This window comes from Streptomyces sp. NPDC048270, assembly GCF_040652335.1.
In the GTDB taxonomy this organism is placed as follows: domain Bacteria; phylum Actinomycetota; class Actinomycetes; order Streptomycetales; family Streptomycetaceae; genus Streptomyces.
In genome coordinates this window covers 115,196-172,689 of sequence record NZ_JBEZLV010000010.1, presented here as the reverse complement: position 1 = coordinate 172,689, position 57,494 = coordinate 115,196, and the positions used below count along the sequence as shown (strand labels likewise).

Below are 57,494 nucleotides of genomic sequence, written 5' to 3'. Positions count from 1 at the left end.
ATGCAGCTGTTCAAGTACACGGCCCGCCAGGACGAGCAGGTCTTCGCCTGCAAGCGCTGCGGGGAGCCCATCGACACCACCCCGTACGTGGAGAACCTGCGCGGCACGATGCGGGACCTCAAGCTCGACTTCAACGCCTTCGTCGAATACTGCCCGCGCTGCAAGCGGGTGCTGCGCGGCAACGCCTACCTGACCCACGTCAAGAAGGGCTTCAAGTGACCGCGACCGACCCCGCCAAGGCCGGGTCCCGGCCCGTGCCCGTCTCCATCGACCCCTCCATCGCACCGCCCGGCACCCGCAACTTCCGCGACGCGGGCGGCATCCCCGCCGACCAGTGGCACGCCGACCAGAACGGCGAGACCCTCGTCCCCACCCACTGCTGCTTCTGCGGGGTGCAGTGCGGGATGTACCTGCGCGTGGACAAGGGCGGCAAGGTCTTCGGCGTGGAGCCGCGCAACCACGACATCAACCGGATGCGGCTGTGCCCCAAGGGCATCAACGCCTACCAGCAGGTCAACCACCCCGACCGGCTCACGAGCCCGCTGATGCGCCGTTCCCGCGACGAGGAGTTCAAGGAGGCCTCCTGGGAGGAGGCCCTCGACTTCACCGTCTCCGAGGTCAGGCGCATCCAGCAGGAACACGGCAACGACGCCTTCGGCCTGCTCGGCGGCGCCAGCCTGTACTCCGAGAAGACCTACCTGGTGGGCAAGTTCGGCCGGGTCGCCCTCAAGACCCGGCACGTCGACTACAACGGCCGCCTGTGCATGGTCAGCGCCGCGGGCGCCAACAAGCTGGCCTTCGGGATCGACCGCGCCGCCAACCCCTTCTCCGACATCCTCCTCACCGACTGCCTGCTGATCGCCGGGTCGAACGTGGGGGAGTGCTTCCCCGTGATGACCCAGTACGTCTGGGGCGCCCGCGACCGGGGCGCCTCGCTGATCGTGGTCGACCCGCGCGAGACCGCCATCGCCCGCACCGCCGACGTGCACGTCGCCCTCAAGCCCGGCACCGACTCGGCCTTCTTCAACGCCGTCCTGCACGTGATCGTCGCCGAGGGGCTGACCGACGACGCCTACCTCGCCGCCCACACCACCGGCTGGGAAGAGGTCAAGGAGAACGTCGCCGGCTACCCGCCCGAGCGGTCCGCCGCGATCTGCGGGATCCCGGCCGAGCAGATCGTCCAGGTGGCCCGGATGTTCGGCGGGGCCGGCAAGGCGATGGCCTTCCACGCACGCGGGATCGAGCACCACTCGCAGGGCGTCGAGAACTGCCTGTCCGTCATCAACCTGTGCGTGGCCACCGGAAACCTGGGCCGGCCCGGAGCCGGCTACGGCACCATCACCGGCCAGGGCAACGGCCAGGGCGGCCGCGAGCACGGCCAGAAGGCCGACCTGCTGCCCGGCGGCCGCTCCATCATGAACGAGGAGCACCGGCGCCAGATCTGCCGCATCTGGGGCATCGAGGAGTCCGAACTCCCGCCCGCCGGAACCTCCATGATGGAGATGGTCTGGCAGATGCAGCGGCGCGAGATCCGCGGTCTGATCGGCATCTGCAACAACCCCTTCGTGTCGCTGCCGAACTACGCGACGGTCAAGGAGGGCTACGACGCCCTGGAGTTCCACGCACAGTTCGACTTCTTCCTCTCCGAGACCGCGACCAACGCGCACGTGGTCTTCCCGGTCACCGTCTGGGCCGAGGACGAGGGCGTCATGGCCAACACCGAGGCCCGCGTCGTCAAGCACAACAAGGCGCAGGAGCCGCCCGCCGGCGTGCGCACGGACACCTGGGTGATGTGCGAACTCGCCAAGCGCCTCGGCGTCGGGGACAAGTTCGACTTCGCCGGCTCCCGCGAGGTGTTCGAGGAACTGCGCGTCGCCTCGGCCGGCACGGTCAACGACTACTACGGCATCACCTACGAACGCCTGGAGGAGACCGGCGGGATCATGTGGCCCTGCCCCTCCACCGACCACCCGGGCACCCCCCGGCTGTTCGAGGGCGGCAAGACCTTCCACCCCGACGGCAAGATCCACCTACAGGTCGTCGAGTGGCACGCGCCGATGGACCCCTACACCGAGGAGTACCCGCTCTCCCTCACCACGGGCCGCACCGTCGCGCACTTCCTCTCCGGCAACCAGACCCGCCGCCTGGGCGCCCTCGTCGAACAGACCCCGCGGCCCTGGGTGGAGGTCCACCCCTCGCACGGTTTCAAGAACGGCGACCCGGTCCGGGTGGTCACCCGCCGCGGCAGCGAGGTCTTCCCGGCCCTGGTCACCGAGGCCATCCGCCCCGACACCGTCTTCATCCCGTACCACTGGCCCGTCCCCACGGCCGCGAACGCCCTGACCATGGACGCCCTCGACCCCCGCTCGAAGATCCCCGAGTACAAGGTCTGCGCCGCACGGGTCGAGGCCGCGGAACGGATCGACGAGGTCCCCGCGCCCCCCACCGCCCCCGGCCACGAGGCCTACCCGGAGACCCAGGTCTCCCGCACCGACCCCCTGCCCCCCACGGCCCCGCAGGGCCGTGGCACGGCGGAGAGGAGCTGACCCGCCATGATGGGCCGCACGATCTTCATCGATCCGGGCCGCTGCATCGGGTGCCAGGCCTGTGTCTCCGCCTGCCGCGAATGCGACTCCCACCGCGGCAAGTCGATGATCCACCTCGACTACACCGAGCCCGGCATGTCCGTCGCCTCCCTCCCGACCGTCTGCATGCACTGCGAGGACCCCGTCGCCCCCTGCGCCGAGGTCTGCCCCGCCGACGCGATCCTGGTGACCGCCGACGGCGTGGTCCAGCAGGCGGACACCACCCGCTGCATCGGCTGCGCCAACTGCGTCAACGCCTGCCCCTTCGGCGTCCCGAAGATCGACCTCCAGGCGAAGCTGCAGATGAAGTGCAACCTCTGCTACGACCGGACCGCCTACGGACTGGCCCCCATGTGCGCCACCGTCTGCCCCACCGGAGCCCTCTTCTACGGAACGCTCGAGGAGCTCCAGGCCGAGCGGCCCGGAGTCCAGGTCGCCGACTCCTTCGTCTTCGGCGACGTGATGGTCAGCACCGGCGTGGCGATGGTCGTGCCCGCCGACAAGGTCCAGTGGCCGGTCCCCGGCGGCCTGCCGGTGGTTGAGATCAATGGAGTGGACATGCGCGAAGCGCATTCGAACGAGGGTGGCGACGGGCGACCGGCGGGCGGAGTGGACGTCCGATGAGCGTCACCGAACAGCCGGCTCCCGCGCCCGGCCAGGATCCCGACGGCGACGCCGCCGCGGAGCAGCTCCGCGACCGGATCAGCGCCGATTCCCTGACCACCCGCCGCGACTACCTGCGGATCGTCGCCACCGTCTCCGGCGGCCTGGCCGTCGGCGGCGTCGGCGTCGCCGCCGGCATGCTGCACCGGCACGGCGACAACGAGAAGCTGCCCGAGGCCAAGCGCGTCGCCGACCAGCTGGCGCCCGGCCAGTCCGTCGCCTTCCGCTTCCCCGGCGACGAGGACCGGGCGCTGGCCGTCAGGCTGGCCGACGGCACCCTCGTCGGCTACTCCGCCGTCTGCACCCACCTGGCCTGCGCCGTGCTCTGGCGCGAGGACCGGGGGGTCGACGGGGAGCTTTACTGCCCCTGCCACGAGGGCGTCTTCGACGTCCGCACCGGCGAGGTGGCCGCGGGCCCGCCACCGCGCCCGCTCCCCATGGTCTTCCTGACCGAGCAGGCCGACGGCAGTGTCTGGGCCATCGCCACCGCCCGGTCGGGAGAGCCGGCCAAGGACGCCCTGTGCCGGCAGTTCGGCGATTCCCGCCCCGAGACGACCCGCAGGCTGGGCTGCCCCGGAGCGGATCGCGCCGCCTCCGACGAAAGCGGACGGACGTGAGCGACGCACAACTGCCTCCGCGCCCCGACTACCGCCCGGGAAGCGCCCAGCCCCGGCTGAACCGGCCGGTGCGCGAACGGTATCCGCAGATCCGCTCCACCAGCGGCTACGGGGACCCGCGGATCCGGCACACCGGCCCCGGGCCGGGCGCCGGCACCGAACAGGAGCCGGAGCGGTCCTCGAAGCTCAACGCCCGTCTGACCCTGGCCCTCACCGTGGTCATCGGACAGCTCTGGGCGCTGACCGTGACCGTCAACGAGTGGATGAAGGGCAACACCGGCACGGCCTGGTGGGGTGCGGGATTCCTGATCCTGTCCTTCCTCGTCGTGATCGCGCTGTGGCTCCTCGACCCGAAGGACCGATGACCATGTCGATACCCACGCCCACCCCCTCCGCGGTGCGCTCGCACCGCGCGGAGACCTACAAGCCCGGTGCCACCATCGGCGACTGGCGGCCCGAGGACGACGGCTTCTGGCAGTCCACCGGCCGCAAGGTCGCCCAGCGCAACCTCTGGGTCTCGATCCCCGCGCTGATGCTGGGCTTCGTGGTCTGGCAGGTCTGGTCGGTCACCGTCGTCAAGCTCAACGACGTCGGCTTCGGCTTCTCCCGGTCGCAGCTGTTCTGGCTGACCGCCATCCCCGGCATCACCGGCGGCACCTTCCGGATCCTCTACACCTTCATCGGGCCGATCTTCGGCGAGCGGAAGTTCACCGCCTTCAGCACGATCGTCCTGGTCGCGCCGATGCTGTGGCTGGGCTTCGCGCTCCAGGACACCGAAACCCCGTACTGGGAGCTCGTGCTGATCGCGGCGGTCTGCGGCATCGGCGGCGCCAACTTCGCCTCCTCGATGGCCAACATCGGCTTTTTCTTCCCCAAGCGGGAGAAGGGCAGCGCCAACGGCCTCAACGGCGGGCTGGGCAATCTCGGCGTGAGCGTGGTCCAGCTGGTCGCCCCGCTGGTGGTCACCGCCGCCGTCCTCGGTGCGCCGGCCGGCGGCCCCCAGCACGACGCCAAGCAGAACACCGACATCTGGCTGCAGAACGGCGCCTTCCTGTGGGTGCCGCTGCTGGTCGTCGTAGCGCTGCTCGCCTGGTTCCTGATGAACGACCTCAAGGTGGCCGCCGCCCCCTTCAGCCAGCAGAAGATCATCTTCAAGCGCAAGCACAACTGGCTGATGACCTGGCTCTACGTCGGCACCTTCGGCTCCTTCATCGGCTTCGCCGCGGGCCTGCCGCTGCTGATCAAGAACAACTTCGAGGCGCAGGGCTACCAGGCCACCACCTATGCCTGGATCGGCCCCTTCATCGGCGCGCTCATGCGCTGGGCCGGAGGATGGCTCTCCGACAAGATCGGCGGCGCCAGGGTCACCATGCTGTCCTTCGTCGGCATGGCGGCCTCGCTGGTGGTGGTGATCTTCGCGCTGCCGCACAGCGGCGACCAGGGCAGCTTCTGGGCCTTCTTCATCGGCTTCCTGGCGGCCTTCGCCTTCTCCGGCCTCGGCAACGGCTCGACCTTCCGCCAGATCCCGGTGATCTTCCGGGACCAGCACATGCGGGAGGCCGAGGGCAAGGGGCCCGAGGCGCAGGGCGCCGCGCTGAAGCAGTCCGAGATGGAGGCGGGCGCCGTCACCGGCTTCTCCTCCGCCATCGCCGCCTACGGGTTCTTCTTCATCCCCGCGATGTTCGCCGCCATGGCCGTCACGCACGCGCTGTGGCTGTTCATCGGCTTCTATGCCACCTGCCTGGTGGTGTGCTGGTGGTTCTACGCCCGCAAGGGCGCCGAAGCCCCCAGCTGAACGGGGCCGTCCCCGGGGGCGGCCGTACCCTGGAGGCATGAGCATCCCCGCCGCCCCCGACCCGCAGCACGGGCCCGCCGTGCCGCCGAAGACCGAGCCGAAGCCCAAGCCCCGGCTCGTCTTCGACGACCCGCTGGACCAGCAGTCCTCGGACGACACCGACCGGGGCTGGGGCGAGCGGCCGGCCGCCGGAGGCAGCGCGGCCGACCTGGCCCGCTTCCTCGACGAGAAGCCCCCGCACCACATCTGAGCCGCGGGGGCGGCCCGCGTGGTCCGGCCGGCTAGAACGCGTCGCGCGAACCCGGCGAGCCGGTGCCGCCGCCGTTCGCCCCGCGCTGTGCGACCAGGGCGTCGCGGATCTCCTTGAGGACCTCCAGCTCCGTGATCTCCATGGTCTCCTGCACGCCCTCCTTGGCCTTGCGGCGCGCCTCCACCTTGGCGAGGTACTTCGCCATCGGCAGGACCATGAGGAAGTACACGACGGCCGCGGTGATCAGGAAGGTGAGCGCGGCGTTGAGCACCGAGCCCCAGAGGATCTCGACGCCGGTGGGCTGGCCGCCCGCGTCGAGGCCGCAGGGGGCCTTCAGGCACGACGTGTAGACATCGAGGCTCTTGGTCCCGATGGCTCCCACCAGCGGGCTGATGATTCCCTTGACGATGGCGTTCACGATGTTCGTGAACGCCGCGCCGATGACCACGGCGACCGCGAGGTCGACCACGTTGCCGCGCATCAGGAAGGCCTTGAAGCCCGCCAGGACGCTCTCCTTCTTCTTCTCGCTCACCACTGAGCCCTTCTTCATATCTGCCGAACACGGAGCCAACGGTTCCGAAAACTACGGCAGTCCGGGCGCGCTCTGTCCAATCGCCCCACCCTTCGAGGTGACTTGACCGGTCGCGTGTGCGGATCAACACAGCGTCACCGCCAGTCGGGCCGTCGCACCCGCGCCCACGAGGGCCCGCGCCGTGTCCCGGGGCACGGACAGGACCACCAGCGCCCCGCCGTCCCCCGTTCCCGGATCCGCGGCGGGCACTTCGGCGACCCGGGCGCCCGCCGCCACCACCCTCGGGGGCCCGGCACGCTCCGCCGCGACCACGTCGACCCGGTCGCCGGGCCGCAGCAGCCGCACCGTGGCCGCATCGGCGATGCGCACCGGGGCCGACACCATCCGCACCGGCGCGGGCGCGGGGGCGCTCGGGGAGGCCCGCACCCCGGGGGGTGCGGCCCGCGAGGCCTGCGCCTGCGTCCCGCCCACGGCCAGTGCCGCCGCCGCGACGGCCAGCCCGGCCGCGAGGGCCCGCCGCCGGCGCCGCAGGGCCCTGCGCAGCCGGTCGCCGCCCCGCCCGACCCGCAGCGGGGGAAAGGCGGGCACGGGCCGCGCCGGGGGACACGGAGACGGGCAGGGGGAGGCGGAACCGGAGGCAGGAGCTGAAGCGGAGGAGCAAGGGGGAGCAGAACCGGACGCGGAGGAGCAGGGGGCAGCGGAACCGGACGCCTGAACACCCGTGTGCGCGGGAGCGCGCACGGGTGCGGGAACCACGGGTGCGGAAACCACGGGTCCGGGAACGGGGAGGGAGGAGGGGAGCGCGGAAGAGCGCGAGGAAAAACGCGCGGAAGAACGCGCGGGCGTACGGGACATGAGGGCCACCACCAGTCGCAGGGAGTCGCTGTGCCCGGACCCGGCGCCCGGACACAGCCCACGATCCGGCCTCCCGCCGGATCCCGCTCCGGCCTGTGGACGATCCCCAGCTTGTGGACAACCCCGTCACCCTCAGGTGTCAGGGACCGCCCCCACGGCGGCTAGGGCAGTTCGATCCCCAGATCCCAGCCGTCGTGCGCGTGCGTGCACAGGCAGGCGCGCGCCTGCGTCGCCGGGAGCGCCGCCACCGCGTCGAAGAGGACCTCGCGCAGCCGGCCGACGTTCTCGCCGAACACCCGCAGCACCTCCGTGTGGGACACGCCCTCACCGGTCTCGGCGCCCGCGTCCAGGTCCGTCACCAGCGCCATCGACGTGTAGCAGAGCCCCAGCTCCCGGGCGAGGACGGCCTCCGGGTGGCCCGTCATGCCGACCACCGACCAGCCCGCCGCCGCGTGCCAGCGCGACTCGGCGCGCGTCGAGAACCGCGGCCCCTCGATGACGACCATGGTGCCGCCGTCCACCGGCTCCCAGTCCCGCCCCCGGGCCGCCGCCAGCGCGACCGACCTCCCCACCGGGCAGTACGGGTCCGCGAAGGTGGTGTGCACGACGTTCGGCACGCTGCCGTCGGGCAGCGGCTCCCCGTCGAAGAAGGTCTGCGCGCGGGACTTCGTACGGTCGACCAGCTGGTCGGGAACGAGCAGCGTGCCCGGACCGTACTCGGTCCGCAGGCCGCCGACCGCACACGGGCCCAGCACCTGGCGGACGCCGACCGAGCGCAGCGCCCACAGGTTCGCCCGGTAGTTGATCCTGTGCGGCGGGACGGTGTGGCTGCGCCCGTGCCGGGGGAGGAAGGCGACCTGCCGGCCGGCCAGCTCACCCACGTACAGGGAGTCGCTCGGAGGTCCGTACGGGGTCTCCACCTGGATCTCGGAGACGTCCTCCAGGAAGGAGTAGAAGCCCGAACCGCCGATGACACCGATCTCTGCGTTCACCATGGCGCCACCCTAGCCGGGCACGCGAAAGGCCCCGCTGCCCGATGGGCGGCGGGGCCTTTCGGCGAGTGGAACGGTTGGTCAGGCAGCCGAGGTGGAGCTGCTGCCCGAGCTCGACGACGTCGAGGAGGACGAAGCGGCGGGAGCGGCGGCAGCCGTGGACGTCGACGGGGCCGAGGCCGGCTTCGAGGCAGGGGTGCTGCTCGACGAAGCGCCGCGGCTGTCGTTCCGGTAGAAACCGGAGCCCTTGAAGACGATGCCGACCGCGGAGAACACCTTCTTCAGGCGTCCGTCACAGCTCGGGCACACGGTCAGCGCGTCATCGGTGAACTTCTGCACGGCCTCAAGGCCCTCACCGCACTCGGTGCACTGGTACTGGTAGGTCGGCACGAATTTCCTCCTGGCACTCTCACTCAATGAGTGCTAACGACGCTCCATGGTGACGTATTCCGGCGGATCAGTCCACCGTCACCGGCACGCGGTGACCCATCCCACGCTCGTTCACCCGGTTACGGGAGGCCGACGAGGGGGCCGACGAGGGGGTCGGCGAGGGGGCCGCGGCCGGGGCCGCGGCGGGCGCGGACGAGTTCACGATCCGGCTCGGAGCCTTGGGCGCCAACTTCGCGCGCAGGGCCAGCAGGGTGACCAGGGCCAGCGCGGTGGCGGCCATCGGCACCAGGAAGCCGTACGCGGACCCGTGCGCGTCCGTCAGGCGGCCGGCCAGGGTCACGGCGACGGCCTGTCCGAAGGCGACCGCGCCGGTCAGCCAGGTGAAGGCCTCGGTGCGCGAGGCGGCCGGGATCAGCTGCTCGATCATGGTGTAGCCGGTGATCAGCGCCGGGGCGATGCACAGGCCGACGACCAGGCCGAGCGCGCCCAGCACGATCGCCGAGTTCGCGGCCCACAGGACCGAGGCGGCGGCGGTGAGGCCGATGTAGCCCAGGATCAGGCGGCGGCGCGGGCCGATCTTCCAGGCGATGGCGCCCATGGCGATGCCGGCGACCATGTTGCCCGCGGCGAAGACGCCGTAGAGCAGGCCGTTGGCGCCCGGGTTGCCGATCTCGTTGGAGAAGGCGGCGAGCGAGACCTGCATGCCGCCGAAGACGGCGCCGATCCCGAGGAAGGCGACGATCAGGACGCGCAGGCCCGGGAAGGACAGGGCGGAGGCGTGCTTCTCGCCGTCGGCCGGGCGGCCGGTCGGCTTGGGCTGGGTGGCGCGCTGCGCGGCGAAGACGAGCCCGCCGACGAGCGTCAGGGTGGCCTCGGTGATCAGGCCCGCCGAGGGGTGGACCTGGGTGCACAGGAAGGTCGCGAGGACCGGGCCGACGACGAAGGTGAACTCGTCGGTGACGGACTCGAACGCGGCCGCGGTCGGCAGCAGCGGCGAGCCCTCGAGCTTGGCGGCCCAGCGGGCCCGGACCATCGGACCGGCCTGCGGGACGGAGGCGCCGGCCGGGACGGCGGCCAGCACCAGCGCCCACAGCGGGGCGCCGAGGAGCGCGAGGGCGGCCAGCGCGCCCACGGAGGCGGTGTGCGTCAGGGCGGCCGGGACCAGGACGGCGCTCTGGCCGAGCCGGTCGGTGAACTTGCCCATCAGCGGGGCGAACACGGCCATGGACACGCCGGTCACGGCGGTCACGATGCCGGCGCTGCCGTAGGAGCCGGTGGTGTGCTGGACGAGCAGGAGGATGCTGACGGTGAGCATCCCGAAGGGAAGCCGGGCGGCGAAGCCGGGAAGTACGAAGCCGAGGGCACCGGGGGTGCGCAGGAGCTGCCCGTAGCCGGGGCGGGCGGAGGGGGTGGACGTGGCGGACGTTCCGGTCGTGACCGCGGATGTCACGGCCTTGCCTTTCCGCTGCCTGGTAGAGCGTCCCCGTCTGCGGACGGTGCGTCGCCTTGTGAGCGACCGCACCCGTACATGTGGGAGCCCCGAGAGCTGTCCTCTTGCGCAGAACCGAGTGATACCTGGGCGCCCACTGCGGGAGGGAGCCACGGCCGCTTTGCGGTCGCGCCAGCTCTGCATCAGGCAGAGTTGGTTCGATCTGTTGTGCCTTCATCGTACAGGGGAACCCACTACCACGCCCTGTGATTGCGGCGACAAGGCGTGTCTTCACCTGCGATTAACGGGAGCTTCGCCTTTTTAAGCCCATAGAAACACGGTTAAAACAGGGCATAAGTCACCGAAATCGGAGGAATTAGAACGCCGCTCTAAAGTCGGACTCCATCGGGACGCGTCACCCGCGCGAGCGCGAAGACCCGTTCCCGCCCGTCCCCAGCCACCCGGCCAGCTTGCCGCCGCGGGCCACCGCGCGCAGCCGCGCCTCGGCCGCGTCCCGTACCGGATCGGTGGTCACGACCAGCAGCTCGTCCCCGCGCCGCAGCACGGTCGACGGCAGCGGTACGAAGCTCTTGCCCTCGCGGACCACCAGGGTGACCGAGGCCCCCGGCGGCAGTCGCAGCTCGCTCACCTCTACGCCGTGCATCCGCGAGGCGGCGGGGATCGCGAAGGAGAGCAGGTGTCCGCGCAGCTTCTCCAGCGGCGCCGACTCGATGCCGAGGTCCGAGGCGGATTCGTCGGTGGCGCCGAGCTCCAGCTTGCGCGCCAGCCAGGGCAGGGTCGGCCCCTGCACCAGGGTGTAGACGACGACCAGCACGAAGACGATGTTGAAGACGCGGTCGCTGCCCTCGATCCCGGACACCATGGGGATGGTCGCCAGGATGATGGGCACGGCTCCGCGCAGACCGGCCCAGGACATCAGGGCCTGCTCGCGCCAGGGGATCCGGAAGGGCAGCAGGCTGACGAAGACCTCCAGCGGCCGCGCCACCATGGTGAGGACCAGCCCGATGATCACGGCCGGCCAGAAGTCGTGCACCAGCTCGTGCGGGGTGACCAGCAGGCCGAGCAGGACGAACATGCCGATCTGGGCGATCCAGCCGAGCCCGTCCGCGAACCCGCGGGTGGCCGGCCAGTGCGGGAGCTTGGCGTTGCCGAGCACCATCGCGGCCAGGTACACGGCGAGGAAGCCGGATCCGTGCGCCATCGCGCCGGCCGCGTACGCCGTCACGGCGATGGCCATCACGGCGATCGGGTAGAGGCCGGAGGCGGGCAGCGCCACGTGCCGCAGGCCGTACGAGCCCAGGAAGCCCACGGTCAGGCCGATCGCGGCGCCGATGGCCAGCTCCAGGGCGATCTTGCCGAGCAGGACGTACCAGTCGTCGATCGGCCCGACCGTGGCGAAAGCCACGACCAGGATGACGACGGGTGCGTCGTTGAAGCCGGACTCCGCCTCGAGGACGCCCGTGATCCGGGAGGGGAGCGGGACCTTGCGCAGGACGGAGAAGACGGCCGCCGCGTCGGTCGAGGAGACGACCGCGCCGATCAGCAGGGCCTGGCGCCATTCCAGTCCGACCAGGTAGTGCGCCCCCGCGGCCGTGATGCCGACGCTGACCGCGACGCCCACCAGGGACAGCACGATCGCGGCCGGCAGGGCCGGTTTGATGTCTTTCCACTTGGTGCCCAGACCGCCCTCGGCGAGGATCACGACGAGCGCGGCATAACCGATGACCTGGGTCAGCTCGGCGTTGTCGAAGACGACGTTGCCGATGCCGTCCTGGCCTATCGCGATGCCTATGCCGAGGTAGATGAGCAGGCTGGGGAGGCCGCTGCGTGAAGAGATGCGTACCGCCGCGACGGCGACGAGCAGCACGAGCGAGCAGACCAGCAGAAGCTCATTGAGCGTGTGGACAGTCAGCGGGCGACCCTTCCTCAAAGCACGCGGAGGATCCGGTGGATCGTTCCTCCAGCGGCAGGTTCGGCACGTAGTTCGTTACCTTACCTAATCTTTGACGTTCCCTTTACGCGTTAGCCACATTGTGAAACGCCTGTTCGTCCCTGTCCTTGCCAGCTCCACCCCTGACGGATCAACGAGTACGGTCCTGCGCCTATGGTTGCTCCCAGCACTCCCAGGACCACCCTGCCCCTCTAAGGACAGCGATGCCCGCCAACGAAACCGCTCCTTCCGTCAAGAAGAAGGGACGACGTGTCCGTCTGATCGTGCTCGTGCTGGTCCTGGCTCTCTTCGCGGGCCTCGGCTACGGGGCGTACTGGGGCGTCGACAGCGTGCGCGCCTCGTTCCCCCAGACGACCGGCTCCCTCAAGGTGCCGGGCCTCACCGGGACCGTCGACGTCAAGCGCGATGCCCACGGCATCCCCCAGCTCTACGCCGACAACGACGACGACCTCTTCCGCGCGCAGGGCTTCGTCCACGCGCAGGACCGGTTCTGGGAGATGGACGTACGCCGCCACATGACCTCCGGGCGGCTCTCGGAGATGTTCGGCGCCGGCCAGGTCGAGACCGACGCCTTCCTGCGCACCCTGGGCTGGCGCCAGGTCGCGCAGGCCGAGTACGACAAGAAGCTCTCGGACGAGACCAAGAAGAACCTGCAGTCCTACGCCGACGGGGTCAACGCGTACCTGAAGGGGAAGTCCGGCAAGGACCTCTCCGTCGAGCACGCCGCCCTCAAGCTCAGCGGCGACTACCAGCCCGAGCAGTGGTCGCCGGTGGACTCGGTGGCCTGGCTCAAGGCGATGGCCTGGGACCTGCGCGGCAACATGCAGGACGAGATCGACCGCGCCCTGATGGCGAGCAAGCTCACGCAGGCGCAGATCGACGAGCTCTACCCGCCCTACCCCTTCGACCGGAACAAGCCGGTCGTCGAGGGCGGCAAGATCGAGGGCGGCAAGTTCGCCCCCCAGGCCTCCGGCGGCTCCGCCTCCGCGGGCTCCGGCTCGGGCGGTTCCGTCGCGGGCGGCTCCCAGGCCTCCACGGGCAGCGGCAACGGCACCGGGCTCGCCGACAACGCCACCGCCCAGGGCGCCACCGTCGGCCTGCGCACGCAGCTGACCTCCCTGGCCAAGACCCTGGACGAGATCCCCGCGATCCTCGGCCCCAACGGCAGCGGCATCGGATCGAACTCCTGGGTGATCTCGGGCAAGTACACGACCACCGGCAAGCCGCTGCTCGCGAACGACCCGCACCTGTCCCCGCAGCTGCCCTCGGTCTGGTACCAGATGGGCCTGCACTGCCGCACGGCCTCGGCCCAGTGCCAGTACGACGTGTCCGGCTACACCTTCTCCGGGATGCCCGGCGTGGTCATCGGGCACAACGCCGACATCGCCTGGGGCATGACGAACCTCGGGGCGGACGTCACCGACCTCTACCTGGAGCAGGTCAAGCCCGAGGGCTACGTCTACGACAACAAGGTGGTCCCCTTCACCACGCGCGACGAGGTGATCAAGGTCGCGGGCGGTGCCGCCAAGAAGATGACCGTCCGCATCACCAACAACGGCCCGCTCGTCTCCGACCGCAGCGACGAGCTCGGCACGGTCGGCTCCCGCGCCCCGGTCGCCAGCTCCGCGCCCGACCGCGGCAACGGCTACGCCGTCGCCCTGCGCTGGACCGCCCTGGAGCCGGGCAAGTCGATGGACGCGGTCTTCAAGCTGAACAAGGCCAAGGACTTCAACGAGTTCCGCAAGGCCGCCGCCGACTTCGAGGTGCCCTCCCAGAACCTGATCTACGCCGACGGCAAGGGCCAGTCCGGCAACATCGGCTACCAGGCCCCGGGCCGCATCCCGGTCCGCGGCGCCGGTGACGGCCGGATGCCCGCGCCGGGCTGGGACTCCAAGTACGCCTGGAAGACCGGCAAGGACGGCAGCGCCGAGTACATCCCGCAGAGCGAGCTGCCCTTCGAGTCCAACCCCTCGCGCGGCTACATCGTCACCGCCAACCAGGCGGTCGTGGAGAGCGGGACCGGCGCCGGCAAGTACCCGCACCTGCTCACCACCGACTGGGGCTACGGCGCCCGCAGCCAGCGGATCAACGACCTCATCGAGGCGAAGATCAAGGACAGCGGCAAGATCTCGACCGACGACATGCGCGCCATGCAGATGGACAACAGCAGCGAGATCGCCGCGCTGCTGACCCCGATGCTGGCCAAGATCGAGGTCTCCGACCCGGACGTGCGCTCCGCACAGAAGCTCCTGGAGGGCTGGAACTACACCCAGGAGAACGACTCGGCCGCGGCCGCCTACTTCAACGCGGTCTGGCGCAACATCCTCAAGCTGGCCTTCGGCGACAAGATGCCCAAGGAGCTGCGGGTCGAGGGCAGCTGCATGAACGTCCGCGCCGACAGCGGCCCCGCCGACGAGCTCTCCGAGGTGGTCCGCGAATGCGGCGCCCGCGGGTCCGACTCGGCGCAGCCGGACGGCGGCGACCGCTGGTTCGAGGTGGTCCGCCGCCTGGTCAAGGACGAGAAGTCGCCGTGGTGGAGCGCCCCCAAGAAGGGCTTCGCCCAGCCGGCGACCACCACCCGCGACGAGCTGTTCGCCCGGGCCATGGAGGACGCCCGCTGGGAGCTGACCGCCAAGCTCGGCAAGGACCAGTCCACCTGGAGCTGGGGCCGGCTGCACCAGCTCACGCTGAAGAACCAGACGATCGGCACCGAGGGCCCCGGCTTCCTGCAGTGGCTGCTCAACCGCGGCCCGTGGAACCTGGGCGGCGGCGAGGCCACCGTCAACGCCACCGGCTGGAACGCCTCCAGCGGCTACGGGGTCACCTGGGTGCCGTCGATGCGGATGGTCGTGAACCTCAACGACCTCGACAAGTCCCGCTGGATCAACCTCACGGGCGCCTCGGGGCACGCGTACAACTCGCACTACACGGACCAGACGACGATGTGGGCCAAGGGCGAACTGCTGGACTGGCCCTTCGGCAAGGACGCGGTGGACAAGGCGACGGTCGACACCCTGACCCTCAAGCCCTAGAAACGGAGCACCCCGGAAGGGGTGGCCACCGCCTGCACGGGGTGGTCGTGCGGTTCCTCCGGGACCCGCGCGACCACCTCTTCGTCGTAGAGGAGCACCACCAGCGCCGGATGCGCCCCGGCGCGCTCCAGCCGCTCCAGGACCCGGTCGTACGAGCCCCCGCCGCGGCCCAGCCGCATCCCGCGGCCGTCCACCGCGAGCCCGGGCAGGAGCACGGCGTCGGCCGCGGTCACCGCGTCCGGTCCGAGCGCCGGGCCGGTAGGCTCCAGGAGCCGCATCTTTCCCGGGTGCGCGGCCTCGGCGAGGCCGCGGGGGCCCTCGTACGCCGCCCAGTCGAGGTCGTTGTCGGGCAGCAGCCGGGGCAGCAGCACCCGCTTGCCGGCCGCGCGCAGCGCGTCGAGCAGGGCGCGGGTGCCGGGCTCCGTGCCGACGGAGACGTAGGCCGCCACCGTTCGCGCACCGGCCAGTTCGGGGAGATCGAGGGCCGTGACGGCCAGCGCGTCGGCCGCGGCGCGGCAGGCGTCGGGGGACAAGGCGCGGCGGGCGGCGAGAAGTTCCCGGCGCAGTCGAGCCTTGATGGAAACGGGATGCGGATTCTCTGTCACAGCGGATTCAAATATCCTCGGTAAATCGGCACATAAGTGGATCTACCTACCCGTGATCTGGCCAGGCGTTCGGCAGGACCCACTATCGTTCGGGGCATGACTATGTTGCACCCCGTGATCAAGAAGGCCGTCATTCCGGCTGCGGGCCTCGGCACTCGCTTCCTTCCGGCGACCAAGGCGACCCCGAAGGAAATGCTCCCCGTTGTGGACAAGCCGGCCATCCAGTACGTGGTCGAGGAAGCCGTGGCGGCCGGGCTCGACGATGTCCTCATGATCACTGGGCGTAACAAGCGCGCTCTCGAAGACCACTTCGACCGCAACTACGAGCTGGAGTCGGCCCTCATCGCGAAGGGCGACGACGACCGGCTGAAGAAGGTCCAGGAGTCCAGCGACCTGGCCACCATGCACTACGTGCGCCAGGGCGACCCCCGTGGCCTGGGCCACGCCGTGCTGTGCGCCGAGCCGCACGTCGGCCGCGAGCCCTTCGCCGTCCTGCTCGGTGACGACCTGATCGACCCGCGCGACCCGCTGCTGCGCCAGATGGCCGAGATCCACGCCCGCACCGGCGGCACCGTCATCGCGCTCATGGAGGTGGACCCGGCCAGCGTGCACCTCTACGGCTGCGCCGCCGTCGAGGCCACCGACGAGGACGACGTGGTCCGGATCACCGGCCTCGTCGAGAAGCCGGACGCCGCGGACGCCCCCAGCAACTACGCGGTGATCGGACGGTACGTCCTCAACCCCGCGATCTTCGACATACTGCGGGAGACCGAGCCGGGCCGCGGTGGGGAGATCCAGCTCACCGACGCCCTGCAGAAGCTGGCCGCCGACGAGACCATCGGCGGCCCGGTGCACGGCGTGGTCTTCCGGGGCCGCCGCTACGACACCGGGGACCGCGGCGACTACCTGCGGGCCATCGTCCGCCTCGCGTGCGAGCGCGAGGACCTGGGCCCGGAGTTCCGCACCTGGCTTCACCGTTACGTCACGGAGGAGATGTAGCACCTTGAGCAGTTCCGCACCGCAGGACACCGGCCACCGCCTGTGGTCCGTGGACGAGCACCTCGCGGACGTCCTCGCCACCGTCCGGCCGCTGGAGCCGATCGAGCTCCAGCTGCTGGACGCACAGGGCTGTGTCCTGGTCGAAGACGTCACCGTGCCCGTCGCCCTCCCGCCCTTCGACAACAGCTCCATGGACGGCTACGCCGTCCGGACGGCGGACGTCCAGGGCGCGAGCGAGGAGTTCCCCGCGGTGCTGACGGTCGTCGGGGACGTCGCGGCGGGCAGCGCCGAGCTGCCCGCCGTGGGCCCCGGCGAGGCCGCCCGCATCATGACCGGCGCCCCGCTGCCGCCCGGCGCCGAGGCCGTCGTACCGGTCGAGTGGACCGACGGCGGCACGGGCGGGGGAGCGGCCTCCGGGATGTCCCCGGCCAGCGCTGCCCCCGAGGGCGCGGGCGGCGAGGTGCGGGTGCACCGGCCCGCCGAGGCCCGGGCGCACGTCCGCTCGCGCGGCAGCGACGTACAGGCCGGAGACCTGGCCCTGGCGGCCGGGACCGTCCTCGGGCCGCCGCAGATCGCCCTGCTGGCCGCCATCGGGCGCGGCACCGTGCGGGTGCGGCCGCGCCCGCGCGTGGTCGTCCTGTCCACCGGCAGCGAGCTGGTCCAGCCCGGCGAGGCGCTCGCGTCCGGGACGATCTACGACTCCAACAGCTTCGCGCTGGCCGCGGCCGCGCGGGACGCCGGGGCCATCGCCTACCGGGTCGGCGCCGTCGCGGACGACGCCGACACCCTGCGCGCCACCATCGAGGACCAGCTGATCCGGGCCGACCTGCTGGTCACCACGGGCGGGGTCAGCGTCGGCGCGTACGACGTGGTCAAGGAGGCGCTGACCTCGGTGGCCGGCGGCGAGGACGACATCGGCGGCGGCAGGATCGACTTCCGGAAGCTCGCCATGCAGCCCGGCAAGCCGCAGGGCTTCGGCACCATCGGCCCGGACCACACCCCGCTGCTGGCGCTGCCCGGCAACCCGGTGTCCTCGTACGTCTCCTTCGAGCTGTTCGTGCGCCCGGCGATCCGCGCGCTCATGGGACTGCCGGAATCCGAGGTGGCCCGGCCGTCCGTACGGGCGGTGCTCAAGGCGGACGAGGCGCTGGGCTCCCCGGCCGGCCGCCGGCAGTTCCTGCGCGGCAAGTACGACGCCGAGAGCGGGACGGTCAGCCCGGTCGGCGGATCGGGCTCGCACCTGATCGCCGCACTGGCCCACGCCGACTCGCTGATGGTCGTACCGGAGGAAGTCACCTCGGTGGAGCCCGGCAGCGAGCTGGAAGTGGTCCTGCTCGGCTGAAGCCCCGCCGGTGCGGGTAGCGTGTGTCGCACCACACAGGCCCCCCGGGGCCCAGAGCGGAGCGGCGCAGCGATGAGTACCGAGAGCAGGCTCACCCACATCGACGAGGCCGGCGCGGCCCGGATGGTCGACGTCTCGGAGAAGGACGTCACCACCCGGACGGCCCGTGCCAGCGGGCGGGTACTCGTCTCCCCGCGGGTGATCGAGCTGCTGCGCGGCGAGGGCGTCCCCAAGGGCGACGCCCTCGCCACCGCGCGGATCGCCGGGATCATGGGGGCGAAGAAGACCCCCGACCTGATCCCGCTGTGCCACCCGCTGGCCGTCTCGGGCGTGAAGGTCGACCTGTCGGTCGCCGACGACGCCGTGGAGATCCTCGCCACCGTGAAGACGACCGACCGCACGGGAGTCGAGATGGAGGCCCTGACGGCGGTCGCGGTCGCCGGGCTCACCGTGATCGACATGGTGAAGGCCGTGGACAAGGGCGCGGTCATCACGGACGTGCGGGTGGAGGAGAAGACCGGCGGCAAGTCCGGCGACTGGGCGCGCTCGTGAACGCCCCGCGCGGCGGCGAGGTGCACAGCCACAGCCACAGCCACCTGCCGGCGCCGCCCGCCGACGCGCTCCCCGTCCCCGCGTCCACGGGCCGGGCCCTGGTGGTCACGGCCTCGAACCGGGCCTCGCAGGGCGTGTACGCCGACAAGGGCGGCCCGCTGCTGGCCGAGGCGCTGGAGAAGCTCGGCTTCTCGGTGGAGGGCCCCCGGGTCGTCCCCGACGGCGATCCCGTCGAGCAGGCGCTGCGCGAGGGCGTGGCCGCCGGCTTCGACGTCATCCTGACCACCGGCGGGACCGGCATCTCGCCGACCGACCGCACCCCCGACGCCACCGCGCGGGTGCTGGACTACGAGATCCCGGGCATCCCGCAGGCCATCCGCGCCGAGGGGCTCGCGAAGGTGCCGACCGCGGCCCTGTCCCGGGGTCTCGCGGGCGTGGCGGGACACACCCTGATCGTCAACCTGCCCGGTTCGACGGGCGGGGTGCGCGACGGGCTCGCGGTCCTGTCCCGGATCCTGCCGCACGCCGTGGACCAGATCCGCGGCGGCGACCATCCCAGACCGGCGGATCCCTCCGGGAGCACGAGCTGAACGGCCCCTCCTGGCCGGTCGTCCTGACGGACGGCGATGTCACGCTCCGGCCGATAAAGCTGCGGGACCAGAAGGCGTGGCGCGAGGTCAACCGGCGCAACCGCGAGTGGCTGCGGCCCTGGGAGGCCACGATCCCGCCCCCCGCGCCGTGGGGTCCGGTGATCCAGCGGCCGACGTACCGCCAGATGGTCCGCCACCTGCGGGCGGAGGCGAACGCGGGTCGCATGCTGCCGTTCGTCATCGAGTACGAGGGCCGCCTCGTCGGCCAGCTGACGGTCGCCGGGATCACCTGGGGCTCGATGTGCGCGGGCCACGTGGGCTACTGGGTGGACCGCGAGGTCGCGGGCCGCGGGGTCATGCCGACGGCGGTCGCGCTCGCCGTCGACCACTGCTTCCAGAGGGTCGGGCTGCACCGGATCGAGGTGTGCATCCGCCCCGAGAACGGGCCGAGCCGCCGGGTGGTGGAGAAGCTGGGCCTGCGCGAGGAGGGGCTGCGACCGCGCTACCTGCACATCGACGGCGCCTGGCGCGACCACCTCGTCTACGCGGTCACGTCGGAGGAGGTGCCGGAGGGCCTGCTGCGGCGCTGGCACCGGGCGCGCCACGCACAGTCCCCGCCGAAATGAAGAAACGAATATCCGTTCGAATTACGACCTTCGCGGAACCGATTCGCCCATAACCTGATCCGAAGAGTCACAAAAAAAGTCCGTGATATCAGCGAGATCGCGCGACACACCGGCCCAATTGGCCGATCCCCCCGCCCGTACCCCTCTACGGTGTGGGGTGTGAGCAGCAGCGGCCTCATCTACGCAGTCATTGTCGGGGCCTGGGCCGCCTACTTGGTGCCCATGTGGCTCCGGAGGCAGGACGAGCTGAACGAAGCCCGTCCGACGGAACGCTTCTCCACTGCCATTCGGCTGCTTTCCGGCCGGGCGGGAATGGAGCGCCGTTACGCCAAGGGACTGCGTGAGCGCGGTGACGAGCAGGCGGAGCCCCAGCCCCACGCGGACCCGGACGCCGCGACGGAAACGGTGAATTCCGTGGACGCCGACGTCCGGGCCGTCGTCGTGCCCCCGACCAGGGCGGAGCCGAGACCGGCCGCCGCCGAGCGGGAGCAGCGCGCGGAGCGGGCCCGGCGCGAACAGCGCCTCCAGGTCCTCGCGCGCCGCCGGCGCACGACAGCGCTCCTCTTCCTCGTCTTCACGTTCGGGGCGGTCGTCGCGGCGGTCGGCGGGCTGCGCTTCCTGTGGGCCCCGGCCGTGCCCGCGCTCCTGCTGAGCGCGTACATCGTGCACCTGCGGGTCCAGGAGCGCCGACGCTACGAGTTCACCATGGACCGGCGGCGCGCCGAGGCCGCCGCCCGGCAGCTGCGGGAGAACCGCCAGCGCCGCAGCCACCCCGAGGACACCGCCGGCGCGGGCGCCGACCCGGACCCCGCGCCACCGGTCTCCCCGCAGGAGGCCGGACGGCGCGCCCTGGTCGAGCAGACCGACCACGCCGAGTGGGTGGACCAGCAGCGCGAGCGCGAACGAGGCCCCGCCCGCGGTGACAGCTGGGAGCCCGTCCCGGTCCCGCTGCCCACGTACGTGACGGCCCCGGTCGCCCCGCGCGCCACCGGCCCGGCGGCCCCGGACGCCTGGAGCGCGACCCGCTCCAGCGCGGCCGAGCCGACGGAGCCCCGGCTGCGCGCCCAGCCCGCGGTCCCGGCCCCCAAGACGGAGGCGAAGCCCCCGAGCACGCCCCGCCCGCGCGGCCGCGAGCGGGGCCGCACCCCGCTGTTCGACCAGTACGAGGGCGAGGACCGCCCGCGGGCCGCGAACGAGTGATCGGTGACCTGCGCGGACGCTCCCGGATACGCGTTTTGGAGCACCCGCGCGGGGATGCTAATGTTTCACACGTCGCAAGGGCCTGTGGCGCAGTCTGGTAGCGCACCTCGTTCGCATCGAGGGGGTCTGGGGTTCAAATCCCCACAGGTCCACAGACGATGAAGATCCCGTCCGATCGCAAGATCGGGCGGGATCTTCTGCTTTTCCGCCCGGTGTTGAATCCCCGTGGCCGAAGTCGGCTCCTGTGCGCGGCAGTCGAGTGGGTTCAATGGGTCCATGACGATCACGGACGAGCCGGACGGTGCGACGGTGCAGGCGTGGGACGCGCTCGGTGGGGTGCCCGGGCTCGCCGGGCGGGTGCGGTACCGCGGGGCGTCGGGATTGGGGCAGGGGCCGCTGCCGGTGCGGGAGCTGGCGCGGGCCTCGGTCGGGGTGTGTGCGCTGGCCGCGGCGGAGCTGGCCGCCGTACGGGCCGGGGGCGGGGCCGCCGGCGCGGAGCCGGTCGTCGTGGACGAGGGTGCGGTGGCCACGGCCTTCGTCAGCGAGCGGCAGCTGCGGGTGCGGGGGCGGGAGCCGGTGAGCTTCGCGCCGCTGTCCGGCTTCTGGCGGGCGGCGGACGGCTGGCTGCGCACCCACGCCAACTATCCGCACCACGAGGCCGCGCTGGTGCGGGCGCTGGGGCTGTCCTCCGCGACGCCGGGTGCGGTGCGGGCCGCGGTGGCGGGGCTGACGGCCGTCGAGGTGCAGGAGCGCGTGTACGGGGAGGGCGGGCTCGCGGTCGCCGTGGCGCGGGGGTACGGGGATCCGCGGCCGCTGGTCGAGACCGTACGGGAGACCGAGGTGCCGGGCCGGACCGCCGGGCCGGCTCCCGCGGGGCTGCCCGCGGCCGGGGTGCGGGTGCTGGACCTCACCCGGGTGATCGCGGGGCCGGTGGCGACGCGCACGCTCGGAGTGCTCGGGGCGGACGTGCTCCGCGTGGACGCGCCGGGGCTGCCGGAGGCGGCCGACACCTACGCGGACACCGGCTTCGGCAAGCGGTCGGCGCTGCTGGACCTCGCGGCCCCGGCGGACCGGGCGGTGTTCGAGGGGCTGCTGGCCGAGGCGGACGTGGTGGTGAGCGGATACCGGCCGGGAGCGCTGGAGCGGCACGGGCTCGGGGCGGCTGAGCTGCTGGAGCGGCGGCCGGGGCTGGTGGTGGCCCAGCTGTGCGCGTGGGGCTGGGACGGGCCGTGGGCCGGGCGGCGGGGGTTCGACTCGCTCGTGCAGGCCGGGTACGGGATCGCCGCGCGGTACGCCGGTCCGGACGGCGCGCCGGGGGTGCTGCCGGCGCAGGCGCTGGACCACGGCACGGGGTACCTGGTGGCGGCCGGTGTCCTGCGGGCGCTGGCGGAGGGGGGCGGGCGGGCGCTGCGGTTCTCCCTGGCCGGAACGGCGTCGTGGCTGGTCCGGGAGGTCCCGGCGGCCGGGCCGGGCGCCCCGGGGTACGCGGCGCGGCCGTGGCTGCGCGCCTCGGACTCGGGGTACGGGCCGCTGCGCCACGCCGCCAGTCCGTTCGGGCAGTGGCCGGCGGGCCCGTCCCGCTGGGGCGCCGACCGGGCCGTCTGGCTCCCGCGGTAGGGCACCCGCGACGGACGGGGTCCGTCAGGAGGACGGCCGCAGCGGCTTCGTCATGCAGCGGCTGGAGTCGTGGAAGCGGTAGTGCCCGAACTTCGCGGACATGCCGTAGCCCGACGACAGGTAGAGCGCGATCGCCTCCGGCTGCTGGTCGCCCGTCTCCAGGACCATCCGGGTGCGGCCCGCCGCGCGGGCGTCGTCCTCCAGGGCGGCCAGGATCCGGCGGGCCAGGCCCAGGCCGCGGGCCTCCGGTATGACGTACATGCGCTTCAGCTCGGCGTCGCCGTCCGCGTAGCCCTCCTCGTTCTCGTCCTGGCTGCGCCAGCCGCCGCTGGCGACCGGTGCGCCCTGGGCGTCGTAGGCCAGCAGGTAGAGGCCGCGCGGCGGGGCGAACATGCCCGGGTCGAGGTAGGTGGCGTCGCCTTCGCCGTCGTCGTAGCGCGCCTGGTACTCCAGCTGGACCTGGTCACTGAGCTTGACCGCGTCCGGGTGGTCGTAGGGCACTGGCTGGAGCTGGATCCCGTGAGACATCAGAACATCGTACGGAACCCTGCCGCTAAGGTGCAGGGATGCTCATCGTGACCTCCGTGAATGTGAATGGGATCCGCGCCGCCGCCAAGAAGGGCTTCGGGGCGTGGCTCGAGGGATCCGACGCCGACGTGGTCTGCCTGCAGGAAGTGCGGGCCGAGGAGGCGCAGATTCCGGAGGAGGTGCGCAGTCCCGAGGGCTGGCACACCGTGTTCGCGCCGGCTGCCGTCAAGGGGCGGGCCGGGGTCGCGCTCTACACGCGGCGGGCGCCCGAGCGGGTGCAGGTGGGGTTCGGGAGCGACGAGTTCGACGCCTCCGGGCGGTACCTGGAGGTCGACCTGCCCGGGGTGACCGTGGCCAGCCTCTACCTGCCCTCCGGTGAGGCCGGGACCGCGAAGCAGGACGAGAAGTACCGCTTCATGGCGGAGTTCCACACCTACCTCGTGACGCTGAAGGCGCGGGCCGCCGCGGACGGCCGAGAGGTCGTGGTCTGCGGGGACTGGAACATCTGCCACCGGGAAGCGGACCTCAAGAACTGGAAGACGAACCGGAAGAACGCCGGCTTCCTGCCCGAGGAGCGCGAGTGGCTCGGGAAGGTGTACGAGGAGGCCGGGTACGTGGACGTGGTGCGCGAGCTGCATCCGGACACCGAGGGCCCGTACTCCTGGTGGTCCTACCGCGGGCGTGCCTTCGACAACGACGCCGGCTGGCGGATCGACCTCCAGGTGGCCACTCCGGGCCTGGCGGCGAAGTCCGTGAAGGCCTTCGTGGAGCGGGCCGAGACGCACCCGGAGCGGTGGTCCGACCACGCGCCGGTGACGGTCGTCTACGAGCTGGGGGTGTGACCGGACGCGGACGCGGACCCGGTTCCGGTCCCGCCCCCCGATGCCAGCAGGCGGTCCATCGCCATCGTGAGCTCGGCCTCGACCACGCTCTTCGCCAGCGGGCGCATGCGCGGGAGTGCGTCCTGCGGCAGGTGGGCCGAGATCAGCTCGGTGAACAGGGAGGCCATCGCGTCCGCGTGCTCGCGGACGCGGCGGCCCGTCTCCAGGACGGCCGCCAGCGGTACGCCCTCGCGCACCAGGGCCGAGGAGACGTCCAGCAGGCGGCGGCTGACGTGCACGATCTCGTCGCCGTCGGTGGCGAGGTAGCCGAGGTCCAGGGAGGCCGCCAGGTTCTCCGGGGTGACCTCGCCCTCGAAGTAGTCGGCCAGCGCCTCGGGGGTCAGCCGGACCGGGGTCTCCTCCGACCAGCCGATGCCGAGCAGTTCGCCGAGCTGGCTGACGTCGCGGCCGTTCTCGAAGGCGGCGGTCAGCTCCGCGATCCCGCCGAGGGTGTGGCCGCGTTCGAGCAGGGCGGCGATGGTGCGCAGCCGGGCCAGGTGGTGGTCGTCGTACCAGGCGATGCGGCCCTCGCGGCGCGGCGGCGGGAGCAGCTTGCGCTCGCGGTAGAAGCGCAGGGTGCGGACCGGTATGCCGGCCGCCTCGGCCAGTTCCTCCGTACGGTATTCGCGCACTGCCGTCCCTGCTTCCGTGTCCACCACGCCCGAAGCCTATGGCGTACTGGCGGTAACTTTCCGGGCGCGACCCCTACCCATGAGTACGGGGCTGCTCTACTCTCCCGATTGTGCCAGTGATTGCTGGCAGTGTTGCGGATGTGGAAGGCGGCGGGCATGGGCGGCATGGGCGGCGGCGACATCACGAAACGCGAGCACGTACGCGTGGCGGTGATCGGGTCCGGATTCGGCGGGCTCGGCGCGGCCGTGCGGCTGCGGCGCGAGGGGATCACGGACTTCGTCGTACTGGAGCGTTCCGACTCGGTCGGCGGCACCTGGCGCGACAACAGCTATCCGGGGTGCGCGTGCGACGTCCCCTCGCACCTGTACTCCTTCTCCTTCGCGCCCAACCCGGACTGGCCCCGGACCTTCTCCGGGCAGCCGGCCATCCGCGCGTACCTGGAGCACGTCGCCGACACCTTCGGACTGCGCCGGCACATCCGCCTCGGCCACGAGGTCCTGATGATGCGCTGGGACGCGGACGAACTGCGCTGGGAGATCGAGACCTCGGCCGGGACGCTCACCGCCGACGTCGTCGTCTCGGCGACCGGGCCGCTGTCCGACCCCAAGATGCCGGAGGTCCCGGGGCTCGCCGGATTCCCCGGCAAGGTCTTCCACTCCGCGCGCTGGGACCACGACTACGACCTGGTCGGCAAGCGCGTCGCCATGATCGGTACGGGCGCCTCCGCCATCCAGATCGTGCCCGCCATCGCACCCGACGTGGAGCGGTTGACGCTCTTCCAGCGGACCCCGCCGTGGGTGATGCCGCGCACCGACCGGGCCATCACCGCCGTGGAGCGCTGGCTGCACCGCCAGCTCCCCTTCACCCGGGCGGCGCGCCGCGGGCTGCTGTGGGGCATCCGGGAACTGCAGGTCAGCGCCTTCACCAAGCGGCCGAACCAGCTCGGGCTCATCGAGTCGCTCGCCAAGGCCAACATGGCGCGCTCGATCAAGGACCCGGCGCTGCGCGCCAAGCTGACGCCCTCCTACCGGATCGGCTGCAAGCGCATCCTGCTGTCCAGCGAGTACTACCCGGCGCTCGCCCGGCCCAACGTGGACCTGGTCGCCTCCGGGCTCAAGGAGATCCGCGGCTCGGTCCTGGTCGCCGCCGACGGGACGGAGGCGGAGGTCGACGCGATCGTCTTTGGCACCGGCTTCCACGTCACGGACATGCCGATCGCCGACCGGGTGGTGGGCGCGGAGAGCCGGACCCTCGCGGAGGAGTGGAAGGACGGGATGCAGTCGCTGCGCGGGGCCACCGCGGCCGGCTTCCCCAACTGGATGACGATCATCGGCCCCAACACCGGGCTCGGGAACAGCTCGATGATCCTGATGATCGAGTCGCAGCTCAACTACATGGCCGATTACCTGCGTCAGCTCGGCGTGCTGGGCGGGCGGGTCGCGCTGGCCGCGCGGCCGTCGGCGGTGAACCAGTGGAACCGGCAGGTCCAGGCCCGGATGGAGCGGACGGTGTGGAACACCGGCGGCTGCACGAGCTGGTACCTCGACGCCCAGGGGCGCAACACCACCGTCTGGCCCGGCACCACGGGCGAGTTCCGCCGCGAGACGCGGAGCGTCGATCTGGCCGAGTACGAGGTCGTACGGGTCCGCGAGCGCGAGCCGGTCCCGGCCGGGGCGGCTGCGCCGGCCGCCGTGGATCCGGGGCGCTCCCGCGGGGGTGTCGGGGGCTCCGGGGATTCGGGTGCGGCGCCGTTGCCGGGGGCGCTGCCCCCGGACCCCCGCGCCTCAAACGCCGGCGGGGCTGGGTTGGGCGCCAGCGGGGCCGGGTCGGGCTCGAACAACGGCGGGGCCGGGGTGGGCTCGAACAACGGCGAGGCTGGGATGGGCTCGGGTGCCGGGGCTGGCGAAGGGGCCGGTGCCGCGTGAGCCGGCTGACGCATGTCACCGCGGGGCGCTACGCGCCGCCCGCCGCTCGGCGCGAGCTCGTCGCCGAATCCGCCGACGGGGCCCGGCTGCACGTCGAGGTCCACGGGGAGGAGGGCGCGCCGGCCGTGGTGCTGGCGCACGGCTGGACCTGCTCCACCGCCTTCTGGGCCGCGCAGATCCGGGAACTGGCGGGCGACCACCGGGTCATCGCCTATGACCAGCGCGGCCACGGCCGCAGCCCCGCCGCCCGGACGCTCAGCACCACCGCCCTCGCCGACGACCTGGTGGCCGTGCTGGGGGCCGCCCTGGCACCCGGCGAACGGGCGGTCGTCGCCGGGCACTCCATGGGCGGCATGACGATCATGGCGGCCGCCGCCCGGCCGGAGTTCGCCGAGCACGCCGCGGCCGCGCTGCTGTGCAGCACCGGCAGCGGCCGGCTGGTCGAGGAGTCGCGGGTGCTGCCGCTGCGTCCCGGGCGTGTCCGGACCCGGCTCACCGGGGCGGTCCTCGGGGCCCGCGCCCCGCTCGGCCCGGTCACGCCCGTCGCCAGGAAGATCCTCAAGTACGCGACCATGGGCCCCGGTTCCGCGCCGGACAAGGTCGAGGCGTGCGCCCGTATCGTGCACGCCTGCCCCACCCGGGTCCGGCACGCCTGGTCCGAGGTGCTCGCCGGGCTGGACCTGGAGGCCGACGTGGCCCGGCTCACCGTGCCCACCGCCGTCATCGGCGGCACGCACGACCGGCTCACACCCGTCGTCCACGCCCGGCGGCTGGCGGCCGCGCTGCCGAACTGCGCGGGCCTCACCGAGCTCACCGGCATGGGGCACATGACCCCGATCGAGGCGCCGGAGGCCGTCACCGCCGCCGTGCGCGAGCTGACCTCGCTGTACCTCGACCAGAAGGAGAAGTCGCTGTGAGCGCTCGCAGGAGTCTGGAAGGACAGGTCGCCGTCGTCACCGGCGGAGCCCGGGGGGTCGGCGAGCTGCTCGCCCGCAAACTCTCCGCCCGCGGTGCGAAGATCGCGCTCGTCGGCCTGGAGCCGGAGGCCCTCAAGGAGGTCTCCGAGCGGCTGCACACCGACAGCGACCACTGGCACGCCGACGTCACCGACCACGAGGCCATGGCCCGGGTCGCGCAAGAGGTCAAGCAGCGCTTCGGCAAGGTGGACATCGTGGTGGCCAACGCGGGCGTCGCCGCCGGCGGGCCGTTCGCCGACTCCGACCCCGTCGCCTGGCGCCGGGTGATCGAGGTCAACCTCATCGGCGGGGCCGTCACCGCGCGGGCCTTCCTGCCGGTGCTGACGGAGAGCCGCGGCTACTTCCTCCAGATCGCCTCGCTCGCCGCGATCACCCCGGCCCCGATGATGACGGCGTACTGCGCGTCCAAGTCCGGTGTCGAGGCCTTCGCCCACTGCCTGCGCGCCGAGGTCGGCTACAAGGGCGTCAAGGTCGGTGTCGGCTACCTGTCGTGGACCGACACCGACATGGTGCGCGGGGCCGATCAGGACGAGGTCATGCGGGAGCTGCGCCAGCGCCTGCCGTGGCCCTCGAACCGCACGTACCCGCTGGGCCCGGCCGTCGACCGGATCGTGGCCGGCATCGAGCGGCGCTCGGCGCACGTGTACGCGCAGTGGTGGCTGCGCGGCATGCAGGGGGTGCGCGGCTACCTGCCGGGGATCATCGGGGCCGTGGGGCAGCGCGAGATGAAGCGGTTCGAGCCGCGCCTGTCCGGTGTCTCCACCGGGCTGGTCGGAGCCGGCGGGGCGGCGGACGAGCGGGAGCGCACGCAGAGTAACTGATCGAAATGCGGCCTATGCCCGCCCGTGCCAGTCTGGTCGAGGCCCCACCACCAACACCCCTCATGGAGTGAAGAAGCATGGGTATCAAGGACCAGTTCAGCGAGAAGGCGCAGGAGCTCAAGGGCAAGGCCTCGCAGGCCGCCAAGGGCGTGCAGGACGAGGCGTCCGAGCGCTCCCGCCAGCTGCGGGAGAAGAAGCCGCCCCAGGGACAGGCCCAGCCGCAGGCCAAGCGGCCGCCGGCCGACCGGGCCCGCGACGAGTTCGACGAGAACTGGGACGCCTGATCCCAGCCGAAGGGGCGCGACCGTCCGGTCGCGCCCCTTCTGTGTGCCCGCGCCCTTCCGCGTGCCCGCGCCCTTCCGCATGCCCGCGCCCTTCCGCATGCCCCGCACCCGGCAGTTGCTCCTGCCGTGGCGCGGGGCACGCCCTCGCTACGGCCTCGGCGGCAGCTTCGGGCGGCGCAGGTCCGGTACGTCCGTGTAGCCGGGCGGCACCGCGGCCGGGTCCTGCTCCAGCAGTTCGAGCGCCAGGTGCACGGCGTCGTCCAGCTGCGCGTGCCGCCCCTCCGCCCAGTCGAGCGGGGTGCGCAGGATCGCGAGGTCCGGCTCGACCCCGTGGTTCTCCACCGACCAGCCGTACTCCGGGAACCAGGCCGCGTTCATCGGCACCGTGATCACCGAGCCGTCCCCGAGGGTGTGCCGGCCGGTCATGCCGACGACCCCGCCCCAGGTGCGCTGGCCCACCACCGGGCCCAGCCCGAGCAGTTTGAACGCCGCGGTGATCATGTCCCCGTCCGAGGAGGTCGCCTCGTCGGCGAGCGCCACGATCGGTCCGCGGGGTGCGTTGGAGGCGTAACTGACCGGCTGGGCATTGCGGGTGAGGTCCCAGCCGAGGATGGAGCGGGTCAGCTTCTCCACCACCAGCTCGCTGATGTGCCCGCCCGCGTTGCCGCGTACGTCCACGATCAGCGCGGGCCGGGACATCTCCATCCGAAGGTCGCGGTTGAACTGGGCCCAGCCCGAACCTCCCATGTCGGGGATGTGCAGGTAGCCGCAGCGGCCGCCGCTGAGCTCGCGGACCACCGCCCGCCGCTTGGACACCCAGTCCTGGTAGCGCAGCGGCCGTTCGTCGATCAGCGGTACGACGGCCACCCGGCGGGCGCGGCCCTCGCCCTCCGCGGGCTCGAAGGTGAGCTCCACGGTGGTGCCGCCGGCCCCCGACAGCAGCGGGTAGGGGCCGGCCACCGGGTCCACCGGGCGTCCGTCCACGTGGGTGAGCACGGCGCCCTCGCGGATGCCGGTGCCGGCCAGCGGGGAGCGGGCCTTGGAGTCGGAGGACTCGCCGGGCAGGATCCGGCTGACCACCCAGGTCCCGTCGCGGGGCACGAGGTTGGCGCCGAGCAGCCCGATCGCCCGCTGGTAGTGCGGGGGGCCCTCGTTGCGGCGCGCGGGGGCGACGTACGCGTGCGAGGTGCCGAGTTCGCCGAGGACCTCGCGCAGCAGGTCGGCGAACTCGTCGGGCGAGGCGACCCGTTCGACCAGCGGGCGGTACTGGCGCAGCACCCCGTCCCAGTCGATCCCGCACATCTTCGGCTCCCAGAAGTACGCGCGGATGATCCGCCCGGCCTCCTCGAAGGCCTGGCGCCACTCGGCCGCCGGGTCCACCTCGTGCAGGATGCGCCGCAGGTCCAGGTAGACGGTGGAGTCGCTGTCGCCGGACTCGGCGGCCGGCACCGCCCGCAGGTCCCCGTCGTCGTTGATCACGAGCCGGGTGCCGTCGCCGCTGACCGCGAACCAGTCCAGCCCCGAGGCCAGTTCGGTCTTGCGGGCCTTGGTGAGGTCGAAGTGCTCCAGCGTGGGCTTGCCGCTGATGTCGGCCGGGTTGGCGAAGGTCTCGCCGAGCGCGCCCGAGATCGGCCAGCGCAGCCACACCAGTCCGCCGCCGTGCACCGGGTACAGGGCCGAGTACTTCGACGCGGTCACCGGGAAGGGCGTGACCCGGCTCTCCAGGCCCTCCACCTCCACGATCACCGCGCCGTCGCCGGTGTCCGGCTCCCCCTCGCCGGGGTCGAGGCCGCCCGCCGCCGGGCGCCCTTCGGCGGACAGGGCGAAGGGAGAGGGGGTCGCCGAGGAGAGCGGCACCAGGTACGGGCGGCAGCCCAGCGGGAAGGACAGGTCCCCGGTGTGCACGTCGTAGACCGGGTCGAAGCCGCGCCACGAGAGGAAGGCCAGGTAGCGGCCGTCCCGGGTGAAGACCGGATTCTCGTCCTCGAAGCGGCCGTTGGTGACGTCCACGACGGTCCGCGCGCCCGGTCCGGCGATCCGGGCCATCTTGATCTGCCGCAGCGACCGTCCGATGCCGGGGTGCGACCAGGTCAGCCAGGCCCCGTCGGGCGAGAACGCCAGGTCGGTGACCGGGCCGTTGATGGACCGGATCAGCTCGGTGACCTCCCCGTTGGACTCCTCCGTGGCGTCGATCAGCAGCAGCCGCCCGTCGTTGGAGGCGATGGCGAGCCGCTCCCCGTCGGGGTCCGACAGCAGTTCGGTCACGCGCCCCAGCTCGCCCGAGGCCAGCCGGCGCGGATCGCGCTCCCCGGAGGCCCGCGGCAGGTAGGCGATCTCGATGGCGTCCTCGCCCTCGGCGTCGGTCACGTAGGCGACCTGCCCCCCGCTGCCGAGCATCTCGGGCAGCCGTACCCGGACGCCCGGGGTGTCGGCGATGGTCCGGGCCGGGCCGTCGCGGTGGGTCAGCCAGTACAGGCTGCCGCGTACGACGACCGCGCTGGCCCGGCCGGTGGCGTCCACGGACAGCGAGTCGACGTGGCTGGCGGCCGGTACCTGGTACGACCGGCGGCCGGCGCGCGGCCCGCCGAGCCGGACGTCGAGCCGGCGCGGGAGGGCGTCCGGGGCCAGTGACTCCACCAGCCAGATCTCCCCGGCGCACTGGTAGACGATCCGGTTGCCGTCGCTGGAGGCGTGCCGGGCGTAGAACTCCTCGTGGTCGGTGTGCCGGCGCAGGTCGGTGCCGTCGGGCAGGCAGGAGTAGAGGTTGCCGATGCCCTCGTGGTCGGAGAGGAAGGCGATGCGGCCGCCCACGAACATCGGGGAGTCGAGGTGGCCCTCGATGCCCTCCAGCAGCTGTTCGCCGTGCAGCCACAGCCGGCCGGTGGCGCCGCCCCGGTAGCGCTTCCAGGCGGCGGGCTCGTGCGGGGGTTTGCCGGTCAGGAGGAGGGTGCGGTGCTCCCCGTCGATGTCGGCGACCTGGATGTCGGAGCAGGGCCCCCAGGGGAGGCGTCCGCCGGGGCTGCCGTCCGTGGGCAGCTTATAGGCCCAGGCGTAGTAGGAGAACGGCTGGCCGTGCGAGGAGACCGCCAGGACGTTGCCGTCCGGGTCCCAGCCGCAGACCCGGGTGTCGGTGGAGCCCCAGTGGCTGAGCTGGCGGGCCGGGCCGCCGTCCACGGGGGCGAGGTGGATTTCGGGATCGAGGCTGCGCCAGGTGGTGAAGGCGATGTGCCGGCCGTCGGGGGAGAAGCGGGGGTGGCTGACCCGGGTCCGGTCGACGGTGATCCGCCAGGCGCGGCCGACCGGAGCTCCAGGGGGAACCAAGGGCGCCACCCAAAGATCGTCCTCGGTGGCGAAGCACAGCAGGTCGTCGTGCAGGTGCGGGAACCGGAGGTACGCGACGTCGTGACTCACCCCCCAATGCTTTCCGCGCCAGGGGGGCCCGGCAACTCGTACAGGTGATCCATGCCACTCCCCGAAGCGAAACGGAACGGTTTCGTTTCGTTGGCGGCCGGGGTATCGTCTAAGGCGTACGGAACACATTCGTTTCGATGAGGCGCGTTCGGACGGGAGGCACGGAGATGACCGAGGCGATGGCGGCCCGGCGCAGCCGCATCACCCCCGAGCGGGAAGCCGAACTCCACGGAGCGGTCCTGGACCTCCTGCGCGAAGTGGGCTACGAGGCGCTGACCATGGACGCGGTCGCCGCCCGCACCAAGTCCAGCAAGGCCACCCTCTACCGCCAGTGGGGGAGCAAGCCCGAGCTGGTCGCCAAGGCCCTGCGATGTACGCAGCCCGTCTCGCTGCGGGAGATCGACACGGGCAGCCTGCGCACGGACTTCGCGCGCATGGTCGAATGCTCCGACGACGCGCAGATGGCCAAGGACACCGCGCTGATGCGGGGCCTGGCCCATGCCGTCCACGAGAGCCCGGAGCTGCACAAGGCCCTGCGGGACCTGCTGGTCGACCCGGAGATCAACGGCCTCCAGTCGATGCTGCGGCGCGCGGTGGACCGGGGGGAGATCCGCCCGGACTGCCCGGCCCTGGACTTCGTACCGCACATGCTCATCGGCGCGTTCATCGCGCTCCCGCTGATCGAGGACCGCCCGGTGGACCGGAACTTCCTCGGCCACTTCATCGACGCCGTGGTCTTCCCCGCCCTCGGCGTCTGAACTCCCCGCCTCCCCCGTCCCCGCTGTACCCCGTGCTGTTCCTGACACGCCGCTCTCGTCGTCGGGCCGGCTCCCCATGCCCTGATCCGCACCGGATCCATCCCACGACCCGAACGGGAGAACCACCGACGTGGCCACCTTCCTCTACCGCCTCGGCCGGGGCGCCTTCCGGCGTCGCGGCCTTGTCGCCCTCATCTGGGTGGCGCTGCTGTTCGCCGCCGGTTTCGGCGCGGCATCCGCGTCCGCACCCACCTCAGGTTCCTTCTCCATACCCGGCACGGAGGCCCAGCGGGCCTTCGACGTGCTGGACAAGAAGTTCCCCGGGATGGCCGCCGACGGCGCCACCGCCCGGATCGTCATCAAGGCCCCGGCCGGGGCCAAGGTCACCGACCCCGAGCCCAAGGCCCAGGTCGAGAAGATCGTCGAGGACCTGAAGTCCGGTCCGGGCAAGGACCAGATCTCCTCGGTCGCCGACCCCTACCAGAGCCAGGCCGTGAGCCAGGACGGCTCCACCGCCTACATCAGCACCAAGTACAAGGTCAGCGGCATGGAGCTGACCGACGCGACCCGCGAGGCGCTGAAGGAGTCCGGCAAGGACGCCCAGGCGCAGGGCCTGACCGTCGAGATCGGCGGCGACGCGCTGATGGCGGCCCCCGAGACCGGCTCCGGTGAGATCATCGGCATCCTGGTCGCCGCGATCGTCCTGGTCATCACCTTCGGCTCGCTGATCGCGGCCGGGCTGCCGCTGCTGACGGCGATCATCGGCGTGGGCATCGGCGTCTCCTCCATCACCGCGCTCGCCAACGTGCTGGACCTCGGCAACACCACCGCCACGCTGGCCACGATGATCGGCCTCGCGGTCGGCATCGACTACGCCCTCTTCATCGTCTCCCGCTACCGCGCGGAGCTCGCCGAGGGCCGCGAGCGCGACGAGGCCGCCGGCCGGGCCGCCGGAACCGCCGGCTCCGCCGTCGTCTTCGCCGGTCTGACCGTGGTCATCGCCCTGGTGGGCCTGGCCGTCGTCAACATCCCGATGCTCACCAAGATGGGCTTCGCGGCCGCCGGGACCGTGGTCATCGCGGTGCTGGTCGCCCTCACCCTGGTCCCGGCCATCCTGGGCTTCGCGGGCAAGAAGGTCCTGCCGGCGGGCGAGAAGAGCAAGCTGTTCGGCAAGGGCAAGGGCAAGTCCGCCGGCGAGGAGAAGAAGGCCAACGGCGGCACCCGCTGGGCCCGCTTCGTCCTGCGCCGCCCGGTCATGGTCCTGCTGGCCGGTGTGATCGGCCTCGGCGTCATCGCCATCCCGGCGAGCAAGCTGGAGATGGGCCTGCCGGACGACGGCGCCCAGCCGGTCTCCACCACCCAGCGCCAGGCGTACGACCTGCTGTCCGACGGCTTCGGCCCCGGCTTCAACGGCCCGCTGATGGTGGTCGTGGACGGGGACAAGGCGCTCGCCGACTCCACCGTCGAGCGGATCAAGGGCCTGGAGGGCGTGGCCGCGGTCGTGCCGCCGATGCCCAACGAGGCCGGCGACGCCTCGATGATCACCGTGGTCCCGAAGGACCGCCCGTCCTCCACGCAGACCGAGGACCTGGTCCACGAGATCCGCGACGGCAGCGGGGACGACGTCATGGTCACCGGCGCCACCGCGATGAACATCGACTTCTCGCAGAAGATGAACGACGCGCTGCTGCCCTACCTGGCGCTCGTGGTCGGCCTCGCCTTCCTGCTGCTGATGCTGGTGTTCCGCTCGATCCTGGTTCCGCTCAAGGCGGCCCTCGGCTTCCTGCTCTCGGTCGTCGCCGCCCTCGGCGCGGTCGTCGCGGTCTTCCAGTGGGGCTGGCTCGGCTCGGTCTTCGGCGTGGAGCAGACCGGCCCGATCATGTCGATGATGCCGATCTTCATGGTGGGCGTGGTCTTCGGTCTCGCCATGGACTACGAGGTCTTCCTCGTCACCCGGATGCGGGAGGCGTACGTCCACGGCGAGCGTCCGGGCCAGGCCGTCGTGACCGGCTTCCAGTACAGCGCCCGGGTGGTCGTGGCCGCCGCCGTCATCATGATCGCGGTGTTCGCGGGCTTCATCGGAGCCAGTGAGCAGATGGTCAAGATGATCGGCTTCGGCCTGGCCGTCGCCGTCTTCTTCGACGCCTTCGTGGTCCGCATGGCCATCGTCCCGGCGGTGCTCGCCCTGCTCGGGCACAAGGCCTGGTGGCTGCCGCGCTGGCTGGACCGGCTGCTGCCGAACGTCGACGTGGAGGGCGAGAGCCTGCGCAAGCACCTCGCCGCCTCCTCGGACGGGCCGGACAAGGACCGCGAGCTGGTCAACGCCTGACCCGGTCCCGCACGGCCTGCGCCCCGGCCCCGTACCGCCTGATCACCAGGAGGTACGGGGCCGGGGCGCGTGTGCCGCCAGGCGGGCCGCGTTGGGCCTAGCGGGTGGCGGGGGCGTACGTACGGCGCAGGAAGCGGCGCAGCGCGGCGATGTCGAACTGGACCACGGCGACTCCCTCGGGGGAGTGGAACTCCACTACCGCCTGCACGCGGCCGCAGGGCCAGACGCGCACGTCCCCGGTTCCGGTCGGGGCCTGGAGGCCCGCCTCGAGGAGGGCGCGCGGGAAGACCCACTCGTTGTCGGTGCCCTCGGGGGACAGGTCCGCGGGGAAGACGATGCGTACGGCCAGCGGTTCGGACGCGGCGAAGCGCAGGGCCACCGGGACCTTCCGGTAGAGGGGGTCGTCGCTGATCACGCGCGCGGTGACCCGCTCCTCGACGGCGGTGGCCGTCGCGGTGGCGGTCGCGGTCGCGGTGGCGCTCGCGGGGGGATTCTCGGCGGTGGCTGACACGACAAGACTCCTCTATTCGGAACATTTGCGTCCGTTTGTCCTCCAGCCTCGCACATTCCCACGAAACCGCACGGGTCTATTTGTGATGCGGACGCTCTTGCCAACGGTTTGCAACTGGGCACTATTCTTGAACGGTTAAAGACTGTGTGAGAAGCGGAGCTACTCCATGCATGTGCCCGACGGATTCATCAATGCACCCGTCTCGGTGGCCGCCGGAGTGGCGGCCGTCGCCGCTGTCGCCGTCAGCCTCCGCGGCGCCCGCCGCGAGCTCGACGAACGGACCGCGCCGCTGGCCGGTCTCGTCGCCGCCTTCATCTTCGCCGTACAGATGCTGAACTTCCCCGTCGCCGCCGGCACCAGCGGACACCTGCTGGGCGGTGCGCTCGCCGCGATACTCGTCGGCCCCTACACGGGAGTGCTCTGCGTCTCCGTCGTCCTGCTCATGCAGGGCATCCTCTTCGCCGACGGCGGCCTGACCGCCCTCGGCGTCAACATCACCGTCATGGGCGTCGTCACCGTCGTCCTCTCCTACGCCCTCTTCCGCGGGCTGCTCAAGGTGCTGCCCGGCACCCGCCGCTCGGTGACCGCGGCCGCCTTCGTCGGGGCCCTGATCTCGGTGCCGGCCTCGGCCGCCGCCTTCACCGTGCTCTACGCCATCGGCGGTACCACCGACGTCCCGCTGGGCAAGGTGCTCACCGCGATGGTCGGCGTGCACGTGCTCATCGGCATCGGCGAGGCCCTGATCACCGCCGCCACCGTGGGCGCCGTGATCGCCGTACGGCCCGACCTGGTGCACGGCGCGCGCGGACTGGCCGCCCCGCTGAAGCTGCGCGTCGGCGGGGAGCTGGTCGACGCCCCGGCCGCCGCTCCCGCCCCGGTCGCGGCCCGCTCCACCAAGAAGGTGTGGGCCGCCGGCCTGGTCACCGCCCTGGTCCTCGCCGGGTTCGTCTCCTTCTACGCCTCCGCCAGCCCCGACGGCCTGGAGAAGGTCGCCGCCGACCAGGGCATCGACACCGAGGTCGAGGAGCACGCGGCCGCCGGCTCCCCGCTGGCCGACTACTCCGTCAAGGACGTCACCGACGCCCGCCTGTCCGGCGGCCTCGCGGGCGCCCTCGGTGTCGGGGCGACCGTCGCCGTGGGCACCGGCGTCTTCTGGGTGGTCCGCCGCCGCCGTACGGACGAGCAGCAGCCCTCGGCCACGGTCTCGGCGGGCTGACATGGGAGCGGGCCACGCCCACCGGCTCTACCGCCCCGGGCACTCCCCGGTGCACGCGCTGCCGCCGCACTGCAAGCTCGCGGCGACCTTCGCGTTCGTGGTGGTCGTGGTCTCCACCCCGCGCGAGGCGGTGTGGGCCTTCGGGGCCTACGCCGTCCTGCTCGCGGCCGTCGCGGCCGCTGCCCGGATACCGGCCGGCTTCCTGCTGCGCCGGCTGCTGATCGAGATCCCGTTCGTGGCCTTCGCGGTGCTGATGCCCTTCGTGGCCGAGGGCGAACGGGTCGACGTCCTCGGCCTCTCGCTGAGCGTCTCCGGACTCTGGGGCGCCTGGAACGTGCTCGCCAAGGGCACCCTCGGCGTGGCCGCGTCCGTACTGCTCGCCTCGACGACCGAGCTGCGGGCCCTGCTGCTGGGACTCCAGCGCCTCAAGCTGCCGCCGCTGCTGGTCCAGATCGCCTCGTTCATGATCCGGTACGGGGACGTGATCGGCGGCGAGCTGCGGCGGATGTCCATCGCACGGCGCTCGCGCGGGTTCGAGGCGCGCGGGATCCGGCACTGGGGCGTGCTCGCCAAGACGGCGGGCGCGCTGTTCATCCGCTCCTACGAGCGCGGTGAGCGGGTCTACCTCGCGATGGTCAGCCGGGGCTACGCCGGTTCGATGCCGATGATCGACGAGGCCGTCGCCACCCGCACGCAGTGGGCGTACGCGGCCGCGCTCCCGGTGACGGCCCTCGCCGTCTGTCTGATGGGATGGACCCTGTGACTGCTCCCGGCCCCGCCCCGTCCCCCGGCCCCGCCCCGGCTCCCTCCCTCGAGGTGACCGGCCTCGCCTACGCCTACCCCGACGGGCACCAGGCCCTCTTCGGGGTCGACCTGACCGTCGGACACGGCGAGCGGGTGGCCCTGCTCGGGCCGAACGGCGCCGGCAAGACCACCCTCGTGCTGCACCTCAACGGCATCCTGGCCGGCGGGGTCGGCTCGGTGCGCGTGGCCGGGACGCCGGTGGAGAAGCGCAACCTCGCCGAGATCCGGCGCCGCGTCGGCATCGTCTTCCAGGACCCCGACGACCAGCTCTTCATGCCGACCGTCCGGGAGGACGTGGCCTTCGGCCCGGCCGCCTCCGGGATGCGCGGCGCCGAGCTGGAGGAGCGGGTCCGGGACGCGCTGGAGCAGGTCGGCATGGCGGGCTTCGCCGACCGGCCCCCGCACCACCTGTCCTTCGGGCAGCGCCGCCGGGTGGCGGTGGCGACCGTGCTGGCCATGCGGCCCGAGATCCTCGTCCTGGACGAGCCCTCCTCCAACCTGGACCCGGCCTCGCGCCGCGAGCTCGCGGACATCCTGCGCTCGCTCGACGTGACGGTGCTGATGGTGACGCACGACCTGCCGTACGCGCTGGAGCTGTGCCCGCGCTCGGTCGTCCTCAGCGAGGGCGTGATCGCCGCCGACGGCCGGACCCAGGACCTGCTGTGCGACGAGGCGCTCATGCGGGCCCACCGCCTGGAGCTGCCCTTCGGCTTCGACCCGCGCTCCGTATCGGTGGCATAAGCACCGGTCTCGGTTTGTTGCACTGCGCGTGGACATCCAGGGTGTGGTGACGGAGGGCTTCGAGCCCGTCAAAGACGCGTTCGAGCGCAATTTCGAGGTGCTCGGGGACCGGGGCGCGGCGGTCGCCGTCTACCGGGACGGCCGCAAGGTCGTGGACCTGTGGGGCGGCACCAAGGACGCGAACGGCACCGAGCCGTGGGCCGGGGACACCGCGCAGATCGTCCGCTCCGCGACCAAGGGGGTGGCCGCCGCCGTCCCCCTGCTGCTGCACCAGCGCGGGCTGCTGGACCTGGACGCGCCCGTGGGCTCGTACTGGCCCGAGTTCAAGGCGGGCGGCAAGGACCGCATCCTGGTCCGCGACCTGCTCGCGCACCGCGCGGGGCTCCCGGCGCTGGAGCGCGGGCTGACCGCGGCCGAGGCCGCGGACGGGGTCTCCGGGCCGCGGGCGGTCGCGGCGCAGCAGCCCTTCTGGGAGCCCGGCACCGGGCACGGCTACCACGCGCAGACCTACAGCTGGCTGCTGTCCGAGCTGGTGCTGCGGGCGACGGGCCGCACCGTCGGCGGCCTCCTGGCCGAGGAGATCGCCGAGCCGCTGGGCCTGGAGTTCTGGATAGGCCTGCCGGAGACGGAGACCCACCGGGTGGGGCGGGTGGCGCCGGTCGACCCGCCGGAGAGCGCGGGCCTGCTCAAGACCCGGCCGAGGACGAACGTCTCCGAGGCCTACGCCGACCCGGCATCCCTGACCCGCCGCGCCTTCGCCGCCATCGCCCCGCTGCCGGACGAGAACGACCCCGCCTACCGGGCGGCCGAACTGCCGGCCTCGAACGGCATCGGCACGGCCCGCGCCCTGGCCCGCTTCTACGCGGCCGCCATCGGCGTGGTGGAGGACGGCGCGCGGATCTTCACCCCGGCCACCACGGCCCTCGCCGGCAAGGAGCTCTCGGCGGGCCCGGACCGCGTCCTGGTCGTCAACACCCGCTTCGGCCCCGGCTACATGCTGCACGGTCCGGCCTCGCCGCTGCTCTCACCGGCCTCCTTCGGCCACCCGGGCCGCGGCGGCTCCCTGGCCTTCGCTGACCCGGAGGCGGGCATCGGCTTCGGCTACGTCACCAACGCCCACGCCAAGTCGGTCACGGCCGACCCCCGCGCCCAGGCCCTGGTCCGGGCCCTGCGCACGGCCCTCTCCGCCTGACGCGCCGCGCGCCCGGCCCCTGCGACCTAGGGTTCAGCCGTCGGTTTCCCGTACGTCGGCGACGGTGGCCCCGGCGTACTCGACGAGCTCCTGCGGCCCCATCGGGAACACGGTGTTCGGGGTGCCCGCGGCGGCCCAGACCACGTCGTGGCCGAGCAGCCGCCGATCGGCGAGCACCCGGGTGCGGGTGCGGTGCCCGAAGGGCGGGACCCCGCCGATGGCGTAGCCCGTCGTCTCGCGCACCAGTGCGGCGTCCGCCCGGGTGACCTTCCCGGCACCGAGCTCCCGGCGCACCGCCTCCACGTCGACCCGCGAGGCCCCGTCCATCAGGACCAGCACCGGGACCCCGTCCGCGGCGAAGATCAGCGACTTCACGATCTGGCTGAGCTCGCAGCCGATCGCGGCGGCCGCGTCGACCGCGGTACGGGTCCCTTCGGGAAAGGCCCGAACGGCGAGCTCGAGCCCCAGCCCGTCCAGGGCCTCGGCGAACAAGGGGTGCGCGGAAGTCGTCATCCCCGGACGCTAACGCCGCCGGGCGCCCCGCCGCGAGGCGGTTTCGGCCCGCCGCGCCGTGACCGGTTGCGGCGCGGGCTCAGTGGGCGTTCAGGACCGTCGCGACGATCGGGCCCGCCGAGTCGCCGCCGTGGCCGCCGGCCTCGACCATCGCGGCCGCGGCCACGTCGCCGCTGAAGCCCGTGAACCAGCTGTCGGGGCTGCCCGCGCCGTCGACCTCCGCGGAGCCGGTCTTCGCGCCCTTGTCCGAGCCGCCGACCGAGGCCATCGCGTCGCGGCCGGTGCCGCTGGTGGCCGTCAGCTTCATCATCGAGACCAGCTGCTGCTGCACCGAGGGCTTCATGCGCCGCTGCGCCGTGGCGATCGTGCGGCCGTCGAGCTCCGGGGAGACCAGGAGCGGCTGGCGGAAGACGCCCGTGCGCGCGGTCGCCGTGATGGAGGCGACGTTCAGCGGGTTCATGGTGATCTGGCCCTGCCCGATGTACTCGGCGGCCGCCGCCGCGCCCGTCGCCGGCGGGACCTTGCCGTCGGTGGACTTGATGCCCGTCTTCCAGTCCAGCCCGATGCCGAAGACCTCCGTGGCCTCCTTCGGCAGCGCGGAGTCGTCGTCGACCGGCTTGATCTGCTTGATGAAGGCGGTGTTGCAGGACCGGGCGAAGGAGGTCGCGAAGTTGGTGCCGGCCGGCAGCTCGAAGTTCTTCAGGTTGTGGAACGCGCGGCCGCCCCAGGACACCTCCTTCGCGCACTCCGCCGGCTTGTCGGCCGCGACCAGGCCGCGGTCCAGGAGCATCGCCCCCGTCACGATCTTCATCGTGGAGCCGGGCGCCCGGTTGCCCGCCATCGCCGCGTTGTAGCCGTCCTTGCGGTGGTTGGCGACGGCGAGGATGTGACCGGTGCTCGGCTTGATCGCGACGACCGAGGCCTCGGGGAACCGGGCGACGGCCTGCTCGGCCGCCGCCTGGACCTTCGCGTCCAGGTACGTCTTGAGGACGGCCGGCTCTCCCTCGACCAGGGTCAGCAGGGTCCGCTTCGGCGTGTTCTGGTCCGCCGGCTCGATCCAGACCTCGGCGCCCGACGCGCCGCCCGCCTTGGACCCGTACGTCTCGCGCAGTTCGGCGAGAACCGGGCGCAGCGAGGGGTACTTCTCCGCCGTCAGCTCCTCGCCGTTGCGGTCGACGGCCTTGACGGGCGGGCTGGCGGGCGTGCCCGCGCGCAGCTTCTCGTCCTTCTGGAGCTGCGGGTGGATCACCGACGGCTGCCAGTCGACCAGCGGCTTCCCGCTGGTCAGGCCGCGCACCACGGTCAGCTGGGAGTCGTACGCGAGGGGCTTGGTCGTGCCCTCGTACGTGATCTCCGCCTCGACCTTGAAGGGCACGGTCGTGCCGTTCGGCGTGCCCGGGGTGATCACGGCCTTGGACACGTACGCCTTGGCCTTGTAGTCGCCCACGGCGGTCTGCGCGGCCTGTGCGTTGTTGGTCAGGTCGGCGGCGGCCCGCTCGTCACCGGCGGCCCACGCGGCCAGGAAGGCCTTCGCGGTCGCCGCGGTCTCCTTCTCGGTGACGGGGCCGCTGCCCTTCTCCGACTGGACGCCGGTGTCGCTCGTGGCGGACCCCTTGCCGTCCTCGCCCGCGTCTCCGACCAGGGCGTACACCCCGTAGCCGGTGCCCCCGACCAACGCGAGGAAGACCCCGCCGATGACCGCGCCCTTCGCTGCCCCGTTCACTTCTTCGTTCCTCCCCCGGAACCGTCGTTCTCTGAACATGTTCAAAGAACCTGTGGGGGTGACCCTACGCTGCGTCGCCGTCCCCCTCCGCTCTTGTTACCGGACCGGAACATCGATGGCCGAAAAGGAGCGGAGAAAGGCAGCGGCGCAAGGCCGCGGCGGGCTCCGGCCGGTATAGATCGTCCGATGAACCTCGTCCGCACGGTGGAAGCGGCCCCCGCCCACGGGCCGACGCCGGAACTGGTCTGGTACACCTCCTACGGCTCGAACATGCACCGGGACCGGCTGGCCTGCTACCTCGCCGGGGGCACCCCGGCCGGCGCCGCGCGCAGCTATCCCGGATGCCGCGACCGCCGCGCGCCGGCCCGCTCGGTGCCGGTCGAGCTGCCCGGACGGCTGTACTTCGCCACGAAGTCCCCCGTGTGGGCGGGCGGCAGGGCGTTCTACGACCCGGCCGCGGCGGGCCGCACCCGGGCGCGCGCCCACCTGGTGACGGCGCAGCAGTTCTCCGACATCGCCGCCCAGGAGATGTACCGGGAGCCGGGGCCCGACCTCGACCTGGACCTCACCGAGGTGCTGCGCTCGGGACGGGACGAGCGCGGTCCGGGCCGCTACGAGACGCTGGTCTGCGCCGGCGCCCTGGAGGGCCTCCCCGTCCTGACCTTCACCGCTCCCTGGGTCATGCACGACGTGGACTGGGTGAAGCCGTCCGCCGCGTACATGAGCTACCTGGCGGCGGGCCTGCTGGAGTCCGGCGCCTGGACCGGACCCTCCATCGCCGACTACCTGGCCCGCTGCCCCGGCGCCGCCGGCCACTGGAGCCCGGACCGGATCCTGGCCCTCCTGACGCCGTGGCAGCACCCCGACGGCCTGCCGCCCTGACCGCCCGCCCCTGGCCGACCTCCCGGCGGCGGCCGCACGGCGAAGGCCCCGGCACCATCGGGTGCCGGGGCCTTCGTCCGGGGCCTTCGTCCGCGTCGCCCCGGGGTCGCTAGACCCAGGTGTCCAGCCACATCCGGGCGCGCCAGGAGTCCATCGGCAGGGTCTGGCCCGTGTAGATCGGCCAGAAGTAGATGAAGTTCCACACGATCAGCAGGACCAGCACCCCCGCCCCGATCGCGCCCAGCGTCCGCCGCCGTTCGGTCGATCCGGCCGGGCCCAGCAGGGCGCCGATCATCATCGCCACCGCCAGGCACAGGTACGGGACGAACACCACCGCGTAGAAGAAGAAGATGGTCCGCTCCTGGTAGTTGAACCAGGGCAGCAGGCCCGCGCCCAGCGCGCACGCGATCGCGCCCGCCCGCCAGTCACGGCGGAAGAACCACCGGTACAGCACGTACAGCAGCGCGAAGCAGCCCGCCCACCACAGCAGCGGGGTGCCCAGCGCCAGCACCTCGCGGGCGCACTTGCCGGCCGCCGTCGCCGGGCACCCGTCGGTGCCGGGCTCCGGGGACTCGTAGAAGTAGGAGACGGGCCGGCCCAGGACCAGCCAGCTCCACGGGTTCGACTCGTAGGTGTGCCCCGAGGTCAGGCCGACGTGGAAGTCGTAGACCTCGGTCTCGTAGTGCCACAGGCTGCGCAGCCACTCCGGCAGGAACGACAGCGCGCTGCCCTGGTCGTTCTTGGCGGCCCAGTCGCGCAGGTAGCCGCCCTTGCCGTTGTCCGGGCTGAAGATCCAGCCCGACCACGAGGCCACGTACGTCACCACCGCGACCGGGACCGTGGACAGGAACGCGGGCAGCGCGTCGCGGCGCAGCATCGCCGCGTACGGGGCGCCCGCGCCCGCCGTGCGCCGCGCGCCGGCGTCCCACAGGACGGTGAGGATGCCGAAGAAGGCCAGGACGACGAAGCCGTTCCACTTCGTGCCGGCGGCGAGGCCCAGGCAGACGCCCGCCAGGATCCGGTACGGGCGCCAGCCCAGCCGCAGCGTCTCGGCGATCTTCAGGTCCGGCCGGGTCCGCCCCTCGTCGTCGACCGGGAGGGCGTCCGCGAGCCGGGCCCGCGTCCTGTCCCGGTCGATCAGCAGCGCCCCGAAGGCGGCGAGCACGAAGAACATCAGCACCAGGTCGAGCAGCGCGGTGCGGCTCATCACCAGGTGCAGGCCGTCCACCGCGAGGAGGGCGCCGGCCAGGCAGCCCAGGAAGGTCGACCGGAAGAGCCGCCGCCCGATCCGGCACAGCATCAGCACGGAGAGGGTGCCGAGCACGGCGGTCATGAACCGCCAGCCGAAGGGGGTGAAGCCGAACATCCACTCGCCGAGCCCGATGACCCACTTGCCGACGGGCGGGTGCACGACGTAGCCCGGATCCAGCGGGAGGGGGACCGAGCCGGGGTCGGCGAGGATCGACTTGTCGATGTCCTTGGGCCAGCTCGCCTCGTAGCCCTGCTTGATCGTGGCCCAGGCGTCCTTGGCGTAGTACGTCTCGTCGAATATCACCGCCTTGGGGCTGCCCAGGTGCACGAACCGCAGCACACCGGCGACGAGCGCCACCAGCACCGGGCCGGCCCACGACACGATCCGCTGCCAGGTGCCCCATACCCGCGGCGGCAGCCCGAAGGTCATCCACAGCTGGGGGGACGGCTGGGCGTACGGGGGCACCAGGCGGGTGCGCACGTCGTCGCCCCCCGCACCGGCACGCGGCACGTAGCCGAAGGCGCGCAGGCGGCGCAGCCAGGTGGGCGGCTCATTGTCGCGTCCCGCCGGCGGGGCGGGCGGGGCCCCCGCGGGGCTGGGCGGCGGCGTCGCGGTCTTGGTCACCGGGTCATCGTAGGGAACGGATCTGTGGGAACCCCAGCACCGGGGGCGTACGGGCGCGGGGCCGGGCGGGGCTGAGAGGATGGGCGGGTGACCACTGACCAGCCCCGCGGTACCGAGCCCACCTCTCCGGCAGGAGTCCTCGTACTCGCCGGCACCCCCATCGGCGACCTCACGGACGCCCCGCCGCGGCTCGCGGCCGAGCTGGAGCGGGCCGACGTGATCGCCGCCGAGGACACCCGCCGGCTGCGCCGGCTGACCCAGGGCCTCGGCGTGCACACCACCGGGCGCGTCCTGTCGTACTTCGAGGGCAACGAGTCCGCGCGGACACCGGAGCTGGTCGAGGCCCTGGCCGGCGGGGCCCGCGTACTGCTGGTGACCGACGCCGGGATGCCCTCGGTGTCCGACCCCGGCTACCGGCTGGTCGCCGCCGCCGTGGAGAAGGACATCAAGGTCACCGCCGTTCCCGGGCCGTCGGCGGTGCTCACCGCGCTGGCCATGTCCGGGCTGCCGGTGGACCGGTTCTGCTTCGAGGGGTTCCTGCCGCGCAAGGCGGGCGAGCGCCTCGGCCGGCTCCGCGAGGTGGAGGGCGAGCGGCGCACGCTCGTCTACTTCGAGGCCCCGCACCGGCTCGACGACACCCTGGCCGCCATGGCCGAGGTCTTCGGCGCCGAGCGCCGCGCCGCCGTGTGCCGCGAGCTGACCAAGACGTACGAGGAGGTCAAGCGCGGCGGGCTCGGCGAGCTGGCCGCCTGGGCCGCCGAGGGCGTGCGCGGGGAGATCACCATCGTGGTGGAGGGCGCCCCGGCGGCGGCCCCCGGCGATGTGGACGACGAGGAGCTGGTGCGCAGGGTGCGGGTGCGGGAGGAGGCGGGGGAGCGGCGCAAGGAGGCCATCGCGGCGGTCGCCGCCGAGGCCGGGGTACCCAAGCGGGAGGTGTTCGACGCGGTCGTCGCGGCAAAGAACGCGGCACAAAAGATGCCGCAAGTCGGTAAAGGGCTAACCTGAAAGGCAAAGCTCAGACCGCGCACCGGGCGCTTTGGGCATGAGTCGCCCAAAGACCGTCCAACACTAGACAGGGCCTGATGCGCTCCCGCCCGAAGAGGCGTCCACTGGCAATGGCACCAGTGGAACAAGAGGAGCTGGCATGAGTGAGATCGCTGAGACCCCGGTACCCGTGACAGCGCCCGGCGCGCCCGTCGGCCCTCCCGTGCAGACCGTGCACGAGGCGTACTCCTTCGCGTGCATGCGGTGCGGGTACGGCTGGGAGCAGGCCTACGGCATAGAGCACCACATCGACGGCAAGGGCGAGCCGTTCATCCTGTACAAGGCCGACGGCGAGCGGGTGCCCTCCCCGCTGTCCAACCCGACCTGCCACAACTGCGGCGGCCACGTGGTCCGGATCATGCGCGCGGGGCAGGTCTCCTCGGTGCTCGGCATGCTCGACCAGCTCTACCACCACCGCGTCGCCCCCGGGATCGCCGGCCCCGTCCCGGCGGGCGCGGACGTCCCCCGGACCCGGGGGCCGCGCGGGGCGCGCCCCGCGCACGACGCCCCCGGACCCGTCGCCATCGACGAGTCCGAGAAGCGCCCGGGCCTCCTCTCCCGTCTGCTGGGGATCTTCCGCCGGTCATAAGATCGGCCCCATGAGCACTTCGTCGGCCCCCGCCTCCCGAGCCTCCAAGGACGCCCCGCCACCGCTGCCCGAACCCCTCCGGGTGGCGGTGGCGGATTCGCACACCCACCTGGACATGCAGTCGGGCACCGTCGAGGAGGGCCTCGCGAAGGCCGCCTCCGTGGGCGTGACCACGGTCGTCCAGGTCGGCTGCGACGTGAAGGGCTCCCGCTGGGCCGCCGAGACGGCCGCCGCGTACGAGAACGTCCACGCGGCGGTTGCCCTGCACCCGAACGAGGCGCCCCGGATCGTGCACGGGGATCCCGACGGCTGGTCGCGGCAGGGGGCCCGGACCGGCGGTGGCGAGGCCGCGCTCGACGAGGCGCTGGCCGAGATCGAGGCCCTGGCCGCTTTGGACCACGTCAAGGCGGTCGGCGAGACCGGACTGGACCACTTCCGCACCGGGCCGGAGGGGATGGCCGCGCAGGAGCGCTCCTTCCGGGCCCACATCGAGATCGCCAAGCGCCGGGGCAAGGCCCTCGTGATCCACGACCGCGACGCCCACGCGGACGTGCTCCGCGTGCTGCGGGAGGAGGGCGCACCGGAGCGCACCGTCTTCCACTGCTACTCGGGTGACGCCGACATGGCCCGGGAGTGCGCCGCCGCCGGGTACTACATGTCCTTCGCCGGAACGGTCACCTTCAAGAACGCGGCCCCGCTGCGCGAGGCGCTGGCCGTCGCCCCGCTGGAGCTGGTGCTGGTCGAGACCGACGCCCCGTACCTGACCCCCGCGCCGTACCGCGGACGGCCCAACGCTCCGTACCTCATTCCGCTGACCGTACGGGCGATGGCGGCGGTCCGCGGCATCGACGAGGACGCGATGGCCACCGCGCTGGCCGCCAACACGGCGCGCGCCTTCGGCTACTGACCGCCCCCGCCCGACGACACGCTGCGTGACCGTCCGGCTTTGGTGCGTGACGACTCCTCCGCTAAGGTGCCGTGCCCGAACCAGCGGGTGCCGGAACAGTGGAGCGAGCGTCGTGAGCGATACGCAGGGCAGTCACCGCCGTGGCGGTCCCGTTCCGGGGGCGTACGGGGATCCGGGCGTCCCGGATCCGGCGGCCGATCCGGGGGTCCCGGGCCCGCGCCGGGCGGGGCGCCGCAGAGCCCGCCAGAGCGGGCAGCCGGCCGGGTGGGCCGATCCCGAGGCCCCGACGGTGCCCGCGGTGGCCGCCACGCTGCCGCTGACCCCCCTGCCGGGGAGGGAACCCGCCGGGGCCGGGGCTGCCGGGGCCGGGGCCGGAGCCGGGGCTGCCGGAGCCGGGTCGGGGCGCCGCCGGGCACCCGCCCCCACCGCGGTCGCCCTGCTGCCGGCGCCCGCGGCCGCGCCCGGCTCCGCGCCCGGCGCCATGCCCGCCTCCGTGCCCGGGCCCGGCACCGGCAGACGCCGCCGCACCGCCCCCGCCGAACCCCCGCCGGGCACCTGGCGGCGGATGGTGCCGCAGGCCCTGGTCGTCGCCGTCCTCGCCGGCGGCACCACCGCCTTCGTCGCCGCCGACAAGGCGGTACGCCTCACCGTCGACGGCGTCCCGCGCACCCTGCACACCTTCGCCGACGACGTCGACGAACTGCTCGCCTCCGAAGGCCTCGACGTCGGACCCCACGACCTCGTGGCCCCCGGCCCCGGCGAACGCCTCGACGACGGCGAACAGGTCGTCGTCCGCTACGGCCGCCCCCTGCGCCTCACCCTCGACGGCCGCCCGCGCCAGGTGTGGACCACCGCCCGCACCGTCGAAGGCGCGCTGCGCCAGTTCGGCATCCGCGCCGAGGGCGCCTACCTCTCGGCGCCGCGCACCGCCCCCGTGCCGCGCGCCGGAATGGCCCTCAGCGTCCGCACCGAACGCAGCGTCACCTTCATGGCCGACGGCCGCGAACGCACCATCCGCACCAACGCCGCCACCGTCCAGGAGGCCCTCGACCAGGCCGGCATCACCCTGAACGGCCAGGACACCACCTCCGTACCGCCCACCGCCTTCCCGCGCGACGGCCAGACCGTCACCGTGCTGCGCATCACGGGCACCCGCGAGGTCCGCGAGGAGCGCATCCCGTACGAGACGGAGCGGGTCGAGGACGCCGCCCTGTTCGCCGGCACCGAGGTCGTCGAACGGGCCGGGCGGCCCGGGGCCCGCCGGGTCACCTACAGCCTGCGCACCGTCAACGGGGTCCGGCAGAAGCCCCGCCGCATCGCCGACGAGACCGTCCGCGAGCCCGTCACCCAGCTCGTCAAGGTCGGTACGAAGCCGCTGCCGACGTCCGTCTCCGGCGCCGACGGCCTCAACTGGGCGGCCCTCGCCCAGTGCGAATCGGGCGGCCGGCCCTCGGCCACCGACCCCTCGGGGACCTACGGCGGCCTCTACCAGTTCGACGTACGGACCTGGCAGGGCCTCGGCGGCAGCGGCCGCCCGCAGGACGCCCCGGCCTCGGAGCAGACGTACCGGGCGAAGAAGCTCTACGTGCAGCGGGGGGCGAGTCCGTGGCCGCACTGCGGCCGTAGGCTTAGCGGGTGAGCACCGCAGAGCAGCAGCCCAACGAGAACCCTTCTGACGCCCTCCTCGGGCCGGCCGACATCCGGGAGCTGGCGGCCGCACTCGGTGTGCGCCCGACCAAGCAGAAGGGTCAGAACTTCGTCATCGACGCCAACACGGTGCGCCGGATCGTGCGCACCGCCGAGGTGCGGCCGGACGACGTGGTCGTCGAGGTCGGCCCCGGCCTGGGCTCGCTGACGCTCGCGCTGCTGGAGGCCGCCGACCGGGTCACGGCCGTGGAGATCGACGACATCCTGGCGGCGGCGCTGCCCGCCACCATCGAGGCGCGGCTGCCCGGGCGCAAGGACCGCTTCGCGCTGGTCCACTCCGACGCGATGCTGGTCACCGAGCTGCCCGGCCCCGCGCCGACCGCGCTCGTGGCGAACCTGCCGTACAACGTGGCCGTGCCCGTCCTGCTGACCATGCTCGACCGGTTCCCGACCATCGAGCGGACCCTGGTGATGGTGCAGGCGGAGGTCGCCGACCGGCTCGCCGCCGAGCCCGGCAACAAGGTGTACGGGGTGCCCTCGGTCAAGGCCAACTGGTACGCGCACGTCAAGCGCGCCGGGTCCATCGGACGCAAGGTCTTCTGGCCGGCGCCGAACGTCGACTCCGGGCTCGTCTCGCTGGTGCGGCGGACGGAGCCGATCAAGACGACCGCCTCGAAGGCGGAGGTCTTCGCGGTCGTGGACGCGGCTTTCGCGCAGCGCCGCAAGACGCTGCGCGCCGCGCTGGCCGGCTGGGCCGGGTCCGCGGCCGGCGCCGAGGCCGCGCTGGTCGCCGCCGGGGTCTCGCCGCAGGCGCGCGGGGAGTCGCTGACGGTGGAGGAGTTCGCCGCGATCGCCGAGCACAAGCCCGAGGCGCAGAGGCCCGCGCTGTGAGCGTGACCGTACGAGTGCCCGCGAAGGTCAACGTCCAGCTGGCGGTGGGCGCGGCCCGCCCCGACGGCTTCCACGACCTCGCGAACGTCTTCCTCGCCGTGTCGCTGTTCGACGAGGTCACGGCGACCGCGGCCGAGGAGCTGACCGTGACCTGCGCGGGCCCGGACGCCGACCAGGTGCCCCTGGACCGCACGAACCTCGCGGCGCGCGCCGCCGAGATCCTGGCGGCGCGGGCCGGTATCGAGCCCGCGGTCCACCTGCACATCACCAAGAACATCCCCGTCGCGGGCGGTATGGCGGGCGGCAGCGCGGACGGGGCCGCGGCCCTGCTGGCCTGCGACACCCTGTGGGGCCTGGGCACGCCGCGTGCCGAACTGCTCGACATCTGCGCGGAGCTGGGCAGCGACGTGCCGTTCAGCCTGGTCGGCGGGGCGGCGCTCGGGACGGGCCGGGGGGAGCTGCTGACCCCGGTGGACGCGGGGGCGTTCCACTGGGTGTTCGCGGTAGCCGACGGGGGGCTGTCGACGCCCGCCGTGTTCCGGGAGTTCGACCGGCTCACGGCCGGCACGCGGATCCCGGAGCCCGAGGCATCGCCGGCCCTGCTGGCCGCCCTGGCCTCGGGGGATCCGGACGCGCTGGCCCCTGTCCTGGCCAACGGGCTCCAGCCGGCGGCGCTCTCGCTGCGGCCCGCGCTGGCGGCGACGCTGGCGGCCGGCACCGGGGCCGGTGCGCTGGCCGCGCTGGTGTCGGGCTCCGGCCCGACGACGGCCTTCCTCGTCCGGGACGAGGAGGCCGCCGCGAAGGTCGCCGCCGCGCTGGAGGGCTCGGGCACGTGCCGGGCCACTCGCGTGGCGTCCAGCCCGGCCCCGGGCGCCACGGTCCTGACCGCGCCGCACTAGCCCGGAGCCCGGCCCCACCCCGCCGCCGCTGGGGCTCCGCCCCAGACCCCGCGCCTCAAACGCCGGCGGGGCTGGAGAGCCTGGGGTTCCGCCCGGACCTTGCCCGTCGAGCGTCGGCCGGGCTGAAGAACCTGGGGCTCCGCCCCAGACCCCGCGCCTCAAACGCCGGCGGGGCTGGAGAGCCTGGGGTTCCGCCCGGACCTCGTGCGTCGAGTGCCGGCGGGGCTGGATTTTCGGCTCCGCCGCACCCGGCCAACCCGCGCGTTCAGTCCCGCAGGGCGCACCCCAGCCCGCCGAGCCGCACCTGACGGGCGGCGGGAGCGAATTCAGCCCCGCCGGCGTTTGAGGCGCGGGGCCTGGGGCGGAGCCCCAGCAGCGGCGGGGCGGAAGGAAGGGCCGGGCTCCCGGGTCGGGCTCCCGGGGCGGGGCTCCCGGGCCGGGCTCCCGGGGCGGGCTCCCGGGGCGGGCTCCCCGGGCGGGCTCCCGGGCTGGGCTCCCGGGGCGGGCCCCCGGGCGGGCTCCCGGGTCGGGCTCCACGGGCGGGCCCCCGGGCTGCCCCCGGCCGGGGCCCGGCAGGGGAGGGCCGGGGTACTCAGGGGGAGTTGAGTATGTGGGCCCTGTCGGGGGCGGCGGGCGGTGGCGAGGCTGGGGTGCATGACAGTCAGCGCACGCGACACGGCCGCGGCCACCCCCGCCTCCCGGGACCGGTACGTCGACCTCCTGAGGGTCGCCTCGCTCGGGGCCGTCGTGCTCGGGCACTGGCTGATGGCCGCCGTCAGCGGCGACGGCATGGGCAACCTGCTCGCGCTCGTGCCCGGGCTCCAGGTGGTGACCTGGGTGCTCCAGGTCATGCCCGTCTTCTTCTTCGTCGGCGGGTTCTCGCACGCGCTCTCCTACCGCTCGCTCGCCCGCCGCGGCGACCGCCCCGTGTACGCCGCCTTCCTGCGGGCCCGGCTGCGGCGGCTGCTGCGGCCCACCCTCGTCTTCGTGCTCGTCTGGGCCGCCGCCGCGCTCGCCGTGCAGCTCGCCGGGCTCGGCGGCGGCGGGCTCGGCGGGGCCGCGCTGCGGCTGGTCACGCAGCCGCTCTGGTTCATCGGGATCTACCTCGCGATGGTCGCCTTCACCCCGCCGCTGCTCCGGCTGCACGAGCGGTGGGGCTGGGCCGCCTTCGCGGGGCTCGCCGCCGCGGCCGCCGCCGTCGACGTGCTGCGCTTCGCCTTCGGGGTCCCGTACGCGGAGTTCCTCAACTTCGCCTTCGTCTGGCTCGCCGTGCACCAGCTCGGCTTCCTGCGCGCCGACGGCCGCATCCGCCGGCCCGCCGCCCTGGCCGCCGCCGGCCTCGGCGCGGCGGTCCTGCTCGTCGCCTACGGCCCGTACCCGCTGTCCATGGTCGGGATGCCGGGCGAGAAGGTGTCCAACATGGCCCCGCCGACCCTCGCGCTGCTCGCGCACGGCCTGTGGCTCGTCGGAGCCGTGCAGCTGCTCTCCCGGCCCGCCGGCGCCTGGCTCGCCCGCCCCCGCGTCTGGCGGGGCGTGGTCGCCGCCAACGGGATCGCGATGACCGCCTTCCTGTGGCACCTCACCGCCATGCTCGGCGTGTACGGGGCGCAGCTCGCCCTGGGCATCGCACTGCCCGAGCCCGCGACCGCCGCCTGGTGGGCGCAGGTACCCGTACGGATCCTGCTCGCCGCCGCGCTGACGGCCGTACTCGTCGCCTTCTTCCGCCGCTTCGAGGCCCCCGGCGCCCCCGCCCCCGCCCCGGCCGCCGACCCGGCCCCGGCCCCGGCCCCCGGCAGCGGCCCCCGTGCCGCCCTCGGCATCACCCTGTGCCTGCTCGGGATCCTCGGCCTGTCGATGACCGGTCTCGGGGGCCTGCTCGAGGGGCACAGCGCCACCCTGATCGCCCTGCCGGTCACCGCGCCGGTCGCGATCGGCATGGCGCTGGGCGGCTGGCTCCTCGTGGAACGGTCCGCCCCGGCCCGGAGGGTTAGGCTGAGGGGCTGATCCACACCCTTTCTCTGGAGCGCGTCTGATGGCCGTCAATCTGGTCAATGTCGAGGCAGTCAGCAAGGTGTACGGCACACGTACCCTGCTCGACGGCATCTCCCTCGGCGTGTCCGAGGGAGACCGGATCGGTGTCGTCGGCCGCAACGGCGACGGTAAGACCACCCTGATCCGGATGCTCGCGAAGCTGGAGGAGCCCGACAGCGGACGGGTCACCCAGTCCGGCGGCCTGCGGATGGGCGTGCTCACCCAGCACGACTCCCTGGACCCCGCGGCCACCATCCGCCACGAGATCATCCGGGACATGGCCGACCACGAGTGGGCCGGCAACTCCAAGATCCGCGACGTGCTGACCGGCCTGTTCGGCGGCCTCGACCTGCCCGGCTTCGGACAGGGCCTCGACACCGTCATCGGCCCGCTCTCCGGCGGCGAGCGCCGCCGCATCGCGCTCGCCAAGCTGCTCATCGCCGACCAGGACCTCCTCGTCCTCGACGAGCCCACCAACCACCTCGACGTCGAGGGCATCTCCTGGCTGGCCCGCCACCTCCAGGAGCGCCGCTCCGCCCTGGTCTGCGTCACCCACGACCGCTGGTTCCTGGACCAGGTCTGCACCCGCATGTGGGACGTGCAGCGCGGTGAGGTGCACGAGTACGAGGGCGGCTACAGCGACTACGTCTTCGCCCGCGCCGAGCGCGAGCGCATCGCCGCCACCGAGGAGCAGAAGCGGCAGAACCTGATGCGCAAGGAGCTGGCCTGGCTGCGCCGCGGCGCCCCCGCCCGGACCTCCAAGCCCCGCTACCGCATCGAGGCCGCCAACGAGCTGATCGCCGACGTCCCGCCGCCGCGCGACCGCTCCGAGCTGATGCGCTTCGCCAACGCCCGCCTGGGCAAGACCGTGTTCGAGATGGAGGACGTGACCGTACAGGCCGGTCCGAAAACCCTCCTCAAGCACCTCACCTGGCACCTGGGCCCCGGCGACCGCATCGGCCTCGTCGGCGTCAACGGCGCCGGCAAGACCTCCCTGCTGCGCGCCCTGGCCGAGGCCGCCCGCACCCAGGGCGAGGTCCAGCCCGCCGCGGGCAAGGTCTCGGTCGGCAAGACCGTCAAGCTGGCCTACCTCTCCCAGGAGGTCGGCGAACTCGACCCGTCCCTGCGCGTCCTGGAGGCCGTCCAGCGCGTCCGCGACCGCGTCGACCTCGGCCAGGGCCGCGAGATGACCGCGGGCCAGCTGTGCGAGCAGTTCGGCTTCACCAAGGAGAAGCAGTGGACGCCCGTCGGCGACCTCTCCGGTGGTGAGCGGCGCCGGCTGCAGATCCTGCGCCTGCTGATGGACGAGCCCAACGTCCTCTTCCTCGACGAGCCCACCAACGACCTCGACATCGAGACCCTGACCCAGCTCGAGGACCTCCTCGACGGCTGGCCCGGATCCATGATCGTGATCTCCCACGACCGGTTCTTCATCGAGCGCACCACCGACACCGTGATGGCGCTGCTCGGCGACGCGAGCCTGCGGATGCTGCCGCGCGGCCTGGACGAGTACCTGGAGCGGCGCCGGCGGATGATCGAGGCGGCCGCCCCGGCGCCCGCCCCGGCCGCCGCGGCCGCCGCGAAGCCCACCTCCTCCGGGGACTCGCGTGCCGCGAAGAAGGAGCTCCAGAAGATCGAGAGGCAGCTGAACAAGCTCTCCGACCGCGAGAGCAACCTGCACGCGCAGATCGCCGAGAACTCCACCGACTACGACAAGGTGGCCAAGCTCGACGCCGAGCTGCGGGAACTGCTCTCGGAGCGCGACGACTTGGAGATGCGCTGGCTGGAGCTGGCCGAGGAGGCGTAGCTCCAGCCGCTCCGGCCGCGGGGAGCCGGCCGGCCGGCCGCGCGGCAAGTGGCCGGATAACGACGTCATCACGGGCCGGTCCGCCCTTGGGAACAGGGGGCCGACCGGCCCGGCGCAAGGCCTGCGTGAGTGATAGAAAGGTCATCTTCCCCGACCCCTGACTCCGAAGGTACGCGCTGATGACCGAGCCGCCCCAGCCGCCGAACCAGCCGCCTACACCTTCCGGTTACGGCCACCTGCCGGGGCCTCCGCAGTCGGGTTACGGCCAGCCGCCGCAGGGCGCGAACCCGTACGCCCAGCAGCAGCCGCCGACCGTCCCGCAGCAGCCGGCCGCCCCGCAGCAGCCCGCTCCCGGCTACGGCTACCCGCCGCCGCCCCCGGGCGCGCCCGCGATGCCGACGGGTGCTCCCGGTACGCCGCCCCCGGCGAAGAAGAAGGCGGCCGTCCTGATCGCCGCGGCGGTCGCGGGCGTCCTCGTCGTGGGCGCCGGCACCTACTTCGCCTTCTTCCGGGGCGACGGCGGGGACCCGAAGCCGCCCGTCGCCCAGGAGTCCGCCCCGCCCGACGCCAAGCCCTCCGGCTCCCCTTCCGTCGACAAGGGGGACGGCAGCGGCAACGGCGGCTCCGAGGCCGACCTCAACTCCGGCCGCAAGCAGGGCGAGGACAAGGTCCTCTGGCTCAAGACCGCCAAGATCGACGGCCCCGGTGCCGGAGTGAAGACCGACGGCCAGTGGGTGGTGGGCGACACCGTCGTCAAGACCGTGGACAAGGCCGTCACCGCCTACGCCGTCGCCGACGGCAAGGAGAAGTGGAAGCTCACCCTTCCCGCCGGGATCTGCGCCGTCACGCGCCAGACCACCGCCGACAGCAAGACGGTCGTCATGTACCGGGACGGCGACTCGAACAGCGCGAACTGCAACCAGATGCGGCTGATCGACCTCAAGGCGGGCAAGGAGGGCTGGTCGAAGGAGGTGCCCAAGGAGGGCGCTTTCGACCTCTTCGTCGACCCCAGCCTGGCCCTCACCGGAGACACCGTCACCGTCAGCCGGCTCACCCGCGCCACCGCCTTCAAGCTCAGCACCGGCGACAAGCTCTTCGCCAGCCCGTCCGAGGGCTGCATGCCCGGCGCCTACCCCGCGGGCAACGGCAAGATGCTCGGGATCGCCACCTGCCGCGACGCGGACAGCACCGTCGAGGTCCAGGACGCCGACCCGGTCACCGGCAAGAGCACCTGGTCCTACCGGCTCCCCAAGGGCTGGAGGGTCAACCGGGTCTTCTCGCTCGACCCGATCGTCCTCGACCTCGGCAACCGGGACACCAAGGAGCGCTCCATCGTGGTCCTCGGCCCCGACGGCAAGCAGCGCGCCACCGTCACCGGCGAAGGCAACTTCTCCACCGAGTGCGGGATGAACCACGACGACTCCCTGCAGAGCTGCGCCACCTCCGTCGTCGACTCGGGCACCCTCTACATGCCCACGACGACCGACATCGGCACCGCCAACGAGATCGTCGCCTTCGACCTCGGCACGGGCAAGGCCAAGTGGCGCGTCCCCGCCGGGGACAAGCGCGTCATCGTGCCGCTCAAGGCCGAGAACGGCCAGCTGATCGCCTACCGCAAGGCGGAGTTCGGCATGGGCGGCGAGGTCCTCACGATCCCGGCGGGCGGCGGCACGCCCACCGCGGTGCTGCGCCACCCGTCCGGCCCGGCCTCGGAGGTGGAGAGCACCTTCTTCGCCCCGGTGGTCGACTACGCGGACGGGCGGTTCTTCATCTCCACCATCCGTCTGCTCGCCCAGGGCAAGGACGAGAAGCTCCTGATGGTCTTCGGCAAGTGAACGCGTCCACCGAGCCGCCCAGCGAGAGGCAGTAGCAACCCATGAGTACCCCGCCGCCCCCCAGCCAGCCGCCGTCCGGCGGCTTCGGAGCACCGCAGGACCCCCCGCCCATGCAGCCGCCCGTGCCTCCCGCACCGCCGCAGCAGCCGCCGACGCAGCCCGCGTACGGGTACCCGCAGCAGCCCGACCCGGGCTACGGCTACCCGCAGCAGCCCGGCACGCCCCCGCCCTTCGGGCCGCCCACCACGCCCATGTACAGCCCCCAGCCGCCGGCCGGCGCCGCGGGCGGCCGCGGCAACGACGTGCGCACCCAGCTGATGATCGTCGGCGCGGCCCTGCTGGCCATCGTCCTGATCGTCGGCGGCGGCTTCTGGTACGTCGGTGACGGCGGGGGCAAGAACGACACCGCGGACGGCGGCCCCGCCAAGCCGGGCGACGACAAGTCCCAGCCCGGCGCGGGCGGCACCGAGAAGGTGCCCGCCAACCCCAAGTCGAAGGTGCTGCTCAACCAGCCGAGCCCGACGCCGGACGAGATGGTCCAGGTCCCCGGCTCCTGGCTGACCGACACCACCTACGTGAAGTCCGACGTGTACAAGATCGTCGGCTACAACCTCGTCGACGGCGGCAAGAAGTGGGAGGTGCCCCTGCCGGGTGAACTCTGCGGCGCCACCCCGCACGTCACCGACAAGAAGTCGGCCGTGCTCTTCAGGCCCGCGAAGCCCACGCCGGAGGCCAAGTACCCGCCGTGCACCGAGGTCGCCGTCGTCGACCTGGAGGCCGGCAAGCTGGTGTGGACCGGCAACGCCAAGAGCGCCACCAGCGGTGACAAGCCCGTGTCCTACTACGAGATCACCCTCAGCGGGCAGACGGTCGCCGCGGGCGGCGCCTCGGGCGGCGCCGCCTGGAACCTCGCCGACGGCAAGTCGCTGTGGCTGCCCAAGACGGACGGCGAAGGCTGCCGCGACGCCGGCTACGCGGGCGGCGAGGCCCTCGCGGTCATCCGCAAGTGCGGCCAGAGCTCCACCCCGACCCTGTACGCGCAGGTCCTGGACCCGGCGACCGGCGCCCCGCAGTCCTCGTACAAGCTCTCCGCGGGCATCGACTACGCCAGCATCGTCTCCACCAAGCCCCTGATCGTCGCCGCGGACGTCGGCAAGACCGCCAAGAACGCCACCGGCGTCAGCGACCTCTTCGTC

The 57,494-nt window shown here is 72.8% G+C and carries 51 protein-coding genes and 1 tRNA gene (2 of these 52 running past the window's edge); 38 read left to right on the top strand and 14 right to left on the bottom strand.

Annotated elements, in window-relative coordinates:
* The 7 genes in view from AB0D66_RS12370 to AB0D66_RS12340 are tightly spaced (at most 37 nt apart) and all read left to right on the top strand, a layout consistent with a single transcriptional unit that may run on beyond the window.
* Positions 1-219: the 3' end of an MFS transporter gene (locus AB0D66_RS12370; protein ID WP_362300723.1), read on the top strand. 879 nt of this gene lie to the left of the window's left edge; only the last 219 of its 1,098 coding nucleotides appear in the window; its start codon lies off the left edge, out of view; the stop codon is at positions 217-219.
* The gene (locus AB0D66_RS12365; protein ID WP_362300720.1) at positions 216-2,546 is read left to right on the top strand and encodes a molybdopterin oxidoreductase family protein; all 2,331 of its coding nucleotides are present in this window, start codon (positions 216-218) and stop codon (positions 2,544-2,546) included. Before AB0D66_RS12370 ends, AB0D66_RS12365 begins: the two co-directional genes overlap by 4 nt.
* Positions 2,547-2,552: 6 nt before the next feature.
* A complete protein-coding gene (locus tag AB0D66_RS12360) occupies positions 2,553-3,209 on the top strand; it encodes a 4Fe-4S dicluster domain-containing protein (RefSeq protein ID WP_362300718.1) in 657 nt (218 codons plus the stop codon).
* Positions 3,206-3,865, top strand: coding sequence for a Rieske (2Fe-2S) protein (locus tag AB0D66_RS12355; RefSeq protein WP_362300715.1), 660 nt, complete (start codon positions 3,206-3,208; stop codon positions 3,863-3,865). The genes AB0D66_RS12360 and AB0D66_RS12355 overlap by 4 nt, the downstream gene beginning before the upstream one ends.
* The gene (locus tag AB0D66_RS12350) at positions 3,862-4,230 is read left to right on the top strand and encodes a hypothetical protein (RefSeq protein WP_362300712.1); all 369 of its coding nucleotides are present in this window, start codon (positions 3,862-3,864) and stop codon (positions 4,228-4,230) included. The genes AB0D66_RS12355 and AB0D66_RS12350 overlap by 4 nt, the downstream gene beginning before the upstream one ends.
* A 2-nt stretch (positions 4,231-4,232) precedes the next feature.
* Positions 4,233-5,660, top strand: a complete 1,428-nt coding sequence (locus tag AB0D66_RS12345) for a NarK family nitrate/nitrite MFS transporter (RefSeq protein WP_362300709.1) — start codon at positions 4,233-4,235, stop codon at positions 5,658-5,660.
* Positions 5,661-5,697: 37 nt separating this feature from the next.
* Positions 5,698-5,910, top strand: coding sequence for a hypothetical protein (locus tag AB0D66_RS12340; RefSeq protein ID WP_362300706.1), 213 nt, complete (start codon positions 5,698-5,700; stop codon positions 5,908-5,910).
* 31 nt (positions 5,911-5,941) lie between these two features.
* On the opposite strand, the gene mscL is transcribed toward AB0D66_RS12340, so the two are convergent.
* The 6 genes from mscL to AB0D66_RS12310 form a co-directional block, all read right to left on the bottom strand.
* Positions 5,942-6,442 (bottom strand): large conductance mechanosensitive channel protein MscL, encoded by a 501-nt coding sequence (gene mscL, locus AB0D66_RS12335; protein WP_362300703.1) that lies wholly within the window; start codon positions 6,440-6,442, stop codon positions 5,942-5,944.
* 123 nt (positions 6,443-6,565) lie between these two features.
* On the bottom strand, positions 6,566-7,030 hold the full coding sequence (locus tag AB0D66_RS12330; RefSeq protein WP_362300700.1) for a hypothetical protein: 465 nt from the start codon (positions 7,028-7,030) through the stop codon (positions 6,566-6,568).
* A 428-nt stretch (positions 7,031-7,458) separates the two neighbouring features.
* Positions 7,459-8,292, bottom strand: a complete 834-nt coding sequence (locus tag AB0D66_RS12325; protein WP_362300696.1) for an S-methyl-5'-thioadenosine phosphorylase — start codon at positions 8,290-8,292, stop codon at positions 7,459-7,461.
* 78 nt (positions 8,293-8,370) lie between these two features.
* On the bottom strand, positions 8,371-8,679 hold the full coding sequence (locus AB0D66_RS12320; RefSeq protein ID WP_362300693.1) for an FmdB family zinc ribbon protein: 309 nt from the start codon (positions 8,677-8,679) through the stop codon (positions 8,371-8,373).
* A 67-nt stretch (positions 8,680-8,746) separates the two neighbouring features.
* On the bottom strand, positions 8,747-10,129 hold the full coding sequence (locus AB0D66_RS12315; RefSeq protein ID WP_362300690.1) for an MFS transporter: 1,383 nt from the start codon (positions 10,127-10,129) through the stop codon (positions 8,747-8,749).
* 394 nt (positions 10,130-10,523) lie between these two features.
* Complete coding sequence (locus tag AB0D66_RS12310; protein WP_362300688.1) at positions 10,524-12,059, bottom strand: potassium/proton antiporter; 1,536 nt, start codon at positions 12,057-12,059, stop codon at positions 10,524-10,526.
* 224 nt (positions 12,060-12,283) lie between these two features.
* On the opposite strand from AB0D66_RS12310, the gene AB0D66_RS12305 reads away from it, so the two are divergent.
* Positions 12,284-15,112: a penicillin acylase family protein gene (locus tag AB0D66_RS12305; protein WP_362300685.1), complete on the top strand. Its 2,829-nt coding sequence runs from the start codon at positions 12,284-12,286 to the stop codon at positions 15,110-15,112.
* Here the strand turns inward: AB0D66_RS12305 and AB0D66_RS12300 are convergent.
* A complete protein-coding gene (locus tag AB0D66_RS12300; protein ID WP_362300682.1) occupies positions 15,109-15,717 on the bottom strand; it encodes a 5-formyltetrahydrofolate cyclo-ligase in 609 nt (202 codons plus the stop codon). The two genes, AB0D66_RS12305 and AB0D66_RS12300, sit on opposite strands and share 4 nt — an antisense overlap.
* A 96-nt stretch (positions 15,718-15,813) precedes the next feature.
* On the opposite strand from AB0D66_RS12300, the gene galU reads away from it, so the two are divergent.
* The 8 genes from galU (at position 15,814) to AB0D66_RS12260 (ending at position 22,643) form a co-directional block, all read left to right on the top strand.
* On the top strand, positions 15,814-16,716 hold the full coding sequence (gene galU / locus AB0D66_RS12295; protein ID WP_362300679.1) for a UTP--glucose-1-phosphate uridylyltransferase GalU: 903 nt from the start codon (positions 15,814-15,816) through the stop codon (positions 16,714-16,716).
* Positions 16,717-16,720: 4 nt separating this feature from the next.
* Positions 16,721-18,058, top strand: a complete 1,338-nt coding sequence (gene glp, locus AB0D66_RS12290; protein ID WP_362300676.1) for a gephyrin-like molybdotransferase Glp — start codon at positions 16,721-16,723, stop codon at positions 18,056-18,058.
* Between the two features lie 72 nt (positions 18,059-18,130).
* Positions 18,131-18,610, top strand: coding sequence for a cyclic pyranopterin monophosphate synthase MoaC (moaC, locus tag AB0D66_RS12285; RefSeq protein WP_362300673.1), 480 nt, complete (start codon positions 18,131-18,133; stop codon positions 18,608-18,610).
* Positions 18,611-18,654: 44 nt separating this feature from the next.
* Positions 18,655-19,200, top strand: coding sequence for a MogA/MoaB family molybdenum cofactor biosynthesis protein (locus tag AB0D66_RS12280; protein WP_362300822.1), 546 nt, complete (start codon positions 18,655-18,657; stop codon positions 19,198-19,200).
* Positions 19,197-19,826, top strand: a complete 630-nt coding sequence (locus AB0D66_RS12275; protein ID WP_362300819.1) for a GNAT family protein — start codon at positions 19,197-19,199, stop codon at positions 19,824-19,826. Before AB0D66_RS12280 ends, AB0D66_RS12275 begins: the two co-directional genes overlap by 4 nt.
* 159 nt (positions 19,827-19,985) lie before the next feature.
* Positions 19,986-21,026, top strand: a complete 1,041-nt coding sequence (locus AB0D66_RS12270; protein WP_362300670.1) for a hypothetical protein — start codon at positions 19,986-19,988, stop codon at positions 21,024-21,026.
* A 78-nt stretch (positions 21,027-21,104) separates the two neighbouring features.
* Positions 21,105-21,178 (top strand) — tRNA-Ala (locus tag AB0D66_RS12265).
* A gap of 124 nt (positions 21,179-21,302) precedes the next feature.
* The gene (locus tag AB0D66_RS12260) at positions 21,303-22,643 is read left to right on the top strand and encodes a CoA transferase (protein WP_362300667.1); all 1,341 of its coding nucleotides are present in this window, start codon (positions 21,303-21,305) and stop codon (positions 22,641-22,643) included.
* A gap of 24 nt (positions 22,644-22,667) precedes the next feature.
* Here AB0D66_RS12260 and AB0D66_RS12255 read toward each other — a convergent pair whose 3' ends face one another.
* Positions 22,668-23,171, bottom strand: a complete 504-nt coding sequence (locus tag AB0D66_RS12255) for a GNAT family N-acetyltransferase (RefSeq protein WP_362300664.1) — start codon at positions 23,169-23,171, stop codon at positions 22,668-22,670.
* Between the two features lie 38 nt (positions 23,172-23,209).
* On the opposite strand from AB0D66_RS12255, the gene AB0D66_RS12250 reads away from it, so the two are divergent.
* Positions 23,210-24,013 carry an exodeoxyribonuclease III gene (locus tag AB0D66_RS12250; protein ID WP_362300661.1) on the top strand — a complete coding sequence of 268 codons (804 nt, stop codon included), beginning with the start codon at positions 23,210-23,212 and terminating at the stop codon, positions 24,011-24,013.
* Here the strand turns inward: AB0D66_RS12250 and AB0D66_RS12245 are convergent.
* A complete protein-coding gene (locus AB0D66_RS12245; RefSeq protein ID WP_362300659.1) occupies positions 23,995-24,684 on the bottom strand; it encodes a MerR family transcriptional regulator in 690 nt (229 codons plus the stop codon). The two genes, AB0D66_RS12250 and AB0D66_RS12245, sit on opposite strands and share 19 nt — an antisense overlap.
* Before the next feature lie 180 nt (positions 24,685-24,864).
* Between AB0D66_RS12245 and AB0D66_RS12240 the strand changes: the two genes are divergently transcribed.
* The 4 genes from AB0D66_RS12240 to AB0D66_RS12225 all read left to right on the top strand — a co-directional run bounded on the left by AB0D66_RS12240 (position 24,865) and on the right by AB0D66_RS12225 (position 28,692).
* Positions 24,865-26,610: an NAD(P)/FAD-dependent oxidoreductase gene (locus AB0D66_RS12240; protein ID WP_362300816.1), complete on the top strand. Its 1,746-nt coding sequence runs from the start codon at positions 24,865-24,867 to the stop codon at positions 26,608-26,610.
* Positions 26,607-27,527 carry an alpha/beta hydrolase gene (locus AB0D66_RS12235; protein ID WP_362300656.1) on the top strand — a complete coding sequence of 307 codons (921 nt, stop codon included), beginning with the start codon at positions 26,607-26,609 and terminating at the stop codon, positions 27,525-27,527. The genes AB0D66_RS12240 and AB0D66_RS12235 overlap by 4 nt, the downstream gene beginning before the upstream one ends.
* Positions 27,524-28,408, top strand: a complete 885-nt coding sequence (locus AB0D66_RS12230; protein ID WP_362300653.1) for an SDR family oxidoreductase — start codon at positions 27,524-27,526, stop codon at positions 28,406-28,408. Before AB0D66_RS12235 ends, AB0D66_RS12230 begins: the two co-directional genes overlap by 4 nt.
* Positions 28,409-28,485: 77 nt before the next feature.
* On the top strand, positions 28,486-28,692 hold the full coding sequence (locus AB0D66_RS12225; protein ID WP_362300650.1) for a hypothetical protein: 207 nt from the start codon (positions 28,486-28,488) through the stop codon (positions 28,690-28,692).
* Positions 28,693-28,839: 147 nt separating this feature from the next.
* On the opposite strand, the gene AB0D66_RS12220 is transcribed toward AB0D66_RS12225, so the two are convergent.
* Complete coding sequence (locus AB0D66_RS12220; RefSeq protein WP_362300647.1) at positions 28,840-32,103, bottom strand: S41 family peptidase; 3,264 nt, start codon at positions 32,101-32,103, stop codon at positions 28,840-28,842.
* 167 nt (positions 32,104-32,270) lie between these two features.
* On the opposite strand from AB0D66_RS12220, the gene AB0D66_RS12215 reads away from it, so the two are divergent.
* Positions 32,271-32,861, top strand: a complete 591-nt coding sequence (locus AB0D66_RS12215) for a TetR/AcrR family transcriptional regulator (RefSeq protein WP_362300644.1) — start codon at positions 32,271-32,273, stop codon at positions 32,859-32,861.
* A gap of 130 nt (positions 32,862-32,991) precedes the next feature.
* The gene (locus tag AB0D66_RS12210; RefSeq protein WP_362300641.1) at positions 32,992-35,190 is read left to right on the top strand and encodes an MMPL family transporter; all 2,199 of its coding nucleotides are present in this window, start codon (positions 32,992-32,994) and stop codon (positions 35,188-35,190) included.
* Positions 35,191-35,287: 97 nt separating this feature from the next.
* Here AB0D66_RS12210 and AB0D66_RS12205 read toward each other — a convergent pair whose 3' ends face one another.
* Entirely contained in the window at positions 35,288-35,701 is a 414-nt protein-coding gene (locus AB0D66_RS12205) for an SsgA family sporulation/cell division regulator (RefSeq protein ID WP_362300638.1), read from the bottom strand.
* A gap of 166 nt (positions 35,702-35,867) precedes the next feature.
* Between AB0D66_RS12205 and AB0D66_RS12200 the strand changes: the two genes are divergently transcribed.
* Genes AB0D66_RS12200 through AB0D66_RS12185 form a run of 4 tightly spaced genes read left to right on the top strand, consistent with a single transcriptional unit; the run spans position 35,868 to position 39,654 of the window.
* The gene (locus tag AB0D66_RS12200) at positions 35,868-36,917 is read left to right on the top strand and encodes an energy-coupling factor ABC transporter permease (RefSeq protein WP_362300635.1); all 1,050 of its coding nucleotides are present in this window, start codon (positions 35,868-35,870) and stop codon (positions 36,915-36,917) included.
* 1 nt (position 36,918) lies between these two features.
* Positions 36,919-37,680 carry a cobalt ECF transporter T component CbiQ gene (cbiQ, locus tag AB0D66_RS12195; protein WP_362300632.1) on the top strand — a complete coding sequence of 254 codons (762 nt, stop codon included), beginning with the start codon at positions 36,919-36,921 and terminating at the stop codon, positions 37,678-37,680.
* Complete coding sequence (locus AB0D66_RS12190; RefSeq protein WP_362300629.1) at positions 37,677-38,462, top strand: ABC transporter ATP-binding protein; 786 nt, start codon at positions 37,677-37,679, stop codon at positions 38,460-38,462. The genes cbiQ and AB0D66_RS12190 overlap by 4 nt, the downstream gene beginning before the upstream one ends.
* 28 nt (positions 38,463-38,490) lie before the next feature.
* Entirely contained in the window at positions 38,491-39,654 is a 1,164-nt protein-coding gene (locus tag AB0D66_RS12185; protein WP_362300626.1) for a serine hydrolase domain-containing protein, read from the top strand.
* Positions 39,655-39,687: 33 nt separating this feature from the next.
* Here the strand turns inward: AB0D66_RS12185 and AB0D66_RS12180 are convergent, their stop codons facing one another.
* Positions 39,688-40,167, bottom strand: a complete 480-nt coding sequence (locus AB0D66_RS12180; protein WP_362300623.1) for a YbaK/EbsC family protein — start codon at positions 40,165-40,167, stop codon at positions 39,688-39,690.
* 79 nt (positions 40,168-40,246) lie between these two features.
* A complete protein-coding gene (locus tag AB0D66_RS12175) occupies positions 40,247-41,890 on the bottom strand; it encodes a penicillin-binding transpeptidase domain-containing protein (protein ID WP_362300621.1) in 1,644 nt (547 codons plus the stop codon).
* Positions 41,891-42,076: 186 nt separating this feature from the next.
* Here AB0D66_RS12175 and AB0D66_RS12170 point away from each other — a divergent pair, with 186 nt between their 5' ends.
* On the top strand, positions 42,077-42,772 hold the full coding sequence (locus AB0D66_RS12170) for a histone deacetylase (RefSeq protein WP_362300618.1): 696 nt from the start codon (positions 42,077-42,079) through the stop codon (positions 42,770-42,772).
* Positions 42,773-42,881: 109 nt separating this feature from the next.
* Here the strand turns inward: AB0D66_RS12170 and AB0D66_RS12165 are convergent, their stop codons facing one another.
* Positions 42,882-44,648 (bottom strand): phospholipid carrier-dependent glycosyltransferase, encoded by a 1,767-nt coding sequence (locus tag AB0D66_RS12165; RefSeq protein WP_362300614.1) that lies wholly within the window; start codon positions 44,646-44,648, stop codon positions 42,882-42,884.
* A gap of 87 nt (positions 44,649-44,735) precedes the next feature.
* On the opposite strand from AB0D66_RS12165, the gene rsmI reads away from it, so the two are divergent.
* The 10 genes from rsmI to AB0D66_RS12115 all read left to right on the top strand — a co-directional run.
* On the top strand, positions 44,736-45,653 hold the full coding sequence (gene rsmI, locus AB0D66_RS12160; protein WP_362300610.1) for a 16S rRNA (cytidine(1402)-2'-O)-methyltransferase: 918 nt from the start codon (positions 44,736-44,738) through the stop codon (positions 45,651-45,653).
* 238 nt (positions 45,654-45,891) lie between these two features.
* Complete coding sequence (locus AB0D66_RS12155; RefSeq protein WP_362300814.1) at positions 45,892-46,281, top strand: hypothetical protein; 390 nt, start codon at positions 45,892-45,894, stop codon at positions 46,279-46,281.
* A gap of 10 nt (positions 46,282-46,291) precedes the next feature.
* A complete protein-coding gene (locus AB0D66_RS12150) occupies positions 46,292-47,188 on the top strand; it encodes a TatD family hydrolase (RefSeq protein WP_362300607.1) in 897 nt (298 codons plus the stop codon).
* A gap of 298 nt (positions 47,189-47,486) precedes the next feature.
* Entirely contained in the window at positions 47,487-48,827 is a 1,341-nt protein-coding gene (locus AB0D66_RS12145; protein WP_362300604.1) for a ubiquitin-like domain-containing protein, read from the top strand.
* Positions 48,824-49,726, top strand: a complete 903-nt coding sequence (gene rsmA / locus AB0D66_RS12140) for a 16S rRNA (adenine(1518)-N(6)/adenine(1519)-N(6))-dimethyltransferase RsmA (protein WP_362300601.1) — start codon at positions 48,824-48,826, stop codon at positions 49,724-49,726. The genes AB0D66_RS12145 and rsmA overlap by 4 nt, the downstream gene beginning before the upstream one ends.
* Positions 49,727-49,728: 2 nt before the next feature.
* Positions 49,729-50,625: a 4-(cytidine 5'-diphospho)-2-C-methyl-D-erythritol kinase gene (locus tag AB0D66_RS12135; protein ID WP_362300598.1), complete on the top strand. Its 897-nt coding sequence runs from the start codon at positions 49,729-49,731 to the stop codon at positions 50,623-50,625.
* A 654-nt stretch (positions 50,626-51,279) separates the two neighbouring features.
* Positions 51,280-52,629 carry an acyltransferase family protein gene (locus AB0D66_RS12130; protein ID WP_362300594.1) on the top strand — a complete coding sequence of 450 codons (1,350 nt, stop codon included), beginning with the start codon at positions 51,280-51,282 and terminating at the stop codon, positions 52,627-52,629.
* Positions 52,630-52,657: 28 nt separating this feature from the next.
* Positions 52,658-54,463 (top strand): ABC-F family ATP-binding cassette domain-containing protein, encoded by a 1,806-nt coding sequence (locus AB0D66_RS12125; RefSeq protein WP_362300591.1) that lies wholly within the window; start codon positions 52,658-52,660, stop codon positions 54,461-54,463.
* A gap of 179 nt (positions 54,464-54,642) precedes the next feature.
* Positions 54,643-56,298, top strand: a complete 1,656-nt coding sequence (locus AB0D66_RS12120; protein WP_362300588.1) for a PQQ-binding-like beta-propeller repeat protein — start codon at positions 54,643-54,645, stop codon at positions 56,296-56,298.
* A gap of 122 nt (positions 56,299-56,420) precedes the next feature.
* Positions 56,421-57,494, top strand: the 5' portion of a protein-coding gene (locus AB0D66_RS12115; protein ID WP_362300585.1) for a PQQ-binding-like beta-propeller repeat protein. The gene runs 528 nt beyond the window's last position; 1,074 of the gene's 1,602 nt are visible here — the first part of the coding sequence; its start codon is at positions 56,421-56,423; the stop codon falls past the right edge of the window.

Excerpts from the sequence above, each read along its gene's own strand:
- AB0D66_RS12360 (WP_362300718.1), top strand. The coding sequence starts at position 2,553 with ATGATGGGCCGCACGATCTTCATCGATCCGGGCCGCTGCATCGGGTGC.
- AB0D66_RS12355 (WP_362300715.1), top strand. The coding sequence starts at position 3,206 with ATGAGCGTCACCGAACAGCCGGCTCCCGCGCCCGGCCAGGATCCCGAC.
- AB0D66_RS12345 (WP_362300709.1), top strand. The coding sequence starts at position 4,233 with ATGTCGATACCCACGCCCACCCCCTCCGCGGTGCGCTCGCACCGCGCG.
- AB0D66_RS12340 (WP_362300706.1), top strand. The coding sequence starts at position 5,698 with ATGAGCATCCCCGCCGCCCCCGACCCGCAGCACGGGCCCGCCGTGCCG.
- AB0D66_RS12325 (WP_362300696.1), bottom strand. The coding sequence starts at position 8,292 with ATGGTGAACGCAGAGATCGGTGTCATCGGCGGTTCGGGCTTCTACTCC.
- AB0D66_RS12305 (WP_362300685.1), top strand. The coding sequence starts at position 12,284 with ATGCCCGCCAACGAAACCGCTCCTTCCGTCAAGAAGAAGGGACGACGT.
- galU (WP_362300679.1), top strand. The coding sequence starts at position 15,814 with ATGACTATGTTGCACCCCGTGATCAAGAAGGCCGTCATTCCGGCTGCG.
- moaC (WP_362300673.1), top strand. The coding sequence starts at position 18,131 with ATGAGTACCGAGAGCAGGCTCACCCACATCGACGAGGCCGGCGCGGCC.
- AB0D66_RS12260 (WP_362300667.1), top strand. The coding sequence starts at position 21,303 with ATGACGATCACGGACGAGCCGGACGGTGCGACGGTGCAGGCGTGGGAC.
- AB0D66_RS12255 (WP_362300664.1), bottom strand. The coding sequence starts at position 23,171 with ATGTCTCACGGGATCCAGCTCCAGCCAGTGCCCTACGACCACCCGGAC.
- AB0D66_RS12250 (WP_362300661.1), top strand. The coding sequence starts at position 23,210 with ATGCTCATCGTGACCTCCGTGAATGTGAATGGGATCCGCGCCGCCGCC.
- AB0D66_RS12225 (WP_362300650.1), top strand. The coding sequence starts at position 28,486 with ATGGGTATCAAGGACCAGTTCAGCGAGAAGGCGCAGGAGCTCAAGGGC.
- AB0D66_RS12215 (WP_362300644.1), top strand. The coding sequence starts at position 32,271 with ATGACCGAGGCGATGGCGGCCCGGCGCAGCCGCATCACCCCCGAGCGG.
- AB0D66_RS12200 (WP_362300635.1), top strand. The coding sequence starts at position 35,868 with ATGCATGTGCCCGACGGATTCATCAATGCACCCGTCTCGGTGGCCGCC.
- cbiQ (WP_362300632.1), top strand. The coding sequence starts at position 36,919 with ATGGGAGCGGGCCACGCCCACCGGCTCTACCGCCCCGGGCACTCCCCG.
- AB0D66_RS12180 (WP_362300623.1), bottom strand. The coding sequence starts at position 40,167 with ATGACGACTTCCGCGCACCCCTTGTTCGCCGAGGCCCTGGACGGGCTG.
- AB0D66_RS12170 (WP_362300618.1), top strand. The coding sequence starts at position 42,077 with ATGAACCTCGTCCGCACGGTGGAAGCGGCCCCCGCCCACGGGCCGACG.
- AB0D66_RS12155 (WP_362300814.1), top strand. The coding sequence starts at position 45,892 with ATGCGGTGCGGGTACGGCTGGGAGCAGGCCTACGGCATAGAGCACCAC.
- AB0D66_RS12150 (WP_362300607.1), top strand. The coding sequence starts at position 46,292 with ATGAGCACTTCGTCGGCCCCCGCCTCCCGAGCCTCCAAGGACGCCCCG.
- AB0D66_RS12130 (WP_362300594.1), top strand. The coding sequence starts at position 51,280 with ATGACAGTCAGCGCACGCGACACGGCCGCGGCCACCCCCGCCTCCCGG.
- AB0D66_RS12125 (WP_362300591.1), top strand. The coding sequence starts at position 52,658 with ATGGCCGTCAATCTGGTCAATGTCGAGGCAGTCAGCAAGGTGTACGGC.
- AB0D66_RS12120 (WP_362300588.1), top strand. The coding sequence starts at position 54,643 with ATGACCGAGCCGCCCCAGCCGCCGAACCAGCCGCCTACACCTTCCGGT.